The sequence below is a fragment of the Bacillus bruguierae genome (genome assembly GCF_037104725.1).
Taxonomy (GTDB): domain Bacteria; phylum Bacillota; class Bacilli; order Bacillales; family Bacillaceae_G; genus Bacillus_A; species Bacillus_A bruguierae.
In genome coordinates this window covers 1-57,671 of sequence record NZ_JBAWSX010000022.1, presented here as the reverse complement: position 1 = coordinate 57,671, position 57,671 = coordinate 1, and the positions used below count along the sequence as shown (strand labels likewise).

Annotated in this window: 49 protein-coding genes, 4 tRNA genes and 1 rRNA gene (1 of these 54 running past the window's edge); 14 read left to right on the top strand and 40 right to left on the bottom strand. The window is 35.1% G+C overall.

Going from position 1 to position 57,671, the window contains the following annotated elements; genetic code table 11:
• Both WAZ07_RS23705 and WAZ07_RS23700 read right to left on the bottom strand, forming a co-directional pair.
• On the bottom strand, positions 1-86 hold the 5' end (the start) of the coding sequence (locus WAZ07_RS23705; protein ID WP_336474412.1) for a glycosyltransferase family 4 protein. 1,045 nt of this gene lie to the left of the window's left edge; only the first 86 of its 1,131 coding nucleotides appear in the window; the start codon lies at positions 84-86; its stop codon lies off the left edge, out of view.
• Positions 87-172: 86 nt separating this feature from the next.
• Entirely contained in the window at positions 173-1,552 is a 1,380-nt protein-coding gene (locus tag WAZ07_RS23700) for an O-antigen ligase family protein (RefSeq protein WP_336474411.1), read from the bottom strand.
• Positions 1,553-1,827: 275 nt separating this feature from the next.
• On the opposite strand from WAZ07_RS23700, the gene WAZ07_RS23695 reads away from it, so the two are divergent.
• A complete protein-coding gene (locus WAZ07_RS23695; protein WP_090916240.1) occupies positions 1,828-2,460 on the top strand; it encodes a trimeric intracellular cation channel family protein in 633 nt (210 codons plus the stop codon).
• A gap of 426 nt (positions 2,461-2,886) precedes the next feature.
• Here WAZ07_RS23695 and WAZ07_RS23690 read toward each other — a convergent pair whose 3' ends face one another.
• Positions 2,887-4,215, bottom strand: coding sequence for a glycosyltransferase family 39 protein (locus WAZ07_RS23690; RefSeq protein WP_336474410.1), 1,329 nt, complete (start codon positions 4,213-4,215; stop codon positions 2,887-2,889).
• Positions 4,216-4,502: 287 nt separating this feature from the next.
• On the opposite strand from WAZ07_RS23690, the gene WAZ07_RS23685 reads away from it, so the two are divergent.
• From WAZ07_RS23685 to WAZ07_RS23665, 5 genes are all read left to right on the top strand, one after another.
• Entirely contained in the window at positions 4,503-5,015 is a 513-nt protein-coding gene (locus WAZ07_RS23685; protein ID WP_336474409.1) for an acyl-CoA thioesterase, read from the top strand.
• Positions 5,016-5,824: 809 nt separating this feature from the next.
• On the top strand, positions 5,825-7,279 hold the full coding sequence (locus WAZ07_RS23680) for an oligosaccharide flippase family protein (RefSeq protein ID WP_336474408.1): 1,455 nt from the start codon (positions 5,825-5,827) through the stop codon (positions 7,277-7,279).
• A gap of 66 nt (positions 7,280-7,345) precedes the next feature.
• Positions 7,346-8,167: a glycosyltransferase family 2 protein gene (locus tag WAZ07_RS23675; protein WP_336474407.1), complete on the top strand. Its 822-nt coding sequence runs from the start codon at positions 7,346-7,348 to the stop codon at positions 8,165-8,167.
• Positions 8,168-8,965: 798 nt separating this feature from the next.
• Positions 8,966-10,525, top strand: a complete 1,560-nt coding sequence (locus tag WAZ07_RS23670) for an ABC-F family ATP-binding cassette domain-containing protein (protein ID WP_090916250.1) — start codon at positions 8,966-8,968, stop codon at positions 10,523-10,525.
• 224 nt (positions 10,526-10,749) lie between these two features.
• Complete coding sequence (locus tag WAZ07_RS23665; protein WP_336474406.1) at positions 10,750-12,201, top strand: glycosyltransferase family 39 protein; 1,452 nt, start codon at positions 10,750-10,752, stop codon at positions 12,199-12,201.
• A gap of 327 nt (positions 12,202-12,528) precedes the next feature.
• Here the strand turns inward: WAZ07_RS23665 and msrB are convergent, their stop codons facing one another.
• From msrB to WAZ07_RS23530, 27 genes are all read right to left on the bottom strand, one after another.
• Positions 12,529-13,488: a peptide-methionine (R)-S-oxide reductase MsrB gene (gene msrB / locus WAZ07_RS23660; protein ID WP_336474405.1), complete on the bottom strand. Its 960-nt coding sequence runs from the start codon at positions 13,486-13,488 to the stop codon at positions 12,529-12,531.
• 325 nt (positions 13,489-13,813) lie between these two features.
• Complete coding sequence (locus tag WAZ07_RS23655) at positions 13,814-14,848, bottom strand: AI-2E family transporter (protein ID WP_336474414.1); 1,035 nt, start codon at positions 14,846-14,848, stop codon at positions 13,814-13,816.
• 407 nt (positions 14,849-15,255) lie between these two features.
• Positions 15,256-16,821, bottom strand: a complete 1,566-nt coding sequence (locus WAZ07_RS23650) for a hypothetical protein (protein WP_336474404.1) — start codon at positions 16,819-16,821, stop codon at positions 15,256-15,258.
• Positions 16,822-17,160: 339 nt separating this feature from the next.
• A complete protein-coding gene (locus WAZ07_RS23645; protein WP_336474403.1) occupies positions 17,161-18,156 on the bottom strand; it encodes a glycosyltransferase family 2 protein in 996 nt (331 codons plus the stop codon).
• Between the two features lie 412 nt (positions 18,157-18,568).
• Positions 18,569-19,048 (bottom strand): 23S rRNA (pseudouridine(1915)-N(3))-methyltransferase RlmH, encoded by a 480-nt coding sequence (gene rlmH / locus WAZ07_RS23640; RefSeq protein ID WP_336474402.1) that lies wholly within the window; start codon positions 19,046-19,048, stop codon positions 18,569-18,571.
• Between the two features lie 59 nt (positions 19,049-19,107).
• Positions 19,108-19,293, bottom strand: coding sequence for a CxxH/CxxC protein (locus tag WAZ07_RS23635; protein ID WP_090916264.1), 186 nt, complete (start codon positions 19,291-19,293; stop codon positions 19,108-19,110).
• 51 nt (positions 19,294-19,344) lie between these two features.
• Positions 19,345-20,538: a S1C family serine protease gene (locus WAZ07_RS23630; RefSeq protein ID WP_336474401.1), complete on the bottom strand. Its 1,194-nt coding sequence runs from the start codon at positions 20,536-20,538 to the stop codon at positions 19,345-19,347.
• A gap of 63 nt (positions 20,539-20,601) precedes the next feature.
• Positions 20,602-21,396 carry an MBL fold metallo-hydrolase gene (locus WAZ07_RS23625; protein WP_336474400.1) on the bottom strand — a complete coding sequence of 265 codons (795 nt, stop codon included), beginning with the start codon at positions 21,394-21,396 and terminating at the stop codon, positions 20,602-20,604.
• Positions 21,393-22,211 (bottom strand): two-component system regulatory protein YycI, encoded by an 819-nt coding sequence (locus tag WAZ07_RS23620; protein WP_396550590.1) that lies wholly within the window; start codon positions 22,209-22,211, stop codon positions 21,393-21,395. The genes WAZ07_RS23625 and WAZ07_RS23620 overlap by 4 nt, the downstream gene beginning before the upstream one ends.
• Positions 22,198-23,538 carry a YycH family regulatory protein gene (locus WAZ07_RS23615; protein WP_336474399.1) on the bottom strand — a complete coding sequence of 447 codons (1,341 nt, stop codon included), beginning with the start codon at positions 23,536-23,538 and terminating at the stop codon, positions 22,198-22,200. The genes WAZ07_RS23620 and WAZ07_RS23615 overlap by 14 nt, the downstream gene beginning before the upstream one ends.
• Complete coding sequence (gene walK, locus WAZ07_RS23610) at positions 23,535-25,370, bottom strand: cell wall metabolism sensor histidine kinase WalK (protein WP_336474398.1); 1,836 nt, start codon at positions 25,368-25,370, stop codon at positions 23,535-23,537. Before walK ends, WAZ07_RS23615 begins: the two co-directional genes overlap by 4 nt.
• A 3-nt stretch (positions 25,371-25,373) precedes the next feature.
• Positions 25,374-26,081, bottom strand: a complete 708-nt coding sequence (gene walR, locus WAZ07_RS23605; protein WP_090916277.1) for a cell wall metabolism DNA-binding response regulator WalR — start codon at positions 26,079-26,081, stop codon at positions 25,374-25,376.
• A 160-nt stretch (positions 26,082-26,241) separates the two neighbouring features.
• Positions 26,242-26,314, bottom strand: a tRNA-Phe gene (locus tag WAZ07_RS23600).
• A 43-nt stretch (positions 26,315-26,357) separates the two neighbouring features.
• Positions 26,358-26,433 (bottom strand) — tRNA-Asp (locus WAZ07_RS23595).
• 21 nt (positions 26,434-26,454) lie between these two features.
• Positions 26,455-26,526, bottom strand: a tRNA-Glu gene (locus tag WAZ07_RS23590).
• A 12-nt stretch (positions 26,527-26,538) separates the two neighbouring features.
• Positions 26,539-26,614: transfer RNA gene (locus WAZ07_RS23585), tRNA-Lys, on the bottom strand.
• A 164-nt stretch (positions 26,615-26,778) separates the two neighbouring features.
• Positions 26,779-28,068 carry an adenylosuccinate synthase gene (locus WAZ07_RS23580; protein WP_336474397.1) on the bottom strand — a complete coding sequence of 430 codons (1,290 nt, stop codon included), beginning with the start codon at positions 28,066-28,068 and terminating at the stop codon, positions 26,779-26,781.
• A 212-nt stretch (positions 28,069-28,280) separates the two neighbouring features.
• Positions 28,281-29,642 carry a replicative DNA helicase gene (gene dnaB / locus WAZ07_RS23575; protein WP_090916281.1) on the bottom strand — a complete coding sequence of 454 codons (1,362 nt, stop codon included), beginning with the start codon at positions 29,640-29,642 and terminating at the stop codon, positions 28,281-28,283.
• A gap of 27 nt (positions 29,643-29,669) precedes the next feature.
• Positions 29,670-30,116: a 50S ribosomal protein L9 gene (gene rplI, locus WAZ07_RS23570; protein WP_090916283.1), complete on the bottom strand. Its 447-nt coding sequence runs from the start codon at positions 30,114-30,116 to the stop codon at positions 29,670-29,672.
• Positions 30,113-32,086: a DHH family phosphoesterase gene (locus WAZ07_RS23565; RefSeq protein ID WP_090916286.1), complete on the bottom strand. Its 1,974-nt coding sequence runs from the start codon at positions 32,084-32,086 to the stop codon at positions 30,113-30,115. Before WAZ07_RS23565 ends, rplI begins: the two co-directional genes overlap by 4 nt.
• Before the next feature lie 334 nt (positions 32,087-32,420).
• Entirely contained in the window at positions 32,421-33,359 is a 939-nt protein-coding gene (locus WAZ07_RS23560; RefSeq protein ID WP_336474396.1) for a YybS family protein, read from the bottom strand.
• A 108-nt stretch (positions 33,360-33,467) separates the two neighbouring features.
• Complete coding sequence (gene rpsR / locus WAZ07_RS23555) at positions 33,468-33,704, bottom strand: 30S ribosomal protein S18 (protein ID WP_020059677.1); 237 nt, start codon at positions 33,702-33,704, stop codon at positions 33,468-33,470.
• 44 nt (positions 33,705-33,748) lie between these two features.
• Entirely contained in the window at positions 33,749-34,258 is a 510-nt protein-coding gene (gene ssb, locus WAZ07_RS23550) for a single-stranded DNA-binding protein (RefSeq protein ID WP_035433797.1), read from the bottom strand.
• A gap of 30 nt (positions 34,259-34,288) precedes the next feature.
• Positions 34,289-34,576, bottom strand: coding sequence for a 30S ribosomal protein S6 (rpsF, locus tag WAZ07_RS23545; RefSeq protein WP_090916292.1), 288 nt, complete (start codon positions 34,574-34,576; stop codon positions 34,289-34,291).
• A gap of 190 nt (positions 34,577-34,766) precedes the next feature.
• Positions 34,767-35,867, bottom strand: a complete 1,101-nt coding sequence (gene ychF / locus WAZ07_RS23540) for a redox-regulated ATPase YchF (protein ID WP_090916294.1) — start codon at positions 35,865-35,867, stop codon at positions 34,767-34,769.
• A 220-nt stretch (positions 35,868-36,087) separates the two neighbouring features.
• The gene (locus tag WAZ07_RS23535) at positions 36,088-36,285 is read right to left on the bottom strand and encodes a DUF951 domain-containing protein (protein ID WP_090916295.1); all 198 of its coding nucleotides are present in this window, start codon (positions 36,283-36,285) and stop codon (positions 36,088-36,090) included.
• A 20-nt stretch (positions 36,286-36,305) separates the two neighbouring features.
• Positions 36,306-37,154: a mechanosensitive ion channel family protein gene (locus WAZ07_RS23530; RefSeq protein ID WP_139207677.1), complete on the bottom strand. Its 849-nt coding sequence runs from the start codon at positions 37,152-37,154 to the stop codon at positions 36,306-36,308.
• 470 nt (positions 37,155-37,624) lie between these two features.
• Here WAZ07_RS23530 and yyaC point away from each other — a divergent pair, with 470 nt between their 5' ends.
• Positions 37,625-38,221, top strand: coding sequence for a spore protease YyaC (gene yyaC / locus WAZ07_RS23525; protein ID WP_090916299.1), 597 nt, complete (start codon positions 37,625-37,627; stop codon positions 38,219-38,221).
• A gap of 21 nt (positions 38,222-38,242) precedes the next feature.
• Here yyaC and WAZ07_RS23520 read toward each other — a convergent pair whose 3' ends face one another.
• From WAZ07_RS23520 to rpmH, 10 genes are all read right to left on the bottom strand, one after another.
• A complete protein-coding gene (locus WAZ07_RS23520; protein WP_170857746.1) occupies positions 38,243-39,091 on the bottom strand; it encodes a ParB/RepB/Spo0J family partition protein in 849 nt (282 codons plus the stop codon).
• Positions 39,084-39,845: a sporulation initiation inhibitor protein Soj gene (gene soj / locus WAZ07_RS23515; protein ID WP_090916303.1), complete on the bottom strand. Its 762-nt coding sequence runs from the start codon at positions 39,843-39,845 to the stop codon at positions 39,084-39,086. Before soj ends, WAZ07_RS23520 begins: the two co-directional genes overlap by 8 nt.
• A gap of 587 nt (positions 39,846-40,432) precedes the next feature.
• Positions 40,433-41,281, bottom strand: coding sequence for a nucleoid occlusion protein (noc, locus tag WAZ07_RS23510; protein WP_336474395.1), 849 nt, complete (start codon positions 41,279-41,281; stop codon positions 40,433-40,435).
• Between the two features lie 388 nt (positions 41,282-41,669).
• Positions 41,670-42,389, bottom strand: a complete 720-nt coding sequence (rsmG, locus tag WAZ07_RS23505) for a 16S rRNA (guanine(527)-N(7))-methyltransferase RsmG (protein ID WP_336474394.1) — start codon at positions 42,387-42,389, stop codon at positions 41,670-41,672.
• A 21-nt stretch (positions 42,390-42,410) separates the two neighbouring features.
• Complete coding sequence (gene mnmG / locus WAZ07_RS23500; RefSeq protein ID WP_336474393.1) at positions 42,411-44,300, bottom strand: tRNA uridine-5-carboxymethylaminomethyl(34) synthesis enzyme MnmG; 1,890 nt, start codon at positions 44,298-44,300, stop codon at positions 42,411-42,413.
• Between the two features lie 19 nt (positions 44,301-44,319).
• Positions 44,320-45,696 carry a tRNA uridine-5-carboxymethylaminomethyl(34) synthesis GTPase MnmE gene (gene mnmE / locus WAZ07_RS23495; protein WP_336474392.1) on the bottom strand — a complete coding sequence of 459 codons (1,377 nt, stop codon included), beginning with the start codon at positions 45,694-45,696 and terminating at the stop codon, positions 44,320-44,322.
• A gap of 379 nt (positions 45,697-46,075) precedes the next feature.
• Complete coding sequence (gene jag, locus WAZ07_RS23490) at positions 46,076-46,693, bottom strand: RNA-binding cell elongation regulator Jag/EloR (RefSeq protein WP_336474391.1); 618 nt, start codon at positions 46,691-46,693, stop codon at positions 46,076-46,078.
• Entirely contained in the window at positions 46,690-47,457 is a 768-nt protein-coding gene (gene spoIIIJ, locus WAZ07_RS23485; RefSeq protein WP_336474390.1) for a YidC family membrane integrase SpoIIIJ, read from the bottom strand. Before spoIIIJ ends, jag begins: the two co-directional genes overlap by 4 nt.
• A gap of 39 nt (positions 47,458-47,496) precedes the next feature.
• Complete coding sequence (rnpA, locus tag WAZ07_RS23480) at positions 47,497-47,862, bottom strand: ribonuclease P protein component (protein WP_336474389.1); 366 nt, start codon at positions 47,860-47,862, stop codon at positions 47,497-47,499.
• 77 nt (positions 47,863-47,939) lie between these two features.
• Positions 47,940-48,074, bottom strand: a complete 135-nt coding sequence (gene rpmH, locus WAZ07_RS23475; protein WP_000831901.1) for a 50S ribosomal protein L34 — start codon at positions 48,072-48,074, stop codon at positions 47,940-47,942.
• 563 nt (positions 48,075-48,637) lie between these two features.
• On the opposite strand from rpmH, the gene dnaA reads away from it, so the two are divergent.
• From dnaA to WAZ07_RS23440, 7 genes are all read left to right on the top strand, one after another.
• Entirely contained in the window at positions 48,638-49,981 is a 1,344-nt protein-coding gene (gene dnaA / locus WAZ07_RS23470) for a chromosomal replication initiator protein DnaA (protein WP_090916318.1), read from the top strand.
• Positions 49,982-50,168: 187 nt separating this feature from the next.
• Positions 50,169-51,314 (top strand): DNA polymerase III subunit beta, encoded by a 1,146-nt coding sequence (gene dnaN / locus WAZ07_RS23465; protein ID WP_336474388.1) that lies wholly within the window; start codon positions 50,169-50,171, stop codon positions 51,312-51,314.
• Between the two features lie 127 nt (positions 51,315-51,441).
• Positions 51,442-51,654 carry a S4 domain-containing protein YaaA gene (gene yaaA, locus WAZ07_RS23460; protein ID WP_028411084.1) on the top strand — a complete coding sequence of 71 codons (213 nt, stop codon included), beginning with the start codon at positions 51,442-51,444 and terminating at the stop codon, positions 51,652-51,654.
• 12 nt (positions 51,655-51,666) lie between these two features.
• Positions 51,667-52,794, top strand: a complete 1,128-nt coding sequence (recF, locus tag WAZ07_RS23455) for a DNA replication/repair protein RecF (protein ID WP_336474387.1) — start codon at positions 51,667-51,669, stop codon at positions 52,792-52,794.
• A 38-nt stretch (positions 52,795-52,832) separates the two neighbouring features.
• On the top strand, positions 52,833-54,755 hold the full coding sequence (gene gyrB / locus WAZ07_RS23450) for a DNA topoisomerase (ATP-hydrolyzing) subunit B (protein WP_336474386.1): 1,923 nt from the start codon (positions 52,833-52,835) through the stop codon (positions 54,753-54,755).
• Between the two features lie 91 nt (positions 54,756-54,846).
• Entirely contained in the window at positions 54,847-57,312 is a 2,466-nt protein-coding gene (gene gyrA, locus WAZ07_RS23445) for a DNA gyrase subunit A (protein ID WP_336474385.1), read from the top strand.
• Between the two features lie 235 nt (positions 57,313-57,547).
• A 16S ribosomal RNA gene (locus WAZ07_RS23440) occupies positions 57,548-57,671 on the top strand; the annotation flags it as partial.

The following is a 57,671-nucleotide window of genomic DNA, read 5'->3' as shown; positions in this document are numbered from 1 at the left end:
TCTTTCGGGAATTGCGACAAAAGTGAAATAATATGCGTTTTTCCGCCACCTGTTTCTGCTCCAGCATTCATATGTAACACTTTCATCTTTTTTTCCTCCATTAAATATATTTTCTTATTTTTTACTATAGCAAAAAATAAAAGCTAACATAGTGCTAGCTTTTATTTTTCCATTATTCTATTTCTAAATCAACGATTAAATATGCTAATAATACGACAAAGTAAATACTTACTCCTGGTGCCGTTAACACATGACCTGCTGTAAAAGCAATTCCTAATGCTAACCCAAGACCAGCAGCTAACAATGCGTACTTGACCGTAAATACTTCACGGAACCTTGTTATTAACACCATTAGAATTCTCAAACCATAATACAGAAACGGAATCATAAGAAAAATGAAACCGATAATGCCAAAAGTATAAAACCAATCATGGAAATCTCTTTCAATTAATTTTGGGGCATCTTTAAAGTTACCACCATATCCCATACCAAGTAACTTCTGAGACATAGGCGCTTGTTTATAAAAGTCTTCATACGTTTTTGTAAATAATTCACGCCCACTAAAAATGAGAGCTTGTGTCTCAGCCTTTTTCTCTTCTTCTTTCGCTTTTTCTTTCTCTTTTGCAGTATCCTCTTGTTTAACATGGTTATTATGTTGCTTTTTTTCCTCTTGTACTTTTTCAAATACTTGATGATGAATCCCTGTATTTTTATATATTGGCGAGAATGGAAAATATCCTACTACTCCTGCAAATATAACTATCGCGACTAAACCATTTAACAAATATGGCTTTTTATTACGTTCTTTCCGTTGTAAAAACGCTTGTATAAAGCACATAAAAATACCAATAACAAATGTACAAACAATAGCACCGGCCCCTACTTTTGTTCCAATTGCAAACAATGAAAATACAATTAAAAGAGACGGAATCCAGAAATAACTCTTTGCTAAGCTTGTTGTTTTTTCAATAGAATACAATACAACAACTGGGCATACAATCGCTAAGATCGATCCAAGTTCATTCCCTGCAAAAAACCAGCCGCGAGAACCTTCTTTAAAATAGTCATAACTATTATAATCCGTTCCAGTTGCGATAGCTGCAACCATAGTTACATTTATAATTAAAGCTGCATATGCTATATAGTTTCTCATCTTTGTATGCATTGTTTCTTTCGTCTTTAATGACTTGAATACGAGAATATAGCAACTTATCATCACAAATGGATATAACGCCTTTGCTATAAACTTAAGATCTTCCATTTGTAACATCGGATGCTTAATCATTTTGTTATTTAAAAATCCTAATCCAAGGACAATTCCTAACCCAAGTAAATATATAATATATTTTCGATTTTCTTTTATACGGGCTTGCGTAAGAATATAAATACCACCAAGAGCCATAACAAATAAGCGTGTTATCACTCCAACCGTTGCATCGATTTTTAGCTCTAAAATACAAAACGATGTAAGTAAATCTATAATTGGTTGTAATATAATAAAAATCAATAGAAAACGTTCAAATTTATAACTTAAACTATTGCGATTTAACATTTTTACCCCCCATAAATATTGTTGCTTCTTTCCAAATACCTATTATAGCATAAGTTATGAATTGACTAGATGGGATTTTAATTGAATCATAAAATCTTTGAGGGCGTCACCTTTCTCCTATATCAATTGTATTTACTTTGAAAACAACACTTTCAAACGCTTTCTTTCCTTATTCTTTCGCTTTTTTTACATGTAGCGAAACAGGAATTGTTATTTTGATAACTTTAGTGTATATTCTTTCCTTGGAACATCTTTAGAAGGAAGGGATCGGAGCGATGTTTTTAATTGATGTATTTACATTTCTCGGTATTATCGCAGCTGCCATTTCTGGTACATTAGTAGGTTTAAAAAAAGAACTCGATTTATTTGGTGTCCTTTGTTTGTCTGTAGCAACTGCACTTGGCGGCGGAATCATTCGAGATGTTATGATTGGAAACTTACCTCCAGTTGCATTTGTTCAACCAATTTACTTTTTTATTAGTATCTTAGCAGCATTATTTACTTGTATGTTTTTTGAACGAATTCATAAATTACAAGTTGTTATTATGCTATCAGATGCTGTCGGTCTAGGCGTATTTACTGCTATCGGTGCAAATGCGGCCATTACTCATCATATGAATGCTTCTTTCTTAGTTGTTTCTATGGGAGTCATCACAGGTATTGGCGGTGGAATTTTACGTGATATGTGTGCGCAAGATATCCCATATGTCTTTCGTAAAGAAATTTATGCAATTGCCTCCATTCTAGGTGCAATTAGCTTTCTTATTACTTATGAAATGGGATCACACGTATTAGCTTTCTATATTTGTTTACTCGTAACATTTGTTATACGTGTAGTAACTTTTATCTATAATGTACATTTCCCAGTCTTTTTTAAAACACATGCGAAAATCCATAAAGGTCATTGATCTATTTTTATAAAAAGAGAATTCTTTCATGAATTCTCCTTTTTTATATACAAGTTAAAAAACAACATAAACATTATCTTTCTATTTAAGGGGGAACGAGAGCGCATAGAAATAGTCATGTCAGGACCCTTCCCTACCATATGTGACGTTTAAAACAAAAGAAGAAGCTAGCGCAGGTCATGTTTTATTCTACATGACAGCGAATTACATGTTGAAAAATTTAAATGGATACATAATATATTACATAAATCCTTCGAGTTTTATATAAAAATAAGGTATAGAAAAATAGATATAATAAATAAAGAAAGATTAGAAGCGATTCATAAAACAAATTGACGATTAGTGGGGGTTTTACTATCCACGAATAACGTGATAAAACAAAATTCCTATGAGTGAGGAATAAAATCATCCACACTCATAGGAACTTTACTTTTTAAAAAATAGCTTTTGACAATATTGATTTATCATATATATCCCATAGCTTTGTAATATCAATAGACTTGGGACTAATACACCCTCATATAAAATATGCATGTTCATAAACTTTGTATACAAATGGCTCGCAATTATGAGTAGAAACAGCATATAATTTCTATTTCCCTGTTTTTGAACTAGAAGATGTAACATAGAGATTGCCGCGAATATCGTAATCATCATGTATATAAAATATCCACCTTTTATAAAGGTGTTTTTCATTTCTTGTTTCTCTAGCTTTCCTAAACTCATTTGAATAGAAGAAAAACGATCCTTCTCTATTTTATTCAACTTTTTGTTTATAAAATCCATATTATATTCTTTTTTCTCTTGTTCTGCTCTTTTTTCATTTTTTCCTACTAGGACAGATTGAATATACCCTTCGTTTGTAAAGGTGTATCGCGAATTACTTGATGTTCCAAGTGCATAACTTACTGCGTAATGAACACCATAAAATATAACACATACACCTATTAGTCTAATCAACATTCCTTTTCTATCTGGACTTTGCAAAACTTCTACTAATACAAGATACAAAACAAGAACTATAATTAAAAATAAGCCTAATGGACGAATCATATTACTGAAAGCAAATAAAGCAACGGCGACTCCCCACATATACGAATGACTTAATCCTTTATGTATAATAAGTAAGTAACAGGCAAAATAAAATAAACATGTTGCCAAATGCTCATTCGTTAACACAGAACAAAGCATGATATTAGGAATATACAAAGCGTATAATACCGCTGCAATTCGGCCACATTCTTCATGAAATAGTTTTGAAGCAAGCTGATAAATAAAATAAGCGGTAGCTCCGCAATATAAAACATTACATACCTTTAAGACAAACGTTGCATCTCCGAAAAAACGAATTAAAAAAGATTCGTACATAATAAAAGGAGATTGAACTACAGTTTCTAGACTGCTAAAAATAGTATTTCCTTGTGCAACTTGTTTAGCAGCTTCATACATCACATTCATATCACTTTCGATCGGATCTTTCATTAACACAATAGATAGAAATCGGAGTAACACAGTACCAGAAATGAGAAAAATAATAAATTGTTTATCCGTAAATCGATATTGTAAAATAGAGGTAGTCAGCAAAAGTAAAATGATACAAACACCTAATACAATCGCTAAACTAGAAGATTTTACATCAAAAACAGTTTTTACTTCTCCAAAAGAATACCAAAAGGAATATGCAAAAAAGAGGAACATGAGTCCAACTACTACCTTGTAAAAAAAAGCTGAAAAACCTATCTGCATCTTGTCCATAACTTTATTCTATCGCACCTCTTTTTTCTCTCGTTAATAGGTATCTATACCCTTAACTTCGTATTTGTAACAAAACGATTTTATCACGAATAAAGAGAATACCGGTACCCTATTTCTATAACAAAGTTCGTAACATCATATATTCTCCTTGCAATGTAAGCGAAATCTCTTTTACACTACAATCTATATACAGAGAAATTTTCGTTCACTGTTTATAACGAATGATGGACGAAATAAATTAAGTTCCGATGAATATCATAAGAACAAACAAAACAGGAGTAGATAATATGGAAAAGAAATTTATGAGAGAGTCAAGAGCGATAAAAACAACACGTGTTTTTCCAAATGACTTAAATAACCATCAAACATTATTTGGCGGAAAATTATTAGCGGAAATTGACAGCATTGCTTCTATCGCTGCTGCACGCCATAGCCGTCAGCATTGTGTAACTGCTTCTATCGATTCTGTTGACTTCTTAACACCAATTCACCAAACCGATTCTGTTTGCTATGAAGCATTCGTTTGTTATACAGGAAAATCTTCCATGGAAGTATTCGTAAAAATCGTTGCAGAGGATTTATTAGGAGGAGAACGCCGTATTGCAGCTACTTGCTTCATCACTTTCGTCGCATTAAAAGATGGAAAACCAGCCTCTGTACCAGGTGTGATCGCTGAAACAGAAGAAGAGCTCTGGTTATATAACACAGGCGGGGAACGTGCAGAAAAACGAAAAATGAACCGATTAAAAAGTAAGGAAATGGCAGAAGTACTAACAATTCAAAAACCATGGAATGTGTAATTCCACAACCTCTTCTTGGCGAATGTATTCGCCAAGTTTTTTATATTATGAAGAAATACTAAGCTTTCTTATCTGCTATTTTTATACATTGTATGCCATTTTTAATGCAATTAAGAAAAGAATCCACTGTTGCTTTACAAAGTTTATCTGCGGTAAACTTATATCCGTAATTACTTAAAATTAATTTACTTACATAACTTATTAGCCAGAGGAACATTCCATGAATATCACTCAATAAAAAAATCCTATGCTATATATACAAGTTACAAAACCGACACAAAAATCCTTTTCTTTTTAGGAGGGAAGAGAGCATCTAGCCGCGCATAGAGGCGGTCAGGGCCTTTTCCTGCCACATGCAAGATTTAAAACAAAAGGAGACAGCAAGTGCAGATCATGTTGTATTCTGCATCGCATCGACTTACAAAGAAAAGCGGAGCCGACTGTTTAGGCCCGTTGGCTAAGGTTCTTTCACACAAAAGGTGTTTTTTACCTTCTTGTGTGGAAGGTTCTTAGACATGAGGGCTTAGGAGGCAGAGCTAGACAAAGATGTCGAAAAATTAAAATGAATATATGTACAAGTTAAAACCCCCTTTCTTTTTAAGAGGGACGAGAACATCTGGCCGCACATAGAAACGGTCAGGGTCTTTTCTTGCCACATGCAAGGTAAAGCAAAAACAGACAGCGAGTGCAGATCATGACAGTCAAAATTATAGGATTAAAAATGCAAATTAGACTTCCAATATTGAATTCCTTTCAATAGAAAACACAAAAGCATTTTATTTTAAGAACTATCGATGAAAGGTGAAATTATGCAAAAATCAATTGTATCAAATATTTTTTATAAATTATTGCTCAACACCTTTAATATTATCCTTCCGCTTCTCGTGGGCCCCTATGCATATCGAATGCTTGGACCTCATTCAATGGGAATGGTTAACAATAGCGAAACAATTTTTAATTTTTTCTTTCTTTTTGCTACATTTGGTGTGTATCAATATGGCTTACGCGAAATTAGCTTAGTAAAAAAGGATAAGAAAAAAACTTCCCAATTGTTCACAAGCTTATATCTTATTAACTTTACAACTAGCATTCTTGCTTTACTTGCATTTTTAGTTTTTAGTTATATTGGATATGGAAGTAAAGAAGAATTTCCGGTCCTTCTTATTTTTGGATTCAACTTTATTTCAAGTTTATTTTATGTAGAATGGTACAATGAAGCACATGAAAATTATGATTTCATTGCGAAAAAAACAGTTATTGTTCGGCTCATTTATGTTGTCCTTCTATTTATTTTCATCCATGGTGCAAATGATTACAAACAATTTGCAGGTTTATTAGTTTTATCAACATTTTTGAACCATTTTATCAGTTTTATATATGTAAAACGTCAGGTTAAGTTCGATTTTTCCGGCATAACCATTATCCCGCATTTAAAACCATTATTTTTAGTTGTTATCTTTTCAAATGCAACTATTCTATATACACAATTAGACCGACTATTATTAGGAGAGTATGTTGGTAAATCCGAACTTTCTTACTATGTCATGTCTTTCCAAATTATGACAATTATTAATACACTGATGTTAAGCGTAATTCAAGTTACCGTTCCACGGCTCTCTTATTTATCAGGAAATGCCGATGAAAAAGAGTATGAATCATTATTAAATAAAATCTCAAAAGTGTACTTTATTACGCTATTCCCAGCAGCTATTGGCTTAATGCTTATTGCCCATGGAGTTGTTATTATTTACGGGGGCAATGAATTTGCTAGCGCTGGTAGTACATTAGTTGCTTTTGCATTATATATGATTGCACTCGGTATCGAATCTATTTTATCGAATCAAATTATTTACGTAAAAAAGAAAGAAAACATTTTAGTACGGTTTTTATTCATTGGTGGTTTTCTAAACCTGATTTTAAATATCTCGCTGATCGTCTTTCATGTATTCACACCGACAACAGCGATTTTCACAACTACGATTTCATACTGCTTGCTAATTGCACTGGAATATATATATGTAAAAAAGAAATTAAAAGTAAATTACACATTATTCGATATATCGAAACTAAAATATCTCTTCTATTCACTTACATTTATACCGTTATCATTTCTCGTCCATATAACAATAACAGGAAAAATCCTTCCTGTTATTATTACAATCATCACATGCGGATGTGTATATGCCTTGATTTTATTGATAACAAAAGATGAGATATTGTTTATGTTTTTAGATAAAATTAAAGAAAAGCTGAAGAAAAAATGATGTAAGTAACACAACACCATCTTGCATGCTTAAGTGAATGAAACTTCTTTAAAGGAGCTGTTCCGATTGAAATTCTCTTTAATCATGGCGACTTGCGGCAGACGTGATGATATTATAGATTTACTAAAATCGTTAGAAAAACAAACATATAAAAGCTTTGAACTCATTGTAGTCGATCAAAACGATACACCAATCTCTGATTTATTTGATAACTATAAAGAAAAGTTCTCAATTAATTATATATACACACCAATCAAAGGACTCTCCCGTGCGCGAAACACAGGATTAAAAGTAGCTAATGGTGATATTATCGCTTTTCCAGATGACGACTGTATTTATGAAACGAATGTGTTAGAAAACATTCAAGAAACGTTTAAACAAAATAAAAATATTCATTTTATTTCTACCAACACAACAAATATAGAAGGGACAGGCTCCTTAATACACGCTCCTAAAACAGATATTATTTTAAATAATAAATATGGATTCATGGGTCCTTCCTTCGCCCTCTTCTTCACAAAACAATTTGTACAAGATGTAGGCACCTTTGATGAAGACTTAGGAGTTGGATCAGGAACAATTTACGGAGCTGGTGAAGAAACTGACTTTGTACTTCGCGGTATGAAGAATGGATATACAGGTTTATTTAAGAAAGACCTTTTCGTGTATCATCCAGTAAAAGAAGAGATTATTAATGAGCAATCATTAATAAGAGCAATTTCCTATGCTGGTGGTTTCGGAAGAGTCATTCGCTTACATTATGGATTTCCTTACTTTTTACGTGCCATCGCCGCCGCTACATTCCGCGCGATGCAAAACATCTCTAACGATAAACGAAAATTCCATACAAATCGCTTAAAAGGGATTGTTAGAGGATACTTTAAATAAAATGAAATTAACCATCAGTTGGTGTTTTCATGATTTCCTACTGATGGTTAGTTGAACCAATCGGGCTTTTACGGGCCGTTGTCCCCCACCTATCTTCTTTAGAAAAGCGGAAGCGGCTCGCTCAGAATCGCAGGACGTCGGAGGGGGAGAAACGACCGGAGATTCTAGCCGCTAGAGCTGGACAACGTTTCTCTCCGAATCTTGAGGTGGGGGTCTTACTGCCCGTTAATGCGGGATAAAAAAAGAGCAACTTTCCAATACAGGAACAGTTGCTCTTTTTTACAAGGGGTCTTTTCATAAAAACAAGGGGGGTTTTTATACTCTCTAAACAATTATAAAATGAGTAAACTAACGACTATTTATTATCTTGGTATACAGCACACATTATTGTATTTTTATCATTATACTTACTCATCTTTACAGCGTTTGTACCGCCTTACTAACTAAAGTGTATAATATATACAAGGACTCAACTATCGATTTATCTTACACTAACATTACATTGTTGTAATGAAAAAATCCCATAAAGTTACAGGCCCTTTTCATAAGGAATACGTGAAAATTCAAAGATAAAAGATAGCATTATATTTAAGAATTTAGTATCATGATTCAAGATACTATTATAAATAGCAATTGAAAAACTTACCTAAAACCTCTTCTTTTAGGTAGGTGAGAGCATCTGGCCATGCTAGGGCCTTTCCCTCCCATATGCAGGTCATTTTTTATGCTGCGTATTAGTAACTTTTATGTTAAAAAATTAAAATAGATTTATATATTTCAAACAGAGCGGAGGACACTATGAGCTTATTAACAGTTGAAAATCTAGGTCATACTTTTGGTGATCGTACACTATTTAAAGATGTATCAATGCGTTTATTAGCAGGAGAACATGTTGGATTAGTCGGTGCAAACGGTGTTGGTAAATCAACATTTATGAATATTATTACAGGGCAACTGATTCATGATCAAGGGCGTGTAGAATGGACACCTGGCACCCATTATGGATATTTAGATCAGCACACAATTTTAACACCTGGACGAACTATTCGTGATGTATTAACAGATGCGTTCTTACCTTTATTCGAAAAAGAAAAAGAATTAAATACGATTGCTGAAAACATGGCAACAGCGTCGCCAGAAGAATTAGAAGAACTACTTGAAAAAATGGCAGGAGTGCAAGATGCACTTGAAGCAGGCGGCTTCTATTTATTAGATATTAAAATTGAAGAAGCGGCACGTGGTCTTGGAATTGATGCAATTGGCTTAGATCGTGATGTTTCGGCGTTAAGTGGTGGACAACGTACGAAGGTATTGCTTGCAAAGCTATTGCTTGAGCAACCTGAAGTACTATTACTCGACGAGCCAACTAACTATTTAGACGTTGAACATATTCAATGGTTAACAAACTATTTAAAGGAATATCCTCACGCGTTCCTTTTAATTTCCCATGATACAGAGTTTATGAACAAATGTGTTAATGTTATTTTCCATCTTGAATTTTCAAAAATGTCACGTTATACAGCAACATATGAAAAGTTCTTAGAACTAGCAGAAATCAACAAAAATCAACATTTACAAGCGTATCAAAAACAACAAGAGTTCATTAAACAACAAGAGGATTTTATTTCGCGAAATAAAGCGCGTTACTCAACTACTGGACGTGCAAAAAGTCGCCAAAAACAACTCGATCGCATGGAACGTATTGATCGTCCAGAAACTGCTATGAAACCGGAGTTTTCTTTTAAAGAATGCCGTGCAAGCAGCCGTTTTGTCTTTGAAGGAGAAGAGGTAGAAATCGGCTATACGTATCCTCTCCTACCGAAATTAACAATGACTGTTGAACGTGGTGAAAAAATTGCCATTGTTGGATGTAACGGGGTCGGAAAATCAACATTACTCAAAACGATTCTTGGAAAAATTAAACCGCTAAACGGGAAAATTAGTCTTGGTGATTTTTTAGAGCCTGCTTATTTTGAACAAGAAGTTAAGGCTGAAAATATTACACCAATTGATGATGTATGGAATGCGTTCCCGCATTTAGACCAACATCAAGTACGTGCAATGCTTGCGAAATGCGGCTTAAAAAATGAACATATTTCTCGCCCAATGAGCCAATTAAGTGGTGGTGAACAAGCAAAAGTTCGTTTATGTAAATTAATGGCAACGGAAAGCAACTGGCTATTATTTGACGAGCCAACAAACCATCTTGACGTGACAGCTAAAGAAGAATTACAGCGTGCTATGAAAGCATATAAAGGTACAATTATTCTTGTTTGCCATGAACCTGACTTTTATGAAGGCTGGATTACAAAAGTTTGGAACGTAGAAGAATGGGCAGAGAAAGCAGCTCAGCAATAAAGTCTAATCCATCGGGGCCTCACTGCTCACAAATAGTGGGATAAAAATATGCCTCTTGTCTAAGACAAGAGGCATATTTCATTATTTTTTCTATCTAAAAAACATTTTACCTTACTAAAAAAATTGTATTCTTATAAAATAAAACTTCAAGCTTTTAAGCGGAATACATAATATGCTTTCTTCCTGTATAAATCATTCTATTACAACAAGGGGTGTAACAAATCATGTTAACCATACAATGGAAGCGCTTCAATTCGTTGTTAGCAAAATGCCTCGTAATTTTGTGTTTACTTATCTTTGCTTTTACTATTTGGGATTCTTATTTAACTGTTAAAGAAACTCTATTCGTTCGAACACTTATTAGTGCTCCCATTATAATTCTCATCATGATTTTGCTTATACTACTAACTTATCTTTGTAATACATACTTTTCAAAAACGACATTTATTATTTTATTAACACTTTGTGCGTTTACCGCTCGATTCATTTGGATTCTAAAAATCCCAACACCAATTGAATCTGACTTCGCATTAATGTATGAGAGTGCTGTACAAGCTGCTCACGGCGACTATAGTTTTTCAAGTTCTCCATACTACACAACATGGGTGTATCAACTAGGATTTGCGATGTATCAAGCTTTTATCATCAAATTATTTGGTAACCATATATTCATTTTAAAGTTGTTAAATGTCCTTTATTGTACGGGAACTACACTATGTGTATATGGCATTACAAGCAAAATTTTCAATGAGTGGACTGGGCGTGTAGCTGGAATATTATATGCTTTTTTTATTTCAAGCATTATGATGAGTTCGGTCTTAACCAACGAACACCTTGCAACATTTTTATTTTATTTAGGATTCTATTTATTAATAACAAAAGGATTACACAGTAAATATACTTGGATTTTTATAGGAATTACACTAGCGCTTGGTAATATCATACGCCCTCTAGGTAGTCTCGTCTTATTAGCTGTTATCATTTATCTATTCCTTCATGGATTTCTTGGAAAAGATAAACAAACAATGTTTACTACAACAAAGAAACTTATTGGTATTCTTATTGTCTTTTATGCTGTCCATTATATTGTAAGCTCTATGTTCATTGCTACAGGAATTACAAAGTATCCTTTATCTAATCGTGACCCTCTTTGGAAATTTGTCATAGGGCTTAACCACGAAACAACAGGATCATATTCAGTGTCAGATGCTGAACAAATCTTGCGTCTAGAAATAGGTGAAGAACGAAAAGCATTAGAAATGAAACTCATTAAAGAACGAATTGCAGATAAAGAAAAGCTATTCACACTCTTTGGAGATAAATTTTCCTATATGTGGGGGGATCTTGACTCCGCTGGTTACTGGAGCTTAAATCAATTAAACAAAAAAGATTTATCTGATACATCTATGGAATATGAAAAATATATGTATATTGCAACCATGTTATTTGGTGTAATTGGATTATTATCTCTTCTTTTCACAAAACAGAAAAACTTTCATTATACATTATTTCTCTTACTTATTATTGGATATATAACTGTTCATTTTTTAATAGAGGTGCAGACAAGGTATCGATATTTTATCATTCCAAGCTTCTTCATTATTCAAAGCTATGGAATCTATGTAATTCATCGATGTATGGGAAAAAAACTATATAAATGCAAGTTGAAAAAATGACATAAAAACCTCTTTCTTTTTAGGGGGGACGGGAGCATCTGGCTGTGCATAGAAGCGGCCAAGGCCTTTTCCTGCCACATGTAAGGGTTAAAAACAAAGAGAGAAAGCGAGTGCAGGTCCTGTTTTAGTCTGCATAGCAGTGATCTATATGTTGAAAAAGCTACTATATATAAATGTGTAGAATTCATTGTCCTTTACATCAAATGTCAAATATTTACATCCGAAAAGATACTAGAGATTTCCGAATCATTAATCGTACCGGATATGTTCCAATATAATAACAGCCTGTTCCAAAAATGAAATAAACGGAATAGGCTGTTATATTTTTTAGCGTCTAAACAAGATGAGAAAATCTCCATACCCTTCTTTCTCTAAATCCTCTTTAGGGATAAAGCGTAATGCAGCAGAGTTAATACAATAGCGCAAACCATTTGGTCCTGGTCCATCTGGGAATACGTGTCCCAAATGAGAATCTGCTTCTTTACTGCGTACTTCCGTTCTCGTCATGTTATGACTTACATCTATTTTTTCTTTTATACTTGCTGATAACATCGGTTTCGTAAAACTAGGCCACCCACAACCACTATCAAATTTATCTAACGAACTAAATAAAGGCTCTCCTGACACGATATCAACGTAAATACCATCCTCTTTATGGTCCCAATATTTATTTTGAAAGGATGGTTCTGTTCCATTTTCTTGTGTAACATAAAATTGCATGTCAGTAAGCTTTTCCTTTAAATGATTATTATCTTTTGGCCAATATTTTTTGATAAACGCATCACGCCCTGAACCTTGGCGATATAACGCGTATCGAAATGGATTTTTCTCATGATAGCCCTGATGATATTCTTCCGCAAGATAAAATGGTGTAGCTGGTAAAATTTTCGTAACAATTGGCTTCGAAAAGCGTTCACTTTCTTCTAACTTACGTTTAGACATCTCTGCGTCTTTACGTTGCTCTTCGCTATGATAAAAAATGACTGTTTCATACGATTGTCCGCGATCATGAAATTGACCTCCAGCATCAGTTGGATCAATTTGCTGCCAATATAAGCGAAGCAATTGCTCATACGGCATACGCTCTGGATCAAAAGTAATTTGTACCGCTTCATAATGCCCAGTTGTCTCTGAGCAAACTTCTTTGTATGTTGGATTTTCCTTATGTCCACCTGTATATCCAGATACAACCTTTATAATGCCATCCATTTCCTCAAATGGCGATACCATGCACCAAAAACAGCCTCCAGCAAATGTTGCAAATTCATATTTTTCGTTTACACCCACTTCTTCACCCCATTATCTTTTCTTACAGTATGGCATACGAAAATGTAAATTATAAAGTGAAACTTTAATCAGTGGGGGTTTCTTCATCCCCCACTGATTATTAGCCCACCCAATCGGGCGCATGCCAGCAGTTTATCTCCCACCTAACTTCTTAAGCTCGTTCAGAATGTGAGGGGGATGGAGCTTCTGACGTAGAGGTGTTTTTTACCTCGTAGGAAGAAGCGAAGCCACTGAAGCTGGACAATACTTTCGCTGAATTTTAAGGTGGGGGCTATTATTGCCCGTTAATGCGGAATAAATAAAAAAGCATCAAAATAGATGCTTTTTATTTATTATTTACCATTTCTTCTTTCTCGTCACTTATTACTTCTAACACATCGAGTAAAAACATAAAAATTGGAATCCCTATAATCAATCCCCATACACCTAAAAAATGTTCAGAGAAAATTAAAATCATAAATGTATAAAATATAGGTAAATTTGTCTTTTCTGACATAAACTTTGGATTTAAGAAATAACTTTCAATCGCATGAATGACTGCTACAATAATTAAAACGTACAAAATATACACCATACCACCGGTATTATAAGCAATTATACAAAGTGGAAACAGCGAAATAATTACACCTGCGACTGGAATAAGCCCCAGCAAGAAGATCATTAAGGCTAACCCGAGCAACTGCGGGAAACCTAAAATCCAAAGTGCAATAGTCGATAACACACAATTTACAATGGCAATAAGAAATTGCGCCTCAATCACTTTTCCGAATGAGCGAGCGAATTTTCTTCCAAAATACTCAATTTCATTATAGAAAACAGCTAGTTTACTTTCTTTGAACTTCGCTGTAAACATAACAATTCTTGACTTTTCTAACAAGAAAAATAAGCTCAAAATAAGTGAAAGTAAAATTTGCAAACTTACTTTCCAAACATTTGCTAGCGAATTATAAATAATATCAACGCCTTGATTCACGTACTTCGATAATTCCACGTGATCAATTGCAGAAACTAGATATCTAATTACCTCATTATCAGGTGGATTTCGTACAAATACATTGAACTGATACACAAGTTGCGTAATTTGTACCATTAAAATTGGTACATATTTGTATAATGTAATAACGATTCCACTAATCAATGCTGTATATAAAAATGCAATAATTATTTTTCTATTAATCGGTAAAAAATGTTCCAATTTGCGAGAAATAAATTTTTGAAATCTATCCATCAAATACGTAAGAATAAATGTTATCAAAATTAAATTAAACATGCTTTTCATCCCATATAAGATGAGTACAAGTAACCCTAATACAACTAACCTCTGAAATCCTTTACTTTGAAACAGGTTTTTCATTTGCATAATCGAAGCGTGATCTCTCCTGTCCATTCATTTTTATCTTAATTTCATTTTACAATATAAATGGTACTTTCAGAACGTATTATTATAAACTAAATAAAAAGTTTTATTATGAAACGTTAAAAACCGACATATAAACAGTTAAGTTCAAGGTTTAAGAAAACCAGCACATGCCACAGTGACTTATAGAAAAATTTAAATGAATAGAAAAAACACCTCCAATTTGTCGTTTATATTTACATACGACAGTGGGGGTGTTTTATCCTTGTCTCGCTTTACTGGATCATTATATTAACAATAGATGAGGTTTTTAGTCATATACTCTACTTGCTTCTGTTTCATTTTAATTTTTTTACTAAAGAGTAGAGCAAATCTTTTTGTTGTCCAGTTGTCATAGTAAACCACAAGTTTTACAAACTTTTATCCTTATAGAGTAGGTATTTTCTTTCTGCTCCTTCTACAAATTGCGTATGCTCAGCAACTAAACGATAATTTTCACGAAGATAAGGAACTGTAACCTGATTTGGGCTCATTTTTGGATCAACTCTTAATACAACAAATTTAACTTTTCTCTCTTTTATATAACGATGTTGTTCATCCATATTTTCGGGATATTCATTATAATCAATATTTTGTCTTTCAAAATAGCGGATATTCGGTACAATATCTGCCACCAAATAAAATCCCCCGTCTAACTCGCCATAATTTAATAGCGTTGGATTCGGTTCTTGATGCATAATTTCTGCAAATTTTTCTTGTGCAAGAGGTTCCTTCTGATAGAACTTTGAAGACTTCATGTTGGAATTATAACCGAAGCAAAAGAAAATTGTTGCCATCGCCATCATTGATAGGGCAAACCATTTATTTTTACCAAGAGTAATCTGCGACTTGATGTTAACATTTTGAATAAAATGAGCGATTGCTATCAATCCAAATAGCCCTAAAGGAGTTATAATAAGAAAATAGTATGGATAGCCTCTTCCTCCAATATATACCCCTACTATTAAGAAAATGATAGTACTTAAAAGCATCCACTTTTGACTTCTATCTTTAAAATACTTCCATGTAAACATAAAATCAATTAAACCAACAAGAATTAACACTTTACTTTCGAAATTACCATTAAATGCATCTCCAAAAGTAAACGCAAAATTGGCTAGTTTTTCAACTTTACCAACTTGTGATGAATAAGTACCGAGATTAAATTTTAAATACACATCTATCAAATCTTGAATTGCATGATTCATACCAAAATAGATAAACCATGGAATACTTGCAAGAACTAGCCCCGCAAACGTGAAAGCAATTGCGTTCATTAAGTCCTTCCATCTTTTTTCACCTATACAAATAAATAAAATTGCAAGGTAGAATCCAATCCAAGCCCCAACAAGGGTAAATTTAATCCAAAATACGCAGGCAATCATAATCCCATTTAGAAGAAAAATTCCTCGTTTAAATAGAGAGTCGGAGCCATACTTATAATATTTAAATATCATATAAAGAAGTGTCATTATGAAAGGAATTGAAAACTCTTCAGCACTATCCCCAAAACGAAATGCATTTTGATTCAATACTAATACTGGGAAAAATATAGATATAAGTGCAGAAGGCATCCAATTCAAATAAAGGCGGGAAATCTTGAATGCTAACACAACGTTAGCAAACATCGCAAGACTTTCCAGTATGTATACTCCAACGAAAGTAGTATGAGAAAACGAATAAGCTAATGCATGTAAACCATATAACAAAGGACCCTTTTGTTCAAAAATGTCTTGATAAGGGACTACTCCATTAGCCATACCTTTTCCAACTGTAAAAAAGGCATTAGAATCTACCCACTCACTTAACGTAAAGAACGGCGATGTCTGTGTAAAAAACAACATAATAAAAAAGGAATAAAAAAATAAAAAGATATTTAGTTTTTCAAATGATGATTTATTTATCCTGAGATCATTAAACCTAACTGACTTTTCCATTTCTTTTAAGTCTTCCTCTCATTCATTTAATTACAGCCGGGAACATTTCATAAAAAGCTTTTGCCCCGATCAAACTTAATACCTATCCTAAAAATTCATCCCCATCTTCAGGCACGTGCTAGGCAATAACCCAGCAGTAAGATGGGGATGATTTTAATTAAACACAGCCTAAAATAATTGTTAGTAAATACTTATAAGGTTTATCCATCCTAAAAATACTCTTCTATGGAATTCTCCTTAGCTATACATTCAACGAAAAACCAATACTAGACTAATAGATTTTTTTACGAATACCCACTCCAAAATACTTTTGTGAGGATGAGTTTTCTTACTTTCTATTTACTTTTTAACCAATTCTGATACGTATTCTTTTTGTTTCTCAAGAACACTATTTTTTTCAATGGTATATCTCGGGCGTCCTTTTGTTTCTTTAAAGATTTTCCCTATATATTCACCAATAATTCCAATTGCCAACAACTGTACTCCTCCAACAATCCAAATGGATAGCATCAATGAAGTCCAGCCACTAGTTGTATATGAAAAAACTTTTGCAAATAATGCATAAAGAGCAATTCCTATCCCGATAAGCACCATCAAAAACCCTAAATATGAAACAAATCTTATTGGTGCAACGCTAAATGAAGTAAGTCCGTCAAAAGCGAAGGCAATCATTTTCTTTAATGGGTACTTTGATTCGCCAGCAAATCTTTCTTTACGGTCATAATAAACATTAGTAGATTTAAAGCCTAATAAGGGAACAATTCCACGAATGAATAAGTTTTCTTCTTGATATTTTATAAATTCATCTAATGCCCTTTTGCTCATTAAACGATAATCTGCATGGTTAGGTACTAACTTAACACCCATTTTTCCCATTAGACTGTAAAACCATAAAGCAGTATTTCTTTTAAATTTAGTATCAGTGTCTCGCTTATCTCGAACTCCGTATACAATCTCATAACCTTCTTGATATTTATCAATAAATTGATATATAACATTTACATCATCTTGAAGGTCAGCATCTATTGAAACCACACAATCTGAAAAATCTCTTGCCGATTCCAGACCAGCGATTAATGCTCCTTGATGGCCAAAATTTCTACTTAATTTTAATCCTTGAACATACGGATTTATTGCTGTTTTCTCTTCAATTATGCCCCAAGTATTATCAGAGCTTCCATCATCTACATAAAAAATGATACTTTCATCACTTATTTTGTGATTTGCAACTAAATCGTCCATAACCCTTGTCAGTTCTTTTGTTGTTTCCTCTAATGTAGCTTCTTCATTATAGCAAGGAACAACAATCGTCAATAAAGGTACATTGCGCGCCATTCTTCCACCCCTTAATTTTCAAAAAACTCCATTTCATATATCCCAAAAATTTCTATCTTTAGTAATACCCCAACCATTTTAACATATCCAGTCATAAAATGTAATAATACCCATTGGCTTTCCGATAAAATTATTGTTAATTATTTCTTCATCGTCTCTCCCAAACAATGAGAATCTCATTTGCTTATGGTAAAATTTTCTCTGACTAATTTAATTTAGTTATAAAGTGAAACTTCCATCAGTAGGGGGTTACTGCCCGTTAATGCGAGATAAATTTCTTAGCAACACCTTAACAAAGATTAATTTTTTATCCCTTTCAAATTCCAAAACAAAAAAGAAGAGAAATATTGATTCCTTTCCTCCTCTTCTTCCTTTCATTCAGTTGATACTCTTAAAAGGATAACAACCTTATTTATTTATGGTAAGGTTCATTACGATTGATTCGAAATGCTCTATACACCTGTTCTAACAGTACCAAACGCATCAACTGATGAGGCAGCGTCATTTTCGAGAACGACAATGACTCATTGGAGCGCTTCATCACTTCTTTACTTAATCCAAGCGATCCTCCGATAACAAACGCCACTTTACTTTTTCCATATGTAGCAAGACAGTCTAAACTTGCAGCAAATTCTTCTGATGATTTTTGTTTCCCTTCAATTGCTAATGCAATCACATGCGTATCATCAGAAATTCTATCTAAAATACGAATTCCTTCTTTTTCTTTTACCATTTGCATTTCTGCTTCACTTAGATTTTCTGGTGCTTTTTCATCTGGTAATTCAACAACTTCCACTTTCGCATAAGAAGATAATCGTTTTAAGTATTCTTCAATACCTTGTTTTAAATATTTTTCTTTTAACTTTCCGATTGAGATAATTAAGATATTCACATGTACTCCCCACCTTACAAACACATTATCCACAAAAGTTATCCACATATCCACATGCATCATCCACATATTGTATGAGAATCTGTGTTCGACACAACATATATCGCCTTATTTTGACAAAATTCACATGTTTTTTTCTTATCTTCTTCGTTATCCACATTGTGGATAACTGGAGCTACTTCACATTCATCCACAATGATATCTAGCGCTAACTCCACATGTTCTAAACAACAAGGTAACTTCATAGTTTCACCTCACTTATCCACAACAGAAAACAGGAGGGGCTGCCTCCTGTTTTAATACTGTTGACTGCCTAATTTTACAGTTGTTGTTTCTCGTTTTGCCCCACGATAATATGTAATCGTCATTTTATCGTCAATTTTCTTATTATATAGGACTTTCCGGAATGCAATAATATCTTGCACTGTTTTTCCATCAACCGCTACAATGACATCATATTCATGTAAACCTGCATCGCTACCTGGCGATGGACTTTTTACATCTAAAATACATACACCTTCCGCTATATTTGCTGGGAGGTGCAATGTTTTATCCCAATAATAAGTAGGAATTTCATTTAAAGATCTAAGCTCAATCCCAACATAAGGCCGTCTTACCTTCCCATACTTTTCGAGTTCATTCATCACAGGGACAGCTCTTGCAACAGGAATTGCAAGTCCGATCCCCTCTACCTCTTTTGCAGCAATTTTCATGGAATTGATGCCAATAAGTTGCCCAGCTTCATTTACAAGAGCCCCGCCACTATTACCTGGATTAATAGCAGCATCTGTCTGCAATACTTCTACTTGCCAATCATAATGTCCATCTTGATCTAAATCAACCGGTACAATGCGTTCATTTGCTGAAATAATCCCTTGTGTTACAGTACCTGAAAATTGTAAACCAAGCGGATTTCCGATTGCAAGCGCAGCTTCACCGCGTTTTACTTTCGTAGAATCACCAAGGTCAATGACCTTTTTCGCATATTTTTCTTCAATTTGTAAGACAGCTAAATCTGTTACAACATCGGTTCCTAAAATCTTTCCAGGAACTTTTTTTCCATCACTCAAACTTACTTCAATGCGATTTGCTCCTGCTACAACATGATTATTCGTTACAATATATGCGTTTCCTTTTTCCTTCTTGTAAATTACACCAGATCCTGTTCCTGCTTCTGCATCTGCCTCTGAAAAATTATCACGCTGAATATTAATAACACCAACAACCGCTTCTGAAGCACGGTCAACAGCTTTAACGAAGCCATCTCCTGTATTCACAGATTGAGGAGTAGACTGTGCTATATACTGTTTCTCTTCACTTGCTTCAGTTTCTCTTATTGTAGTCCAACCTAATTTTGAAAACGTTGGAATGGCAAAAGCAAATAATGTAGCACCAATGACAGTTCCCGCTACACCAGAAATAAAAATATGTTTATGCTTTTGCTTTCTTTTTCGTTTCATCTGAACATCTTCTTCATCAATAAAGGACATTTATGCTCACCTAGCCTTCCGAAAGCATTTATATTCTCCTTTATTGTTTACCAAAATGAAGAATTATACGTATTGAATTTTAGTTGGTGTTTTCGGATCAGTATCGTGCAATTGAAATGCTTCTCCTACAGCTAGTCCTTTTTCTTCAAGAACTTGTGCAACAGACATACGAGCAAGTTCTTTCATATTGTTATCTAAACTAAGGTGAGCCAAATAAATGTGCTTTGTTTCATCTGTAATTACATCAGTCATTGCAAGAGCTGCATCTTCATTAGAAACATGCCCTACATCACTTAAAATTCTTCGTTTAATGCTCCATGGATAACGTCCCATTCGCAGCATCTCAACGTCGTGATTACTTTCAAACACAAAAGCATTGGCTCCCTTAATAATCCCTTTCATTCGATCACTAACATACCCCGTATCTGTAATAAGCACTAACTTTCTTCCGTTATGATGAAACGCATAAAACATTGGCTCTGCAGCGTCATGTGAAACGCCAAATGATTCCACTTCAATATCTCCAAATGTTTTAACTTCTCCAATCGAGAAAATAAATTTTTGCTCCGTTGGAATATTACCGATTAAGTGTTCCATTGCACTCCATGTCTTCTCATTTGCATAAATGGGTAAATGATACTTACGAGCTAATACACCTAGCCCTTTAATATGATCACTATGTTCATGTGTGACAAGAATACCAGATATACTATTTATATCTAATTCAGCTTGTTGAAACAAAGCTTCTGTCGCTTTTCCACTCAATCCTGCGTCTACTAATAACTTTTCACGTTCTGTCCCTACATACAGGGCATTTCCCGTACTGCCGCTTGCAAGTACACTAAAATGCAAACTCATTTACCCTCACTCCATTGCTCAGTGTCCTTGTTGTCCTTACCTAATTGAATAATTTGTCCTTCTATTGCATTTACAAAGTAGTCCATTTTATCTGTATACAAATTCCATGTTGGAACAAGAACTTGCACATTTGAAGAAGAAGGAGCTACCACTGTTGCATATCCTAATTTTGCTCCTTTTATATGACTTCCTTGCCTTAATTCGTTTTTCTTATACAATGTTTCTAATGCATTGGGAGCAGAAATAATATCCAATTCTTTATTCTTTTCTCCCATCTCTTTAAAGTCATATAGCATTGTTTGTGTATACGATATAATTTCCTTCTTTTCATTTAGTTCAGCAACAATCATCCCATGTTGATTATAAAAAAGTGGTTTATCCTTATATTTTTGAAAAAAATACACTTTCGATCCTTCTGCTTTTCCTACAGCATTGTATTTTTGTCCATCAATTACATAAGAACGTAGAAATTCACTATAGTTATCACTTGTTGTTGCTTTTGCATTCCAAAATGGCTCTTTAAGTTTACTTACAAGTGTATTTGTCTCTTGTAAAGATCCTGTTTGATTTTTTAAAGAATGTATGTCTTCATCGGAAAAAACTCTATTTTTCGCCATAATATACGTATCTTTCGTCGGTTCTTTCGGAAAATCCTCAAATATAATTTTATCTGCTTTCATTTGTTCTTCAATATTCGTTTCCGTCGTATACTCAAGTTGATTACTATCTCGTTTTTGCACGAACTGAAAGACAAGGAAGAGGTCTAAAATGAAAAAGGTAACAATAAAGATTGTTTTAATCCTATTCCAATCCAATGAGCTCTCCCCCTTTCTCTTCACACCACTCTTTAACTTTATTGTCTTCACCATACACAACATACCAAATAGGTTTTAAATTTACTGCAGCAATATTTTTCCCATCTGTCCCTGACTCTGGTATAAGCTTATATCCTAATCGAATATCTTGAATTAATTTCATATCCACATTTTCATTCTTCTCTAAAGATTGTATAACTGTCTTACCATCCGGAAGAGAGATTGTTTGATCATCACCATACTTTAATGATGATAGCTTAAATAATGGACGCTGATAGGAAATTAATTCTTCCGCCCCCCATACTTGTTCTAACGTTGTCATACCACTTTCATTAAATACAGGTAAGCTATCAACATATAAACGATATGTTGTTTGTCCTTTTTTAGAGTCCATATAATCAAAACGATAAGAATCTGTTAAACCACCATGACCATTAATAAAATCGAAACTGCGTTGAGCAAGCGTATTTGCATACTTATGCGCTTGATCTGATACAGCTGAATTTGTGTACTGCAGCATTCGCTTTTTCTTTAATACTTGCATGAGTCGAATTCCATCTGTATATGTGTTTTCACGGTCATCAGATACTTTTTTTACATAACGAGGATCTGTAAATAATGCATTTATAAATGTATCTTCCGGTATTTCACTTACTAAATACCCCATACTTTGCATATCTGTTTTCGTATCTGGTAAAAATATCTCTCTCGTATCACTTAATGTGTATTGAGAGTAGTCCCTCGCACTTGCTGCAAATTGATCACGTGCCGTTTCAAGGTCCTTAAGCATAATTCCTTTTAATACCATATGATATACCTTGCGGTGTTCATATGAAATGAAATAGACAGGAATATTACCATCGCGACTTTTTTGTAGATCAATCATTATACGATTAAAGCTAGATAACTCTGGGATTTTTTCTTTAATTGTAAAAACGTCTTTCATGGAATCCAATGGTATATCTGTAGGGAAAATCATTTCAATCTTGTTTTTACCACGAATAAAGGAGAAGAATTGCTGTTTCGGAATATCATTTGATATATCTTTAAAATCGTACAATTCTCCTTTTTCCAGTAATTTATATAATGGGTCAATACTATTTATATTTTCGCTTCCAAGATGCGTATTCTCTTTATGAAAAAGAACCATAGAAGGCAAAATTACATTCGCAAGGCTCTTCTGTTCCCCCTCTGTATTGTCTTGTAAATATTTCGCATTTTGCAATTTACTAGAATCAGGTACATAGGTCCATAAATTAAAGGTAAGAAATACACTAATAACAACCAAGTTAATCAGCAAGACTGATTTTAAGTTTTCAATATTCATTCCCAGTCATCCTCTTCGTCCTTTTCCATTGGAAGCATGAAATAAATGGTCGTTCCTTTTCCTTCTTCGCTTTTTGCCCAAATCGAACCGCCATGAGCTTGAATCATTTCCTTGGCAATTGCTAGACCTAATCCTGTTCCGCCCAATTTACGTGAACGAGCTTTGTCAACGCGATAGAAACGTTCAAAAATCTTATCAACGTTCTCTTTCGGAATTCCCACTCCTTGGTCGCTAATGCTTATTTCTAACATATCTTCTCTTTCCCGTAAACGATATGTTATTGTTCCACCTTCTGGAGAATACTTTAATGCGTTTGAAATAATATTATAAAGAACTTGTGTAATTTTATCTTCATCAATCTCAATGAAACGTGATCTCTTAGAAAATGAACGTTTAAAAGATACGTTTTGTTCTTTTGACATTTCAAAACGATCAATGATATTACTAAAGAATTGTGTAAAGTCTACCCATTCTTTCATTAGACGATATTCCGTACTATCTAATTTTGAAAGCTGTAGCAGCGCATTAACAAGTCGAATCATTCGCTCCGTTTCTTCTTGTGTTACCTGTAAGAATTGCGGCGCAATATTCGGATCTTGCCACGCTCCTTCCCCCAATGCTTCCAAATAGCTTCGCATCGTTGTTAATGGTGTACGAAGTTCATGAGAAACGTTTGCCACAAATTCACGGCGTTCCCTCTCAATTCGCTCCTGTTCCGTTACATCATATAATACAGCGATAAAACCATTTATCTTTCCATTCTCTTTTTGAATAATAGAAAAGCTAGCTCGTAGAATATACGGCTCATCTCTTGTACTAAAATCTAATATGACAGAGTCTGGTTCTTCATATAAATTATCTAATGTGTACTCTTCTTGAATGCCTAATATTTCTAGAATAGATTGATCTAATGCTGTTTCACGTGAAACGTTAAGCATTTTTTCTGCCGGATCATTTAATAAGATAATATCTCCTTTTCGATCTGTTGCAATTACTCCATCTGTCATATGAGATAATACAGACGAAAGCTTCCTTCTCTCACTCTCCGTAGAAGAACGAGCTTGCTGCAACTTCTTCGACAAGTTGTTAAATGCCAACGCTAATTGACCAATTTCATCATGACCATGTACTTTTACTTTACGAGAGTAATTTCCCTTTGCCATTTCAATGGCTTGCTTTCTCATATCTGAAATTGGTCTTGTAATAGTTTGCGCCAATAAAATACCTAGCACAGCTGTTACTAATAATGCAATAACCGTTCCCGTTGCAAAGATTTGATTAATAAGCTTCATTTGTTTATAAACATCTTCCATAGAAGCAACAATATAAATTACACAACGTTTCTCATTACTTACTTTAATAGGAGTAGCAACAACTTGCACACGATTTCCTGTATTACGGTCTATTTCCAGTTTTTCAACAGGCTTTCCTTGCACCAAGGCTCGCTTTACCAATAAATCTGTTGTTTTTTTTCCGACAATACCTTGATTATATTGATGTGATGTTGCTAATACACGACTACTCTCATCAATTACACGAACCTCTTGAATATCAGCTTTTCGATCAGAAGAAAAATCTTCTATACTCGTTTTCAGTGCCTCTTCAATGGAGGGACCTTTTGTTTTATCTCTTTCTTTTGCAAATTCCTGCTTTAAGTTGTAAGCAAGTAAATTCGTTCGTTGTGTTAATGATTCCTTAAAACTCTTCACAAGATTCTTCTCTAACTCCCGAACGAAATATACACCAATAATTTGCATTGCCATTAAAATTAATAGCATGTAAATTAATACGAACTTTAAGTGAATAGACTGAAAAAAACCAACTTTCTTCATATATTACTCCTGCTCTGGATCGCGTAAGTAATATCCCACACCACGTCTTGTTACAATTAAAGTCGGATGACTTGGATTATCTTCAATTTTCTCCCGTAAACGACGAACTGTTACATCTACTGTACGCACATCACCAAAATAATCATAACCCCAAACAGTTTGTAATAAATGTTCACGGGTCATAACTTGTCCTAAATGCTTTGCTAAATAATGAAGTAATTCAAATTCGCGATGTGTTAACTCAATATTTTCCTCGCGTTTTGTTACACTATATGCATTTGGATTAATGATAATCGGACCAATAACCATCTCTGCATTTTCTTCTTTTTCAGCTGCTGCCCCTTGTTGATGACGACGTAAATTCGCTTTTACGCGTGCTAATAACTCACGTGTACTAAACGGCTTCGTTACATAGTCATCTGCCCCCAGTTCTAGTCCAAGAACTTTATCAATTTCAGAATCCTTAGCTGTTAGCATAATAATTGGCATTTCATAGTTTTTTCGTATTTCACGACAAACTTCTAAGCCATCTTTTCCCGGTAACATAATATCTAATAAAACCATATCTGGTTGTTCTTCATTTGCTTTTTCAATTGCTTCATCACCATCATGAGCCATTACAATTTCAAAACCTTCTTTTTCTAAATTAAACTTTAAAATATCTGCAATTGGTTTTTCATCATCAACGACTAAAATTTTCTTTCCCATCATCTTAGTTTCCTCCTGAACGTTTAATGCCTTCCTTACAGAAAAACCTCTAGCTTCAACTGCTAGAGGCTTCCCTTCATTCTATTTTAAAAGAACTAATCTCATTTGTAAAATTGTACAATATAAAAAGGATATTAAGCGGGCCCACTTAATATCCTGAAAGTGGCTCGGGACGGAATCGAACCGCCGACACGAGGATTTTCAGTCCTCTGCTCTACCGACTGAGCTACCGAGCCAAAACATATATATAAAACCACTAATTGTGGTATTAAACAAAAGTGGCGGTCCCGACCGGGGTCGAACCGGCGATCTCCTGCGTGACAGGCAGGCATGTTAACCACTACACCACGGGACCAAAACACAATATATACAAAAGTGACCCGTACGGGATTCGAACCCGTGTTACCGCCGTGAAAGGGCGGTGTCTTAACCACTTGACCAACGGGCCACGAAAATAAAATGGTGAGCCATGAAGGACTCGAACCTTCGACCCTCTGATTAAAAGTCAGATGCTCTACCAACTGAGCTAATGGCTCATATTCACCAATGTCATGTTTTCGTGACGACAAGACTTATAATATCATAAAATGCTTTCTTTTTGCAATACTTTTTTATATTTTTTTATAAGAACATGAAAAAAGAACCCATTTAAATGCGGGTTCTTCTTTCAATATACCGTATTTTTAAGAAAAAAACAAGATTAGATACCGTATACGTTACGAACAATATTTGTTTGACTACGGTCTGGACCAACTGAGAACATAGCTAATGAAATACCTGTTAATTGAGATACACGTTCTACATAATGTCTTGCATTTTCAGGAAGTTCAGCTAATGTTTTTACGCCTGTAATATCTTCTGTCCAACCTGGAAGCTCTTCGTATACTGGCTCACATTTCGCTAAAATATTTAAGTTTGCTGGAACTTCATCAAGAATTTCACCGTTATATTTGTATGCAATACAGATTTTCACAGTTGGAATACCTGTTAATACGTCGATAGAGTTTAAAGATAAATCTGTTAAACCACTAACGCGGCGTGCGTGTCTTACAACAACACTATCAAACCAACCTACACGGCGTGGACGACCAGTTGTTGTACCATATTCACGACCAACTTCACGAATTTGATCACCAATTTCGTCATGAAGCTCAGTTGGGAATGGACCGTCACCTACACGGCTTGTATATGCTTTACATACACCTACTACGCGTTTAATTTTAGAAGGGCCTACACCAGAACCGATTGTTACACCACCAGCAACTGGATTAGAAGATGTAACGAACGGATACGTACCTTGGTCAATATCAAGCATAACACCTTGTGCACCTTCAAATAATACGCGGCGACCTTCATCTAATGCATCATTTAGTACAACAGATGTATCACATACGTATTGTGCGATTTGTTGACCATATTCGAAATACTCTTCGAAAATTTCTTCTGCACTAAATCCTTCTGCATCATACATTTTTTCGAATAAACGATTTTTTTCCGCTAGATTACGCTCAAGCTTTTCTTTAAATGCCTCACGGTCTAAAAGGTCTGCCATACGAATACCTATGCGAGCAGCTTTGTCCATGTATGCAGGACCGATACCTTTTTTCGTTGTACCAATTTTATTATCACCTTTACGCTCTTCTTCTAACTCGTCTTGTTTTAAGTGATAAGGTAAGATAACGTGTGCACGGTTACTAATACGTAAATTATCAGTGCTTACGTCACGATCATGTAAGTATTTTAATTCCTCAAGCAAAGCTTTTGGATCTACTACCATACCGTTTCCGATAACACAAATTTTTTCTTTATAGAAAATACCAGATGGAATTAAATGCAATTTATATTTAACACCGTTAAAAACAATTGTATGTCCTGCGTTATTTCCGCCTTGATAGCGCGCAACTACTTCCGCATGTTCAGAAAGGAAATCAGTAATTTTACCTTTTCCTTCGTCGCCCCACTGTGTTCCTACAACTACTACTGAAGACATTATTCAAGCACCTCCGAAATTTTCAAACGAACTTTTCAAACAATATAATTGTACCAAAATGCAAAGAGAAGTCAATTTAAAAACGAACATTTTTTTCTCTTTTATCTTTTTCGTTCGTAAGAATGCCTCTTTACTTATGAAATCATTATTCTCACAAACAAAAAAAGAAACACATTTTATTATAAGAAATGTGCTTCTTTTTTATACTCTCACTATGCTGGCGGTGCATGTCCATTATCAAAGCGTCGTTCTAAGTTTACGAATTTGTTAAATTCCTTCACAAACGCCAACTCAACTGAACCTACTGGACCATTACGCTGCTTAGCAATAATAATTTCAATTGTATTTTTGTTTTCCGTTTCTCGGTCATAGTAGTCTTCACGATATAAGAATGCTACTATATCAGCATCTTGCTCAATACTTCCTGATTCACGAATGTCCGACATCATCGGACGTTTATCTTGACGAGACTCTACACCACGAGAAAGCTGAGATAAAGCAATAACTGGAACTTCTAGTTCACGCGCAAGCCCTTTTAATGTACGAGAAATTTCTGATACTTCTTGCTGGCGGTTTTCACCAGATTTCCCGCTACCCTGAATAAGCTGTAAATAATCGATTAAAATCATTCCAAGGCCATGTTCTTGTTTTAAACGTCTACACTTTGCTCGAATTTCACTAACGCGAATTCCTGGTGTATCATCAATAAAAATACCTGCATTTGAGAGGCTACCCATTGCCATCGTCAGTTTCGCCCAGTCTTCCGAAGTTAAAGTCCCCGTACGAAGACGCTGTGCATCAATATTTCCTTCTGCACAAAGCATACGCATAACGAGCTGATCAGCCCCCATCTCTAAACTAAAAATCGCAACATTTTCGTCCGTTTTGGTAGCAACATTTTGGGCAATATTTAAAGAAAATGCTGTTTTCCCTACAGATGGACGTGCCGCTACAATAATTAAATCATTCCGCTGGAAACCTGCTGTCATACGATCTAACTCTGTGAAACCAGTTGGAATTCCTGTAATTTCACCTTTTTGATTATGCAGTAATTCAATTTTATCGTAAGCTGCTACAAGAACATCTTTAATATTTTGAAAACCTTTTGTATTCGTACGCTGAGATACTTCTAATATTTTTTTCTCAGCTTCATTTAATAGACTCTCTACATCATCTTCTCGTTCATAACCATCCGACACAATATGCGTTGCTGTCCGAATAAGCCGACGCAAAATCGATTTTTCTGCGATAATACGTGCATAATATTCTACGTTAGCAGCCGTCGGTACAGCTTCTGCTAGTTCAGCTAAATAAGAAACACCGCCAACTTCTTCTAATAAGTTTTGATCAGCAAGTGCTGCTGTTGCGGTAACTAAATCAATTGGCTCTCCTTTGTCAGAAAGATCAAGCATCATTTGATAAATTTTTTGATGCGCCGTTCGATAGAAATCTTCTGGCATTAGCATTTCCGAAGCTGATGTTAACGCTTCTTGATCGAGAAAAATAGCTCCTAAAACGGCTTGCTCAGCCTCTATATTATGCGGAGGGGTACGATCAGCAAATACGTCACTCATGCGCAAACCTCCTCTTCAATCTTTTGTTTATTGTTCAGTAACATGTACTTTCACTGTTGCTGTTACTTGTGGATGTAATTTCACGGTAACGTTCGTATATCCTAATGCACGAATTGCATCGTCCATTTCAAATTTACGTTTATCAAGCTTAATATTATGAGTTTTTTGTAAGCCATCTACAATTTGTTTACTTGTAATAGAACCAAATAAACGGCCACCTTCACCCGATTTTGCTTTTAATTCTACTGTTAACTTTTCTAGAGTTTCTTTTAATTCCTTGCATTTTTCAAGCTCTAATTCTGCATCTTTTTCTTCTTTACGCTTTTTCGCATCTAATGTTTTCACATTTGCATTTGTCGCTTCAATTGCAAGTCCTTGTTTTAATAAAAAGTTATTCGCATAACCGTCTGGTACATTTTTTACTTCCCCTTTTTTCCCTTTACCTTTTACGTCTTTTAAAAAGATTACTTTCATGATTGTATTCCTCCCTCTAAATACTCATTTATAACAGATTGTAAGTTTGCTTCTGCTTCATCAATTGATATGTTTTGTATTTGCGTTGCAGCATTTGTTAAATGACCGCCTCCGCCTAAATTTTCCATAATAAGCTGTACATTTACTTCCCCTAAAGAACGTCCACTAATCCCAATCACGCTTTCACTACGCTGTGCAATTACGAAAGAAGCAATCACTCCTGTCATTGTGAGTAATGTATCAGCTGATTGGGCAATTAATACTTGATCATAAAACCCATCACCATCTACCTTTGCAATCGCAATCCCATTTTTATAAATGTACGCATTTCGAATTGTTTTTGCAATTTGTAAATAATGGGCCATATCTTCTTTTAATAACTTTTGTACTAATATAGTATCTGCGCCATGAGAACGAAGATAGGAAGCTGCATCAAACGTACGTGCTCCAGTACGGAATGTAAAACTCTTCGTATCCACTATAATACCTGCCAGTAAAGCTGTTGCCTCTAGCATATTCATTTTCAAACGCTTAGGCTGATATTCCAACAACTCCGTTACAAGTTCTGCTGTAGATGATGCATATGGCTCCATATAAACAAGCAACGGATCTTCAATGAAGTCCTCACCGCGGCGATGATGATCAATTACAACAACATTTTCAATCTTATCAAGTAACTTTCTTTCCATAACCATAGATGGTTTATGGGTATCTACTACAACAAGAAGCGAATCATCATTCGCAAATTCAAGAGCCTGCTGCGGTGTAATAAAGCGCGACCATAATTCCTCATGCTGCTTAACTTCGTCCATTAAACGCTTAATTCCTTTATCAGAATCATTTTCATCTAATACGATATATCCTTCTCGTTCATTAAGCTGTGCTACTTTCAAAATCCCAATTGCAGCTCCAATTGCATCCATATCCGGTGCCCGATGCCCCATAATAATGATATTGCTACTTTCTAACACAAGATCTTTTAAAGCATGAGAAATTACACGTGCACGTACACGAGTACGCTTTTCTACCGGATTCGTTTTCCCACCATAAAACTTCACTTTCCCTGTTGCTTGTTTAATAGCCACTTGATCTCCACCCCGGCCAAGTGCTAAATCGAGACCAGATTGCGCCATAGACCCAAGCTCTACTAGTGACAAATCACCAGAACCAACACCGATACTAAGAGTCAGGGGAATATTTCGTTTAGACGTTTCTTCACGTACTTGATCTAAAATATCAAATTTCCCTTTCTCCATTTGCGTTAAAATACTTTCATTTAACACAACAAAATATCGTTCAGATGAAGCACGTTTTAAATACGCCCCATACTTCACAGCCCATTCATTTAGTAAAGATGTAACGTGACTTGTAATATTTGTACGCAATTGATCATCTAATCCTTGTGTTACTTCATCATAGTTATCTAAATAGATAACAGCAAGTACCGTCCTTTGGTCTTCATACATTTTCTCAATTTCTGTTTGCTCTGTCACATCAAAGAAATAAATTAACTTCTCTTCTTTCCTCGCAAATACACGAAATTTTCGATTGTTTAAAGATACAATATCATTAGCTGTTTCCCCTTTTGTAAATAAAAGTAAGGTTTCTGATAGATCATACAAGTGCCATCCAGCTAACGAATGTTGCCCTAAACAAGAAGATAGATATGGATTTGCCCAGTCGATTCCATAATCTTTATTATATAGTAAAATTCCAATTGGCATTTGATTGAAAGCCTCATTACTTACCTTTTTCACTCTTGTAATCGTATCATTCGTATACTTTTCAACGCTTTTTTGAAATGCAAGTTCAAATTTTATAACAAAAAATAAGACGATACAAAAGACAACAAAGGAAATCATACCCGTCATCCAATGAAAATAAACGAGAATGGTAATGAGTAAAAGCGCTAAAAACGCCAATACATAAACAGGATATAGAAACCGCTGTTTCTTATAAAATTCAGGCATATATACAACTCCTATAAAGTGAAACTTCTATCAGAGAGTTTTTTACATCTCCACTGATAGTTAGTTGAACTAATCGGGCACATGCTAGCAGTTATCCTCGACCGATCTTCTTTGACTCCTCAAATTTTTGAAGCGGGAGTCCTACTGCCTATTCATAGCGGGATAAAATAAACCATCCATTAATTAAACCCTTATCCTCTACCGATATTTAGTTGAGTCAACTACACTTATTCCCCGCTTACAAAGTCTAATCGTTCTATTAAGCGTAGGATAAAAGCTTTGATTTCTATGGTTCGTTACAAAGGGCTTATAAAAAGTACTTTGTTTCAAATACTTATTTTACCTGTATTTTCAATCGTAACGAAAAGCCTAAATCAATTATACCTAAGATTGTCATAAGAGGAAACAAAACTGGCACAAACAACCCTACAACAAAAGTTAAGATTGGAACAACTTTAGTATATCCTTTTGCATTTGTAAAAAAAGCTAGGAATGAAAACCCTTGAAACAACAGTAAAAAAGTAAAAATTGTTGATAAATTTAAGAACACCATTTCTACATATGACCCTGCTTCGATTTTGGTAAAAGAAGCTAGCAAAATAATCACGACATACAACCAAACAATGCTCTTAGGAATTTGTATATCACGAAATTTCGGCCAAGATACCGCCGTGTACTTTAATCGTTTTAAAACACGATTAGCAATTAAAATAGTAATCCAAGAAGAGAATAGCGAAGCCATAGCAAGTACGGTTGGTAAAAGCATTCCAATTGTATTAACCGCTTTTTTCAATTCAGCTAGCTGCCCTTCATTTACAGATGCACCCGCCATCTTCATAAATTTCTCGCTTTGTTCCATTGATTGTTTGAACATATCTTGCATCTGTTTCACAATATCTATATTAAAAAACTGCACACTAACAATATACAGCAATACAAAACTCACAAGATATACAAGTGTCCCTACCAATAAAATTTCAATAACACTTTTTTTCTTTTTATACATGTGTCCTAATATAATTCCTGTTATTCCGAACATAAGTGTATTCGCAATACTAAGAGGCGAACTCACAATAAGTGTTACAAGAATTGCCGCTCCTAATAACATACAAGCACTACTTAACTGGTATCTGATTGAAAAAATAAGAAATGGTAACGGCAGTGCAAATATAACTATAGCACCTAAAACAGGCATATACAGAGAAGCTAAAAGCAAGACAGCATATAAAGCAAGTAATACTGCTCCTTCTGTAATGAGTCGTGTGCGTTTCATTCTTCACACCCTCTTTCTATAAAGTGAAACTTCTATCATGGTTAACAAAAAGAAAAGAATAGCAAAATGCACAGTAGAGTAATACTCTACTGTGCATTTCATACGTTATTATTCACCAACATATGGTAAAAGTGCCATTTGACGAGCACGTTTAATTGCAACTGTTAATTTGCGTTGGTATTTTGCGCTAGTACCTGTTACACGACGTGGTAAAATTTTACCACGCTCAGAAACAAAGCGTTTTAGTAAATCAACATCTTTATAGTCGATGCGAGTGATGCCGTTAGATGTAAAGAAACACACCTTACGACGTTTCGCACGTCCACCTTTGCGTCCTCCTGCCATGTTCATTTCCCTCCATTCCGTTTTAAAATATTCGGTCTATACCATTAGAATGGTAAGTCATCGTCTGAAATATCAATCGGTTGACCTACATTTGCAAATGGATCGTCATTTCTAGTAAATCCAGCATTATTGCCATTGTTACCAGATTGACCAAATGGATTTTGAGAGCCTTGATTTCCGAATCCTGCTCCCGATGGTTGCGGATTAAATGAACCACGTTGCTCACCAGCGCTACTGCGCGGCTCTAAAAATTGTACGTTCTCTGCAACCACTTCTGTTACATATACACGTTTTCCATCTTGTCCCTCGTAATTACGAGTTTGAAGACGACCATCTACGCCTGCTAAACTACCTTTTTTCAAGAAGTTCGCTACGTTTTCTGCTTGTTTTCGCCATATAACACAGTTAATAAAGTCAGCCTCACGCTCACCTTGCTGGTTTGTATATGTGCGATTTACAGCTAATGAAAAAGTAGCTACTGCAACACCGTTTGGCGTGTAACGTAAATCAGGGTCTTTAGTTAAACGACCAACGAGTAAAACGCGATTCATCAATCGAACCACTCTCCCTATATATCTTAATGATTATTCTTCTTCTTTAATAACGATGTGACGAATGATATCTTCGTTGATCTTAGCTAAACGATCGAATTCTTTAACCGCTTCTGGGTTAGAATTTACGTTTAAGATCATGTAGAAACCGTCACGTAAGTCGTTGATTTCGTAAGCTAAACGACGCTTACCCCACTCTTTTGTGTTAATGATTTCTGCACCATTTTCAGTTAAAACGCCTGCAAAACGTTCAACTAAAGCTTTTTGAGCTTCTTCTTCCATGTTTGGACGAATGATGTACATGATTTCGTACTTTTTCATTACACTTTCACCTCCTTTTGGTCTAAACGGCCCACATTGGGCAAGGAGCAATTAATTTATAGTAATTACTCACGAGTTTAGATTATATCATAGTAAGTTAGAGGAATCAACTCACGAAAACATAAAAAACTTGGCAAATCCAGTGAATTTGCCAAGTTAGATACTTTATTTTTTCCTAGGAAATAAAAGATTATACATTAAAGCGGAAGTGTACAACATCTCCGTCTTTCATAATGTATTCTTTTCCTTCTAAGCGTACTTTTCCAGCTTCTTTAGCAGCTGTCATCGAACCATTTTCCATTAAATCGTCATAAGACACTGTTTCTGCACGAATAAATCCACGTTCAAAATCTGTATGAATGATTCCAGCGCATTGCGGTGCTTTCATTCCTGTTTTAAATGTCCAAGCACGAACTTCTTGTACCCCAGCTGTAAAATAAGTAGCCAATCCTAATAAATCATATGCTGCGCGAATTAGTTGATCAAGACCAGATTCTTCAATACCCAGCTCTTCAAGGAAGACTTTTTTCTCTTCCTCGTCTAACTCAGAAATTTCTGATTCAATTTTTGCACAAACAACAATTACTTGTGAATTTTCTTTTGCAGCAAACTCTTTTACAATTTGTACATATTCATTTCCAGACGGATCGATTACATCGTCTTCAGAAACGTTTGCTACATATAACATTTCTTTTATTGTTAATAAATGAAGACCTTTTACTACTTTCATTTGCTCTTCAGTAAATTCAACTGTACGAGCCGGATTTCCTTCTTCAAATGCTTCTTTTAAGCGAACTAAAATTTCATGTTCAAATACAGCATCTTTATCTTTTTGTTTCGCTAATTTTGTAACGCGTTCAAGACGCTTATCAACAGATTCTAAATCCGCTAAAATAAGCTCTAAATTAATTGTTTCAATATCTGCAATTGGATCTACTTTTCCTGCTACATGCGTAATATTCTCATCTTCAAAACAACGAACTACTTGGCAAATTGCATCTACTTGACGAATATGAGATAAGAATTTATTTCCTAATCCTTCCCCTTTACTCGCACCTTTTACAATACCTGCGATATCTGTAAATTCAAAGACAGTTGGCACAGTTTTCTTCGGTTCTACAAGCTCAGTTAATTTATTTAAACGATGATCTGGAACTTCTACGATTCCAACGTTTGGATCTATTGTACAGAATGGGTAGTTCGCAGATTCTGCACCTGCTTGTGTAATTGCATTAAATAGTGTTGACTTACCTACGTTCGGCAATCCAACGATACCAGCCGTTAATCCCATATAATTCACTCCTATGACTCAATCTTCCATCATTATAGTTAGTAACGAATAAAATGACAAGCTTCATCCAAATTTATCAAGTGAAACGAATAATCTTTTACAGACAATTTCTCTCCTTCTATCTTCTGCGGATTCTTTACAAATTTGAAGCGAGAATCTTACTGCCCATTAATCGCTAAATAAAAAACAGCAGCAACAATGCCGCTGTTTCCTATTTCATCTATTCTTCATGCTTTACAAGTACTTTCTTCACCTTACGATCAAATTCTCTTCGAGGAATTAATACCGAATGGTCACACCCCTCGCACTTAATACGGATGTCCATTCCCATACGGATAATCTTCCAGCGATTTTCGCCACATGGATGAGCTTTCTTCATTTCCACTACATCATGCAAATTATATTGTTTTTGCTCCATTCCCTAAGCTCCTCTCACTGCTAATTTACTTTTTCATTCATCAGCTCTTCACGATTGTATAGAACCATACGCGGATATGGAATTTCAATTCCGTGTAAATCTAGGCGATTTTTAATTTCTTTACGTAGTGCTCTCGCTACCGCAAAATGTTCCATCGGTTCTACTTCAGCTGTAACCCTCAAAACAACCTCTGATGCTGCTAAACTCTGTACACCTAATAATTGCGGACGAGTAACCATTTGCTCATACCTTGTTGGTAATTCATCTAACAATTTTTCAAGAACTTGTTCTGCATGTTCAATATCACTTTCATATGAAATAGATACATCTACAAAGGCAACGCTATTACTAACAGAGAAATTTGTTACTTCCTTAATACTTCCATTTGGAATAATGTGAATTTCTCCTGTCCATTTCTTCATTTTTGTTGTACGTAAACCAATTTCTTGAATAACTCCTTCAAATTGACCTAGGCGGACATAGTCCCCTACTGAAAATTGATCCTCTAATAAAATAAAGAATCCAGTGATAACGTCTTTGACTAAGTTTTGCGCACCAAAACCAACCGCCAAACCAACAACCCCTGCACCGGCTAATAATCCTTTTGTATCAATTCCAAATACTCCTAAAATCGCAATTATTACAATGAAAAAGATGACATATGTTAAAATGTTTTCTAATAATTTCGCTACTGTCATCGTTCGTCTTTCGGAAATTTGAATTGGCGATTTGGCCTTCATTTTAAAAGCATTACGAATAATCACTCTACCAACTCGAATAACTACACTCGAGATAAGCCAAATAAGTATGAGTTTCAGTAAACCAAGACCAATTTTCTCCCATAATCCTATATCTAATAACCAATTCATAAAGTCTGTATATAAGTCGTGAAGTCCTTTCATCGCGACCTACCTTTCTATCTCATATTCATTATTCATTGTAACAGAATTTCTCCTTATTTTACGAAAAAAGTTCTTTCATACACTTTTATTTTCGCACTCCATAAGGTATAAAATAACACATTTTTTTATATACTAGTACTAGTATTCTACAGACTACATGATACGCTTCATCCTTTTTTATACTTTATAAATCTCTAAATCCAAGAGTATCCTTCTCTTCTGCCCATATCAGATCTTTTGAAACGATCTTATCCTATAAGAAAGCGACATCTGCACAATAGGAATACTAGAAACACTTTCTAATTATTACCTAACATAAAATGATGTTTCTCCTAAACTAAAAGTAAAATAGTCATTACCTCAAGAGAAATATGTAATATGCAAAAATCAGGTTTATATGAAATACACTAAATTCTATTAAAAAGGATGGATGCTTCGTGAATATCGGAAGTTTTCGTTTACCTTTTTTTGAAAAAGATTCGCAGCAGGTTATGTATCATGATGTGAATTGCAATCAAACCATTAGTAGTTTTCTACTTTCTCATCTCCCAATCGAACAAGATTCTCCACTTATTATACTTTGTATCGGAACAGATCGCTCAACTGGTGATGCATTAGGACCCCTTGTTGGTTCAAAACTACAAGATCACAACATTCAAAATTTCCATTTATACGGAACATTAGAATCACCCGTCCATGCTTTAAATTTGGAAGAAACAATTACAGAAATACACAAATCATTTATAAATCCCTTTATCATTGCAATTGATGCCTGTCTAGGAAAATCACAAAACATTGGTTCAATTACAGTTGGAAAAGGGCCTAGTAAGCCTGGAGCAGCTATGAATAAAAACCTTCCCGCAATTGGTGATATGCATATTCATGGTATTGTAAATTTAAATGGTTTTATGGAGTTTTTTGTACTACAAAATACAAGACTAAATCTTGTTATGAAAATGGCTACTGGCATTGCCGAAAGTATTATTGAAATTGATAAAAAAATTGCTGTAATGAAAAAAATAAACCATCTATAATCGAAGATGGTTTATTTTTTATCATTCTCCCGATAAAATCTCTAAAATGCGTTGCAAATCATCTTTATTGAAAAATTGAATTTCAATTTTTCCTTTTTCTTGTTTCGTTTCTTTAATTTTTACAGATGTTCCAAATCGTTCTCGTAACACCGTTTCTTGTTCCTCAAAAAAGATATTTCTTTGTGGTTTTTGTTTCTTTGTTTCACGTGAAACATATTCATTCATCTGCTGAATAATTTGTTCCAACTGACGGACATTTAATCCTTCTTCTTTAATTCGTTGTAATAAACTATTGATTTTTGTTTTATCTTTTAATGCAAGTAGTGTTCGTCCATGTCCCATAGAAATGCTTCCATTTACAATCATTTCTTGTACGAAAAGTGGGAGAGAAAGTAAACGAATGTGATTTGCAATATGTGGTCTGCTTTTTCCAAGCCGCTTTGCTAACTGTTCTTGCGTTACCTTAAGCTCTTCCATGAGCATTTGATAAGCTAATGCTTCTTCAATAGGCGTTAAATCTTCACGTTGCAAATTCTCTAGTAGCGCAAACTCCATCATTTGTTGATCATTTAACTCTCGAACAACAGCAGGAACTGTTTTAAGCTTTGCTTCTTTTGCAGCACGAAATCTCCGTTCTCCTGCAACGATTTCATATCCTTTAATACTTTTTCGAACAATAAGAGGTTGTAAAATCCCATGTTCTTTAATTGATAACGCTAACTCTTGAATTGCTTCACTATGAAAATATTTACGCGGCTGATATGGGTTAGGACGTAATTGATTTACTTGCAATTCTTGAATTGTTTCTCCCTCTTTCACATCTAAATCTGGAAAAAACGCATTAATTCCTCTTCCTAGTCCTTTAGCCACCTGCAATCACTTCCTTCGCTAAATCTAAATACACTTCTGCCCCCCTTGACTTAGCATCATACATCATAATTGGCTTTCCATGACTCGGTGCCTCACTTAAACGTACATTACGCGGAATAATGGATCTATATACTTTATCTCGGAAGTATTTCTTCACTTCATCAATTACTTGTAACCCTAAATTTGTACGAGCGTCTAGCATTGTTAGTAAAACACCTTGAATTGCTAAATTTTTATTTAAATGCTTTTGTACAAGGCGAACTGTATTTAATAATTGACTTAACCCCTCTAGGGCATAATACTCACATTGAACAGGAATAATAACAGAATCTGCAGCAGTTAATGCATTAATGGTTAATAAACCTAAAGATGGGGGACAATCAATAATAATATAATCATATTCATCACGAATCGGCTTCAGTGCACGCTGCAGGCGAACTTCCCGGGAAATTGTCGGTACAAGTTCAATCTCGGCTCCTGCTAGTTGAATGGTAGCAGGGAGTACATCTAAATTCTCAGTTGTTGTTCGCTGTATAACAACACGAACGTCCATGTCTTCTACAAGCACATTATAAATACATTCATTTAAATCTGATTTTTCAATTCCGACTCCTGTCGTTGCATTCCCTTGTGCATCAATATCAACAAGAAGTACTTTTTTTCCTACTTGTGCCAATCCAGCTCCTAAATTTACCGATGTTGTTGTCTTTCCAACCCCACCTTTTTGATTAGCAATGGCAATGATTTTCCCCATGATGTCACCTACTTTCAACCTTTATATCTTATTCTACAAATGATTATTTTCATTTTAACATGAAACAATCACGCTTCTTTTGTTTCTGTATATTAAACTTCAAAATTTATTTACAAACTCCTTCTTAATTTTAAAAGAAAATATAGTACTTATAAAGTGAAACTTCTATCAACGGGGTGCTTTTCCCCGTTGATAGTTAGTTGAACCAATCGGGCTCTTAGGGGCAGTTATCTCTCACCTTACTTCTTTTTCTCCCTTGAAATCTTAAAGTGAGGGATATTACTGCCCGTTAGTAGCGGGATAAAGTGAAACTTCCATCAGTAAGACCTTACTATATAAATTGATTTTGATTTTTCAACATATAGATTGCTGCTATGCAGAAAAAAGGACCTTTCACTCGCTTTCTCCCTTTGTTTGAACTTCATATGTGGTAGGAAAAGGCCCTGATCGCTTCTATGCATGGCCAGATGCTCTCGCTCATCTAAAAAGAGAGGGGGGTTTGTCATTTTTCAATTTGAATTTATATAGTTTTTAATGCGTGACAAAATAAAAAGACCTCTTTCAATGATTGAGGTCTTTCTGTTTTCTTACTTCTTTTTTGGAATTTTAATTGTAATTTGATAGTATTCATCAAATTCTTCTTCTTCTGAATTCACATTTAAGCCACTATTCGTAACCATTTGTAAAGATTGACGAATGGTATTCATTGCAATACGCATATCACGGCTTACCGCTTTTTGTTTTGCTTTTCGTTTCGGTTTCGTTTCTTCTAACAATTTAGCAATTCTATCTTCTGCTTGTTTCACATTCAATTGCTTTTCAACAATTTCCTGTAAAACCTTTAATTGAATCTCTTCATTTTTAAGTGGAATAAGAGCACGAGCATGACGTTCTGTAATACTCTTCTCTAATAGCGCTTGTTTAATCTCTTCAGGTAACTTTAATAGCCTTAACTTGTTCGCAATTGTAGATTGCCCTTTACCTAGTCGCTGCGCTAATGCTTCTTGCGTTAAATTATGTAATTCAATTAACTTCTGATAAGCAACAGCTTCTTCAATTGCTGTAAGTTCTTCTCGTTGCAAGTTTTCAATTAAAGCAACAGAAGCGGTCTCAGTATCGTTCAAATTTTTTATAATAGCCGGAACAGTTTCCCAACCTAATTTTGTAGCAGCTCGAAAACGTCTTTCACCAGCGATAATCTCATATTTATCCCCTTCATACTTTCGAACAACAATTGGTTGAATTAATCCATGTGTATGAATTGTAAGAGCAAGCTCTTCAATACGAGCATCATCAAAAATTGTCCGTGGCTGATAGCGATTTGGAATGATATTTGCTAACGCAATTTGTTTAATTTCTTCACGGCTTTCTTCTTGTAACGCTAATTCAGCCTCTTTGTCTCCAAAGCCAAATAAACGAGAAAATGTGTTTTTCATACATATTCCACCACCTTGAATCCTATTGAATACTCTATACAAAAATGTTCCATGTGAAACATTTACGTTTTTATCCCGCTATTCGTGGGCAGTAGTATCCCCATCTCAAAGTTTTTCCATACACAAAGAAGATAGGTGGAGATAAACTGTCCGCAAAAGCCCAATTTGTTGAACTAACGATTAGTGAGAAGTGCAGCCTCCCTACTAATCAAAGTTTCACTTTATTTTTTTCGCTCTAACGGGCAGTAAGCCCACGCCTCAATATTGTAAGAAATCTAAAAAGATAGGTGGTGGATAACTGCCTGTAAAAGCCCGATTCGTTCAACTAATCATCAGTGCTGATGAACTAGCTTACTGATATATAACTTAATCTTACGTCTAATAAGATTTATTTTTCAATAGGTAATTTATTCGGTGTTCCTGGCTTACGAGGATATTTCTTTGGCGTTTTTCTCTTTTTCTCAATCAATAAAATGTTACGTTCACTTTCCTCGAATGGTAATTTAAACGTAGACATATCCTTCAATTCACCACCAAGCACTTGCAGAGCATACTTACCATTTTCAATTTCTTCGTTTGCAGCTGCACCTTTCATTGCAATAAATGTTCCCCCTACTTTCACAAGTGGTAAACACAATTCACTTAAGACAGAAAGGCGAGCAACGGCGCGTGCCATTACAATATCAAAAGACTCACGTACTCCTTCTTTTTGTCCAAATGTTTCAGCACGATCATGACAAAATGCTACGTCTTGTAATTCTAATTTTGTTGCTAAATGATTTAAAAACGTAATGCGCTTTTGCAAGGAGTCGACAATTGTAATTTTTAAATTTGGAAAACATATTTTTAATGGAATACTAGGAAATCCCGCTCCTGCACCCACATCACAAATAGAAAATGGCTTTGAAAAGTCATGATGGAAAGCAGCTGTAATAGAATCAAAAAAGTGTTTTAAATACACTTCTTCTTTCTCCGTAATTGCTGTTAAGTTCATTTTTTCATTCCAGTCAACTAATGTCTCAAAATAGATTTCGAATTGTTCTAACTGCCTAGTAGAAAGAGTAATCCCTCTTTCTACTAGCATAGATTGAAATTGTTCTATATTCATCTCGCTATATCTCCTAACTATTTATTGGTTCGATACTCGTGCAATTTTTCCTTGTTCTATATACACAAGTAAAATGGAAATATCAGCTGGATTTACCCCAGAAATACGAGATGCTTGCCCCATAGATAGCGGACGGACATCTTTTAATTTTTGACGTGCTTCAGAAGCTATTCCAGAAATTGCATCGTAATCAATATCAACCGGAATCTTTTTGCTTTCCATACGCTTCATACGTTCTACTTGTTGTAAAGATTTTTCAATATATCCTTCATATTTAAGCTGAATCTCAACTTGCTCTGCTACTTCAGCACTAACTTCTACTTCACTTGGAGCAAGAAGATGAATATGCTCATATGTCATTTCTGGACGACGTAATAAATCGCTCGCACGTATACCATCCTTTAGCTCGCTTCCACCAGCTCCGCGAATGAGCTCTTGTACTTCAGGACGCGGCTTAATAATAATACTTGCTAAACGTTCTTTTTCTTTTTCAATTTTCTCTTTCTTTGTTGTAAAACGTTCATAACGTTCTTCTGGAATTAAACCAATTTCATGGCCAATCTCTGTTAAACGCAGGTCTGCGTTGTCATGGCGTAATAATAATCGGTATTCTGCACGGGATGTTAATAGACGATATGGTTCATTTGTACCTTTTGTAACTAAATCGTCGATTAAAACACCAATGTATGCATCTGAACGATTTAAAATCACTTCTTTTTTACCTAATGAACGGCACGCAGCATTAATACCCGCCATTAAACCTTGCCCTGCCGCTTCTTCATAACCAGATGTTCCATTAATTTGGCCTGCTGTATATAAATTTTGTATTTTCTTCGTTTCAAGTGTTGGCCACAGCTGCGTTGGTACAATTGCGTCATATTCAATTGCATATCCTGTACGCATCATCTCTACGTTCTCTAGGCCAGGAATAGTCTTTAACATCTCACGTTGTACATCTTCTGGTAAGCTTGTCGATAAGCCTTGTACGTATACTTCCTGTGTATTACGACCTTCTGGTTCTAAGAAAATTTGATGACGCGGCTTATCATGGAAACGAACAACCTTATCTTCAATGGAAGGGCAATATCGTGGACCTGTTCCTTTAATCATGCCAGAATACATAGCGGAACGATGTAAGTTTCCATCAATTAAACGATGCGTTTCTTCACTTGTATATGTTAACCAGCATGGAATTTGATCCATGATAAACTTTGTTGTTTCAAAAGAGAACGCACGTGGTGTATCATCACCTGGTTGAATTTCTGTTTTACTATAATCAATTGTACTACTATCTACACGCGGAGGCGTACCTGTTTTAAAACGAACTAGCTCAAATCCAAGATCTTCTAGATGCTCCGATAATTTCACAGATGGTTGTTGATTATTGGGACCGCTTGAATATTTTAAATCCCCAACGATAATTTCACCGCGTAAAAACGTACCTGTTGTAATAACAACTGTTTTCGCTGTATATTCTGCTCCAGTTTGTGTAACAACACCTTTACATACACCATCTTCTACAACTAAGCGTTCAACCATCGCTTGACATAATGTTAAATTCGGCGTTTCTTCGATTGTTTTTTTCAATTCATGCTGATACGCAAATTTATCTGCCTGGGCACGAAGTGCACGTACCGCTGGACCTTTTCCTGTATTTAGCATACGCATTTGAATATGTGTTTTATCAATATTTTTTCCCATCTCGCCGCCAAGCGCATCAATTTCACGAACAACAATTCCCTTTGCAGGTCCACCAACTGAAGGGTTACACGGCATAAACGCAACCATATCTAAGTTAATTGTTAACATTAATGTTTTTGCTCCCATACGAGCTGCTGCCAAACCTGCTTCACATCCTGCATGGCCCGCACCGATTACAATAACATCATAAGAACCAGCGTTGTATCCCATTTTCTATTCCTCCTTACAATTACTTTCCTAAACAAAATTGAGAGAATAACTGATCAATTAAACTTTCGTGTACAGTGTCTCCCGTAATTTCACCGAGTATTTCCCACGTTCTTGTTAAATCAATCTGCACCATATCAATCGGCACGCCGCTATGAATAGCCGCGATTGCATCACCAATCGTCTTTTCTGCTTGTGTTAATAAACCAATGTGACGAGCATTCGATACATATGTCATATCAGCTGCTTCAATTGCTCCTTCAAAGAAGAGATCAGCAATTGCCTGTTCTAGCTCATCTACACCTTTCTCTTCAAGTAAAGCTGTTGTAATAACACGAGCTGAACCAGCTAATTTTGTAACATACTCCATATCAATTCGCTGCGGTAAATCTGTTTTATTTACAATGACGATAAAGTCTTTCCCTTGCACCGCTCGGAATAACTCTTCATCTTCACTTGTTAACGCTTCGCTATAATTGACAACAAGAAGAACTAGATCTGCTTTAGTCATCATCTCTTTTGAACGCTCGACACCAATTTGTTCTACAATATCCTCTGTCTCACGAATACCAGCTGTATCAATAAGTTTAAGAGGTACACCGCGCACGTTCACATATTCTTCAATAACATCTCGGGTTGTTCCTGCTATATCCGTTACAATTGCCTTCTTTTCTTGTACAAGGCTATTTAATAGCGATGACTTTCCAACATTCGGTCTTCCGATAATAGCCGTTGCAATTCCTTCACGCAAAATTTTCCCTTGCTTTGAAGTTTGTAACAACTTTTCAATTTCTGCTTTAACATAGGTTGCCTTCTCAATTAAAACACCATGAGTCATTTCTTCTACGTCATCGTATTCCGGATAATCAATGTTCACTTCTACATGAGCTAACGTTTCTAAAATTTCTTGTCGCAAACGACCAATTAATTTTGATAATCGACCTTCCATTTGATTAATCGCAACGTTCATTGCACGATCCGTTTTAGCGCGAATTAAATCCATAACCGCTTCTGCTTGCGATAAGTCAATACGCCCATTTAAAAAAGCACGCTTTGTAAATTCTCCAGGCTCTGCTAAGCGAACACCTTGTGATAAAATAAGCTGTAATACTTTATTTACAGAAACAAGGCCACCATGACAATTTACCTCAACAATATCTTCACGCGTAAATGTCTTTGGTGCCCGCATAATTGAAACCATAACTTCTTCAATAACTTTATTTGTATCTAAATCCACAATATGCCCATACTGAATCGTATGAGATGGAACTGTTGTTAAATCTTTCCCTTTAAAAATGCGGTTTACCTTCTCTACCGCATCATCTCCACTTACTCGAACAATGGCAATTGCACCTTCCCCAAGAGCTGTAGAAATCGCAGCAATTGTATCAAATTCCATGTTCTTTCACCTCACTTGCTTATTTCTCTATATTTCAACACGTTTTTTCTTTCACTAAATTATTAGGATACCATAACGAAACTGCGTAAAAAAGAATAATAACTTATTTTATTATGTCCTCACCTAAATCGCACTAAACTTATCCATTGTGCATAAGTTTAGTGCGATTTATTTATCCACAGCTCATTCTCTGTCTTTATATTTTATCCAGTAAAAAACCGGCACTCAAACGAGTTACCGGTTTATCCCGCTCTAAAAGGCAGTAAAACTCCTACTTCAATCTTCTAAGAAATGTAAAGCAGATAGGTTACCTATAAGAGACTGGTTTGTTCAACTAGCCAGCCCTCTAGAATCAATTCCTCAGGATGGAAGTTTCATTTTATTTCGGAGATACAACAACATGTCGATGTGGTTCTTTACCTTCAGACGTCGTAATTACATATGGATGATTCGAAAGTGCTTGATGTATAATTTTTCTTTCAAAAGAAGGCATCGGTTCTAACACAACCCTTTTTTTCGTATTGCTAACTTGCTTTGCTAACCGAAGCGCAAGCGATTCTAACGTATTTTTTCGTTTATCGCGATAATTTTCAGCATCGATTGTTACACCGATATATTGTTTCGTGCTACGATTCGCAACAAGTTTTGTTACATATTGTAAAGAATTTAATATATTCCCTCTTTTTCCAATCATTACACCAACATCACTACCAGAAAGTGTAAAGTGGATATCACGCCCTTTTACATCTACTCCAACAGTTACATCAACAGCCATTTCTTTTATGATACTTTTCAAATAAAGTTCTGCTTCTTCTACAGGATCTTTTTTTACAATGACCTCTACAATAGCAGACCGTCCTCCAATAAAACCAAGAAAAGCTTTTTTCCCTTCATCAATGACATGTATCTCAACTTTATCTCTTGATACTTGCAATTGTTCTAATGCGAATTGCACTGCCAGTTCGACTGTTTGTCCTTTAGCAGTAATCATACTCACTTATTTGATCCTCCTGCCTTACTAGCCTTAAGATCCGGCCCTTTGATCAAATATGTTTGAGCGATACCAAAGATGTTACCTACTACCCAGTAAAGAGATAATGCAGCTGGGAAGTTAATTGCGAAAACTAAAATCATAATAGGCATAAGCCAAAGCATCATTGCCATTTGTGGATTTTGTCCAGCAGTACCAGCCATTGCAAGCTTTTGTTGAATAAACGTTGTGATCGCTGCAACAATTGGAAGAATATAATATGGATCAGCATGACCTAAATCAAACCATAAAAAACTATGTTGTTTAATTTCTGATGTTCTGATAATTGCATGATAAAATGCAAATAAAATTGGCATTTGAATAAATATTGGTAAACAACCTGCTAATGGATTGATACCATGTTTTTGATACAATTGCATCATTTCTTGTTGCAATTTTTGTTGAGTTGCTTGGTCTTTAGAGCTATATTTTTCTTTTAATTTTGCCATTTCAGGTTGTAACACTTGCATTGCTTTCGTACTCTTCGTTTGCTTAATCATTAATGGTAATAAAGCAAAACGAATGATAAGAGTCGTAACAACAATCGCTAAACCATAGTTATTGCCAAATAATTTTGCAAAATACGTGATTAACTGAGAAAGTGGATATACGAAATATTCATTCCAAATTCCCGTACTTTGCGATGTAATCGGCTGATTTGTTTGATTACAGCCAGCAGCAATTGCCATAACAGCAATAAGCATGACTAGTAAGCCTATCTTTTTTTTCACAGCCTGCTCCTCCTTATTTCGGTATGTATATAGTGTAATTCATTTTCCTCTTTTTTCGTCACTTTTTGCTCGTTTAATTCCTGAGCGCTGCAGAGCATGAATTAAGCTTTTCTTTAATTGTTCATAGTTCATATCTGAACAAGGCTTCCTTGCTATTATAACAAAATCTTTTCCAGAATCTATCTCATCTTTTAATTCTGTAAAGGCTTGACGGATCATACGTTTAATGCGATTACGCACGACTGCATTCCCTAATTTCTTACTAACGGAAAGACCAATTCGAAAATACGGTTGATCAGGCTTCTCTAACTGATATATGACAAATTGACGATTGGCATTTGATTTTTCATTTTGAAAAACAGCTTGAAATTCCTCATTCTTCTTTACACGATTCTTTTTCTTCATATCAATTGAACACTCCTGTATTTCGCCAGTGGAAAATTCATAATTACTAGAAAAAAGACCACTGAACGATCAGTGGCCTACGCAGATAATACTTTTCTACCTTTACGACGACGAGCTGCTAGAACTTTACGTCCGTTCGCTGTGCTCATACGGCTACGGAAACCATGTACTTTGCTGCGCTTACGTTTATTTGGTTGATAAGTTCTTTTCATTATATGACACCTCCCTGAGGAATAACTGTTAAAGACAGTCCTATAAATTATAGTTAATTTGTTAGGAGAATGTCAATGCTTCTAAAAATTTTAATCAAATATTCATTTTCTCCCTATTCACAATGTTGTTCACAGCAGACTCTATTTGTTGTGGATAATTTTTTTCGCCACTTTTTTCTATCCACAAATATTTTTTTCGTTTTTACACAGTATATCGTATTGTGGACAAGTTTATTCCACAAGGTATTGATTTTGTGGATAACTTTCCGAAATACATTGCTAACGCTATCTTTTTTTGATATTATAGTTGTGTTTTCACCTTGGACAAGTTTTTTCTAATTGTTATTTATCCACAATTTGTGTATAACTTGTGGACATGTATAATCACATGTGTATAAAAAGTTTTCCACAGTATGTTTTTTTGTCGAAAACTCTATTTCGTATTTAAAGCACTTTTTTTCTTTTAAAAAGTGTTACGTATAAATATACAGCGCTTTTCGTTTACGTTATACAAATATTAAACATCCTATTTACTCATCATCTTTTGTAAAGGAGGGACACCTTTGGAAAATATTTCGGATTTATGGAATAGCACCTTAAAAGAATTAGAAAAAAAAGTGAGTAAGCCTAGTTATGAAACATGGCTTAAGTCTACAAAAGCGTATTCTTTAAAAAAGGACGTATTAACAATTACTGCGCCAAATGAATTTGCACGTGATTGGTTGGAATCCCATTATTCTGATCTTATTTCAGAAACAATTATTCATTTAATGGGAGCAGAACTTACAATTCGCTTTATCATTCCACAAAGTCAAACAGAAGAGGAATTTGACTATCCTCCTGTTCAAAAGAATAAAACAATGCATGATGAACCTAATCATTTCCCACAAAGTATGCTTAATCCTAAATATATATTTGATACTTTTGTAATAGGTTCTGGCAATCGTTTTGCCCATGCTGCTTCTTTAGCTGTAGCGGAAGCACCCGCTAAAGCATACAATCCCTTATTTATTTACGGGGGAGTCGGACTCGGAAAGACACATTTAATGCATGCGATTGGTCATTATGTCATCGAACATAATCCAAACGCAAAAGTCGTTTATCTATCATCTGAAAAATTTACAAATGAGTTTATTAATTCTATTCGTGATAATAAAGCAGTCGATTTTCGCAATAAATATCGAAACGTCGATGTTTTGCTTATAGATGATATTCAATTTCTTGCTGGAAAAGAACAGACGCAAGAAGAGTTCTTCCATACGTTTAATGCATTGCACGAAGAAAGTAAACAAATTGTAATTTCAAGTGATCGTCCACCAAAAGAAATTCCAACATTAGAAGATCGCTTACGCTCACGTTTTGAATGGGGACTCATTACAGATATTACTCCTCCAGATTTAGAAACAAGGATTGCGATTTTACGCAAGAAAGCAAAAGCTGAGGGGCTTGATATCCCGAATGAAGTTATGCTTTATATCGCCAATCAAATCGACTCTAACATTCGTGAATTAGAAGGTGCCCTAATTCGTGTTGTAGCGTATTCTTCTTTAATTAATAAGGATATTAATGCAGATTTAGCTGCTGAGGCATTAAAACATATTATTCCAAACTCAAAACCAAAAATTATTTCAATTTATGACATTCAGAAGGCTGTAGGGGATGTTTTCCAAGTAAAATTAGAAGACTTTAAAGCAAAAAAGCGCACAAAATCTGTCGCTTTCCCTCGTCAAATTGCAATGTATCTGTCTCGTGAATTAACTGATTCCTCTTTACCAAAAATCGGTGAAGAATTTGGAGGACGTGATCATACTACAGTCATTCATGCGCATGAAAAAATTTCAAAACTGTTAAAAACAGATACACAATTACAAAGACAACTCGAAGAAATTCACGATATTTTAAAGTAATAACTAAATAATGTGAACAACGTGAATAACTTTTCTTGTTTTACACACAGTCTATCCACATGTAGATAGACTGTTTTTCCGTCTTTCTAATGAGTTATCCACATATCCACAAGTACTATTACTATTACTACTAATTTTTTATTATTATTAAATAAACTTAATTTTATACTTACCGGAGGTTTTCGATATGCATTTTTTAATTCAAAAAGACTACCTTGTCAGAAGTGTACAAGATGTAATGAAAGCTGTTTCCTCTCGTACAACAATTCCAATTCTTACGGGGATTAAACTTGTAGCAAATGAAGAAGGTGTTACATTAACAGGTAGTGATGCAGATATATCCATTGAATCTTTTATCCCAGTCGAAGAAGATGGCAAAGAAATTGTAGAAATAAAACAATTTGGAAGTATTGTTTTACAAGCAAAATATTTCAGTGAAATTGTAAAAAAATTACCAAGAGATACAGTTGAAATTTCTGTAGAAAGTCATTTTATGACAAAAATAAAATCTGGAAAATCTGAGTTTAATCTAAATGGTTTAGATTCAGCTGAATATCCATTATTACCACAGATTGAAGAACATCATGTATTTCAAATCCCAACAGATCTTTTAAAACATATGATTCGTCAAACTGTATTTGCTGTATCTACATCAGAAACACGTCCAATCTTGACAGGTGTAAACTGGAAGGTATATAACAGCGAGTTAACTTGTATTGCAACAGATAGTCATCGCTTAGCACTTCGTAAAGCAAAAATTGCAGGACAAACTATTGCAAATGAATTCCAAGCTAATGTTGTTATTCCAGGAAAAAGTTTAAATGAGTTAAGTAAAATTCTTGATGAGTCAGAAGAGATGGTAGATATTGTTATCACGGAGTATCAAGTTTTATTCCGTACAAAGCATTTGTTATTTTTCTCTAGACTATTAGAGGGTAGCTATCCTGACACTACAAGATTAATTCCGCCTGATAGTAAAACAGATATTTTCGTAAATACAAAAGAATTTTTGCAAGCAATTGATCGAGCATCATTATTAGCGAGAGATGGACGTAATAATGTTGTGAAATTATCAACTTTAGAAAATCAAATGTTGGAAATTTCATCAAATTCTCCAGAAATCGGAAAAGTAGTAGAAGAAGTTCAATGTGAGCAATTTGCTGGGGAAGAGTTAAAAATTTCGTTTAGTGCAAAATATATGATGGATGCATTAAAAGCGTTGGATAGTACAGAAATCAAAGTTAGTTTTACTGGTGCGATGAGACCATTTTTAATTCGTACTGTGAACGATGAATCCATCATTCAATTAATTTTACCAGTACGTACGTACTAAATTTATGATAAGGGTTACTAGTGCAAATCTACTGGTAACCCTTTTGATTTCTCGCTATTACTTTCCTAATGCTTGTTTATTTAGTACAATGAAAGAATGAACACTTTTAGAAAGTGAGCGATTTATGATGAAACGTATTCAAATTTCGACAGAATATATTACATTAGGACAATTTTTAAAACTGGCTGACGTGATTGATACAGGTGGAGCGGTAAAGTGGTTTTTACAAGAGTACGAAGTGTATGTAAATAAAGAGCTTGAAAATCGACGAGGCCGAAAATTATATACAAATGACATTATTGAAATTCCGGAGATCGGAACATTTCAAGTTCAAGGATAAAGGGGGATCCCTTTGTATATTACAGAATTACATTTACAAAACTATCGCAATTACGAGAAGTTAGATCTCTCCTTCGAAGATAAAGTAAACGTAATTATTGGTGAAAATGCGCAAGGAAAAACCAATTTGATGGAAGCGATCTACGTATTAGCGATGGCGAAATCTCATCGAACTTCTAATGATCGTGAACTTATCCGATGGGATGAGGATTATGGTAAAATAAAAGGGAAACTACAAAAAAGAAACAACTCTTTGTCTTTAGAGCTAAACATTTCCAAGAAAGGAAAAAAGGCAAAGTTAAATGGGCTTGAGCAACAAAAATTAAGTCAATATATTGGTATGATGAATGTTGTTATGTTTGCACCAGAAGATTTAAACCTTGTCAAAGGAAGTCCTCAAGTAAGAAGACGGTTTTTAGACATGGAGCTTGGACAAATAGCTCCTGTATATTTGTATGAATTAAGTCAATATCAAAAAGTCCTTACTCAGCGTAATCATTTGCTAAAAAAAATGCAAGGAAGCAGTAAGAGTGATGAAGCTATGCTAGATGTGTTTACACTTCAACTCGTTGAACATGGTGTAAAAGTGTTAAAAAAACGTTTTGAATTTTTGCGTCTATTGCAAGAATGGGCATCTCCAATTCATCGAGGCATTAGCAGAGGACTTGAAGAATTAGAAATAGTTTATAAACCAAGCATAGATGTATCAGAATCCATGGATTTGTCGAAAATAGAAGAAGTATACTATGAAAGTTTCCAATCTGTGAAACAACGTGAAATCTTCCGTGGTACAACCTTAATTGGGCCTCATCGTGACGATTTGCAATTCTTCGTTAATGGGAAAAACGTTCAAGTTTTTGGTTCGCAAGGACAACAACGAACGACCGCGCTTTCCCTGAAGTTAGCTGAGATCGAATTGATTTATTCAGAAGTTAACGAATATCCAATCCTTTTATTAGATGATGTGTTATCGGAACTGGATGATTACAGGCAATCACATCTGCTTAATACGATTCAAGGAAAAGTGCAAACGTTTGTAACAACGACAAGTGTTGATGGAATTGAGCATGATACATTAAAGCAAGCAAAAACAATTCATGTAACGAACGGCACAGTGGATTGTGGAGAAGAAGATAAATAACTTCTGTCTAAATGGAAAAGTAGGTGATCTTTGTGTCAATGGAACAAAAGCAAATGCAAGAGAATGCATATGATGAAAGTCAAATACAGGTGTTGGAAGGACTAGAAGCAGTTCGAAAACGTCCAGGGATGTACATTGGTTCGACGAGTGGAAAAGGTCTTCATCACCTTGTATGGGAAATTGTTGATAATAGTATTGACGAGGCATTAGCAGGATATTGTGATGAGATTAATCTAGTTATTGAAGAAGATAATAGTATTACAGTAACAGATAATGGTCGTGGTATTCCAGTTGGTACGCACGAGAAAATGGGGCGCCCCGCTGTAGAAGTTATTATGACTGTTCTTCATGCAGGCGGTAAATTCGGCGGAGGCGGTTATAAAGTTTCTGGCGGTTTACATGGTGTAGGTGCTTCTGTCGTGAATGCATTATCAACGGAGTTAGAGGTATTTGTTCATCGTGATGGGCAAATCCATTATCAAAAGTATGAACGTGGTATTCCAGTTGCAGACTTAAAGGTGATTGGGGATACAGATCACACAGGAACAGTGACGCGTTTCAAACCAGATGCAGAAATTTTTACTGAAACTACGGAATATGAATTTGATACGTTAGCAACTCGTTTACGAGAACTAGCGTTTTTAAATCGTAATATTAAACTAACAATTGAAGATAAACGTGAACATAAACAAAAGAAAGAATTCCATTATGAAGGCGGAATTAAGTCTTATGTCGAGCATTTAAACCGCTCTAAAGAACCAATACATGAAGAACCAGTATATGTAGAAGGTTCAAAAGATGGAATTCAAGTTGAGGTTGCTCTTCAATATAACGAAGGATATACAACGAACATTTATTCATTTACAAATAATATTCATACGTATGAAGGTGGTACGCATGAAGTAGGATTTAAAACAGCGTTAACACGTGTAATTAATGATTATGGTCGAAAAAATAATATTTTAAAAGATGCTGATAGTAATTTAACTGGTGAAGATGTTCGTGAAGGTTTAACAGCCATTGTATCCATTAAACACCCAGATCCACAATTTGAAGGGCAAACGAAAACAAAACTTGGAAATAGCGAAGCAAGAACAATTACGGAATCAGTTTTCTCTGAAGCACTTGAAAAGTTTTTACTTGAAAATCCAAATGTCGCTCGAAAAATTGTAGATAAGGGAACGATGGCAGCACGCGCGCGTGTAGCAGCGAAAAAGGCTCGTGAATTAACACGTAGAAAAAGTGCGCTAGAAGTATCAAGCTTACCGGGAAAACTTGCAGATTGCTCTTCTAAAGATCCTTCTATTAGTGAAATTTATATCGTAGAGGGTGATTCAGCGGGTGGTTCAGCAAAGCAAGGGCGCGATCGTCATTTCCAAGCAATTTTACCGCTTAAAGGGAAAATTATTAACGTTGAAAAAGCTCGTTTAGATAAAATTTTATCAAACGATGAAGTACGTACAATTATTACTGCGCTTGGTACGGGTATTAGCGGAGACTTTGATATTGAAAAGGCACGTTATCATAAAGTTATTATTATGACTGATGCTGACGTCGATGGTGCTCATATTCGCACCCTATTATTAACGTTCTTCTATCGTTATATGCGTCAAATTCTTGAGCACGGTTATGTATATATTGCACAGCCACCATTATACAAAGTGCAACAAGGTAAGCGAGTTGAGTATGCTTACAATGATAGAGAACTTGAAACGATATTAGCGGAGCTTCCGAAACAGCCAAAACCAGGTATTCAGCGCTATAAAGGTCTTGGAGAAATGAATCCAACGCAGCTATGGGAAACAACAATGGATCCAGAAGTACGTTCACTTCTTCAAGTTTCGCTTCAAGATGCAATTGAAGCAGATGAAACATTTGAAATTTTAATGGGTGATAAAGTTGAACCACGTCGTAACTTTATCCAAGAAAATGCAAAATATGTGAAAAACCTTGATATTTAATGACTGATGACAGGAATCGGAGTATTCCTGTCTTCTACGTATAAATGAACATGATATATCGATCGGAAATGTAATGAGGAGGTGCTGGTTGATGTCAGACAACCAACAACAAGGCCGAATTCGAGAAATTAATATTAGCCAGGAAATGCGTACCTCGTTTTTAGATTATGCGATGAGCGTTATCGTATCTCGTGCACTGCCAGATGTTCGAGATGGGCTAAAACCTGTACATCGTAGGGTTTTATATGCAATGAATGATTTAGGGATTACTGCCGATAAAGCGTATAAGAAATCAGCGCGTATTGTTGGTGAAGTAATCGGTAAGTATCATCCACACGGTGATTCAGCGGTATATGAAACAATGGTGCGAATGGCCCAAGACTTTAGTCAACGTTATATGCTAGTAAACGGACATGGTAATTTCGGTTCTGTCGATGGTGATTCGGCGGCTGCGATGCGTTATACAGAGGCAAAAATGTCCAAGATTTCTATGGAATTATTGCGTGATATCACCAAAAATACAATTGATTATCAAGATAACTACGATGGTTCAGAAAGAGAACCAATTGTATTACCTGCACGCTTTCCTAATTTATTAGTAAATGGTGCAACTGGTATTGCCGTTGGGATGGCAACGAATATTCCGCCGCATCAGCTTGGTGAAGTAATTGATGGGGTATTAGCGTTAAGTCACAATCCGGAGATTACAATCGCAGAATTAATGGAGTATATTCCCGGCCCAGATTTCCCAACAGCTGGTCAAATTCTTGGACGGAGTGGAATTCGAAGAGCGTATGAAACAGGGCGTGGTACAGTAATTCTTCGTGCAAGAGTAGAGATCGAAGAGAAGGCAAATGGGAAACAATCTATTATTGTAACTGAACTACCATATCAAGTGAATAAAGCAAGGTTGATTGAAAAGATTGCGGAGCTTGTTCGAGACAAAAAGATTGATGGTATTACAGATTTACGTGATGAATCAGATCGAAATGGTATGCGTATCGTCATGGAATTACGACGAGATGTAAATGCAAATGTGTTATTGAATAACTTATATAAACATACAGCACTTCAGACAAGCTTTGGTATTAATATGCTATCGCTCGTAAATGGGGAACCAAAAGTATTAAATTTAAAAGAATGTCTATATCATTACTTGGAGCATCAAAAGGTTGTTATCCGTAGACGTACTGCATATGAATTAGAGAAAGCAGAAGCTCGTGCTCATATTTTAGAAGGTTTACGCATCGCGTTAGATCATCTTGATGAAGTAATTACTCTAATTCGTAATTCGAAGACAGCAGACATTGCAAAGCAAGGATTAATGGAACGTTTTGGTTTAAGTGAAAAGCAAGCACAAGCAATTTTAGATATGCGTTTGCAACGTTTAACAGGGTTAGAGCGTGAAAAAATCGAACAAGAATATCAAGAACTACTTGCATTGATTGCGGAGTTAAAAGCAATTCTCGCAGATGAAGAGAAAGTTCTTGAAATTATTCGTGAAGAATTAACAGAAGTTAAAGATCGCTTCAATGATACACGAAGATCAGAAATTACAATTGGCGGTATGGAAGCAATCGAGGATGAAGATTTAATTCCAGAGCAAAACATTGTAATCACACTTACTCATAATGGATATGTGAAACGATTACCAGCTTCGACGTACAAAACGCAAAATCGTGGTGGACGTGGAGTTCAAGGTATGGGGACAAACGATGATGATTTTGTAGAACATTTATTAACAACATCTACACATGATCACATTTTATTCTTTACAAACAAAGGGAAAGTATACCGTACGAAAGGGTATGAAATTCCTGAGTATAGTCGGACAGCAAAAGGTATACCGATTATTAACTTATTAGAAGTAGATAAAGATGAATGGGTAAATGCAATTATCCCAATCCGAGAATTTAATGATAACCAATTTTTATTCTTTACAACAAAATACGGTATTGCAAAAAGAACGCCGCTTTCCTCATTTGCTAATATTCGTAACAATGGTTTAATTGCTATTTCTCTTCGTGAAGAAGATGAATTAATTTCTGTCCGTTTAACAACGGGTGAAAAAGATATGATTGTTGGGACGAGCAATGGGATGTTAATTCGTTTCCATGAACAAGATGTTCGGTCAATGGGACGTAATGCAGCGGGTGTTAAAGCTATTACACTCGGCGATGAAGATCAAGTTGTGGGTATGGAAATTGTAGAAGAAAGTATGGATGTTTTAATTGTTACGAAAAATGGTTATGGTAAACGTACTCCAGTTGAGGAATATCGTTTACAAAGTCGCGGTGGTAAAGGGCTTAAAACATGTAATATTACAGATAAAAATGGTAAGTTAATTGCTGTTAAGTCTGTGCACGGCGAAGAAGATATTATGCTTATTACAGCAGCAGGTGTGTTAATTCGTATGCCAGTTAATCAAATTTCTCAAATGGGACGTAATACACAAGGTGTTCGTTTAATTCGTTTAGAGGGCGATCAGGAAGTCGCGACAGTGGCAAAAGCACAAAAAGAAGATGAAGAAGAGAATCAAGGAAATGAAGAAGAATAAGGGAGAACCTCTCCCTTATTTTTTTTTTGAAAATAGGACTTGCTTATAAATTAGAAAATGTATATAATAAGCGAAGTCAGCAATTTTAGTTAATGAAAAGTTAAAAGAAATTGTTGACGGGAACAGAATATCATGTTATATTATAAAGGTCGCTAAAACGCGGCATTGAACTTTGAAAACTAAACGAAACAAACAACGTGAAACGTCAATTTTTATTTATGATGCTAGACAAACTTTATTGGAGAGTTTGATCCTGGCTCAGGATGAACGCTGGCGGCGTGCCTAATACATGCAAGTCGAGCGAACCGATTAAGAGCTTGCTCTTAAGAAGTTAGCGGCGGACGGGTGAGTAACACGTA

Coding starts and splice junctions, on each gene's coding strand:
- WAZ07_RS23700 (WP_336474411.1), bottom strand. CDS start 1,552: ATGTTAAATCGCAATAGTTTAAGTTATAAATTTGAACGTTTTCTATTG.
- WAZ07_RS23695 (WP_090916240.1), top strand. CDS start 1,828: ATGTTTTTAATTGATGTATTTACATTTCTCGGTATTATCGCAGCTGCC.
- WAZ07_RS23690 (WP_336474410.1), bottom strand. CDS start 4,215: ATGGACAAGATGCAGATAGGTTTTTCAGCTTTTTTTTACAAGGTAGTA.
- WAZ07_RS23685 (WP_336474409.1), top strand. CDS start 4,503: ATGGAAAAGAAATTTATGAGAGAGTCAAGAGCGATAAAAACAACACGT.
- WAZ07_RS23680 (WP_336474408.1), top strand. CDS start 5,825: ATGCAAAAATCAATTGTATCAAATATTTTTTATAAATTATTGCTCAAC.
- WAZ07_RS23670 (WP_090916250.1), top strand. CDS start 8,966: ATGAGCTTATTAACAGTTGAAAATCTAGGTCATACTTTTGGTGATCGT.
- WAZ07_RS23665 (WP_336474406.1), top strand. CDS start 10,750: ATGTTAACCATACAATGGAAGCGCTTCAATTCGTTGTTAGCAAAATGC.
- WAZ07_RS23655 (WP_336474414.1), bottom strand. CDS start 14,848: ATGCAAATGAAAAACCTGTTTCAAAGTAAAGGATTTCAGAGGTTAGTT.
- WAZ07_RS23650 (WP_336474404.1), bottom strand. CDS start 16,821: ATGGAAAAGTCAGTTAGGTTTAATGATCTCAGGATAAATAAATCATCA.
- WAZ07_RS23645 (WP_336474403.1), bottom strand. CDS start 18,156: ATGGCGCGCAATGTACCTTTATTGACGATTGTTGTTCCTTGCTATAAT.
- WAZ07_RS23635 (WP_090916264.1), bottom strand. CDS start 19,293: ATGAAGTTACCTTGTTGTTTAGAACATGTGGAGTTAGCGCTAGATATC.
- WAZ07_RS23630 (WP_336474401.1), bottom strand. CDS start 20,538: ATGTCCTTTATTGATGAAGAAGATGTTCAGATGAAACGAAAAAGAAAG.
- WAZ07_RS23625 (WP_336474400.1), bottom strand. CDS start 21,396: ATGAGTTTGCATTTTAGTGTACTTGCAAGCGGCAGTACGGGAAATGCC.
- WAZ07_RS23615 (WP_336474399.1), bottom strand. CDS start 23,538: ATGAATATTGAAAACTTAAAATCAGTCTTGCTGATTAACTTGGTTGTT.
- walK (WP_336474398.1), bottom strand. CDS start 25,370: ATGAAGAAAGTTGGTTTTTTTCAGTCTATTCACTTAAAGTTCGTATTA.
- walR (WP_090916277.1), bottom strand. CDS start 26,081: ATGATGGGAAAGAAAATTTTAGTCGTTGATGATGAAAAACCAATTGCA.
- WAZ07_RS23580 (WP_336474397.1), bottom strand. CDS start 28,068: ATGTCTTCAGTAGTAGTTGTAGGAACACAGTGGGGCGACGAAGGAAAA.
- dnaB (WP_090916281.1), bottom strand. CDS start 29,642: ATGAGTGACGTATTTGCTGATCGTACCCCTCCGCATAATATAGAGGCT.
- rplI (WP_090916283.1), bottom strand. CDS start 30,116: ATGAAAGTAATCTTTTTAAAAGACGTAAAAGGTAAAGGGAAAAAAGGG.
- WAZ07_RS23565 (WP_090916286.1), bottom strand. CDS start 32,086: ATGCCTGAATTTTATAAGAAACAGCGGTTTCTATATCCTGTTTATGTA.
- WAZ07_RS23560 (WP_336474396.1), bottom strand. CDS start 33,359: ATGAAACGCACACGACTCATTACAGAAGGAGCAGTATTACTTGCTTTA.
- rpsR (WP_020059677.1), bottom strand. CDS start 33,704: ATGGCAGGAGGACGCAAAGGTGGACGTGCGAAACGTCGTAAGGTGTGT.
- rpsF (WP_090916292.1), bottom strand. CDS start 34,576: ATGAAAAAGTACGAAATCATGTACATCATTCGTCCAAACATGGAAGAA.
- ychF (WP_090916294.1), bottom strand. CDS start 35,867: ATGGGATTAACGGCTGGTATCGTTGGATTGCCGAACGTAGGTAAGTCA.
- WAZ07_RS23535 (WP_090916295.1), bottom strand. CDS start 36,285: ATGGAGCAAAAACAATATAATTTGCATGATGTAGTGGAAATGAAGAAA.
- WAZ07_RS23530 (WP_139207677.1), bottom strand. CDS start 37,154: ATGAATTGGTTATTAGATATAGGATTATGGGAGAAAATTGGTCTTGGT.
- soj (WP_090916303.1), bottom strand. CDS start 39,845: ATGGGGAAAATCATTGCCATTGCTAATCAAAAAGGTGGGGTTGGAAAG.
- noc (WP_336474395.1), bottom strand. CDS start 41,281: ATGAAAAACACATTTTCTCGTTTATTTGGCTTTGGAGACAAAGAGGCT.
- rsmG (WP_336474394.1), bottom strand. CDS start 42,389: ATGAATATAGAACAATTTCAATCTATGCTAGTAGAAAGAGGGATTACT.
- mnmG (WP_336474393.1), bottom strand. CDS start 44,300: ATGGGATACAACGCTGGTTCTTATGATGTTATTGTAATCGGTGCGGGC.
- mnmE (WP_336474392.1), bottom strand. CDS start 45,696: ATGGAATTTGATACAATTGCTGCGATTTCTACAGCTCTTGGGGAAGGT.
- rnpA (WP_336474389.1), bottom strand. CDS start 47,862: ATGAAGAAAAAGAATCGTGTAAAGAAGAATGAGGAATTTCAAGCTGTT.
- rpmH (WP_000831901.1), bottom strand. CDS start 48,074: ATGAAAAGAACTTATCAACCAAATAAACGTAAGCGCAGCAAAGTACAT.
- dnaN (WP_336474388.1), top strand. CDS start 50,169: ATGCATTTTTTAATTCAAAAAGACTACCTTGTCAGAAGTGTACAAGAT.
- yaaA (WP_028411084.1), top strand. CDS start 51,442: ATGAAACGTATTCAAATTTCGACAGAATATATTACATTAGGACAATTT.
- gyrB (WP_336474386.1), top strand. CDS start 52,833: ATGGAACAAAAGCAAATGCAAGAGAATGCATATGATGAAAGTCAAATA.
- gyrA (WP_336474385.1), top strand. CDS start 54,847: ATGTCAGACAACCAACAACAAGGCCGAATTCGAGAAATTAATATTAGC.